Raw genomic sequence first — 57,671 nt, 5'->3', positions numbered from 1 at the left:
CATAGGGAATAAAGCAACTTCACGCAAATTTTTAACACCTTGCAACAGCATAATGATGCGGTCAATTCCCGCAGCCATGCCACCATGTGGCGGAGCCCCATAATGGAATGCACGATAAAGACCACCGAAACGATCTTTCACAACTTCCTTAGAAAGTCCTACAAGTTCAAAAACTTTAAGCATCATTTCTGGTAAGTGATTACGAATTCCACCTGATGCAATTTCATAACCATTGCAAACAAGATCATATTGAAAGGCTTTAATAGTAAGAGGATCTTGACAGGCAAGAGCATTTTCTCCCCCTTGAGGCATGGAAAAAGGATTATGTCCAAAATCAATCTTTTTTTCATCTTCATTCCATTCAAAAAATGGAAAATCAACAATCCACGCCAAAGAGAAACTATCTCTATCAAGAAGATCTAATTCTTCCCCTACCCTTGTGCGTGCTGCTCCGGCAAAAGATGGAAACTTTTTTGGATCGCCAGCTACAAAAAAACAGGCGTCCCCACTTTCAAGTCCAAGCTGTATACGAATTGCTTCAGTCCTCTGTTCACCAATATTTTTGGCGATAGGCCCTGCTCCTTCAAATTTTCCTTCTTCTTCACGCCAGAAAATATAGCCGAGTCCTGGTTGCCCCTCGCCTTGTGCCCATACATTCATACGATCACAAAAAGCACGACTTCCACCCGTTTTAGCTGGGATAGCCCACACTTGTGCATTCTCATCATTCGCTAAAATTTGAGCAAAAACTTTGAAACCAGAATTATAAAAATGCTGAGAAACATCTTCCATAATGATCGGATTACGTAGATCAGGCTTATCAGAACCATATTTTCGCATTGCTTCATCATAGGAAATGCGAGGAAAGCTTTGTGTCACAGTTTTTCCATCTGCAAATTCTTCAAAAATAGAACGCATAATAGGTTCCATAGTTGCTAAAACATCTTCTTGCTCAACAAAACTCATTTCAACATCTAATTGATAAAATTCACCAGGAAGACGGTCGGCCCTTGGATCTTCATCTCTAAAACATGGAGCAATCTGAAAATAACGATCAAAACCTGACATCATCAACAACTGTTTATATTGCTGTGGCGCTTGCGGTAGCGCATAAAATTTTCCCTGATGAACACGACTTGGAACCAAAAAATCACGTGCGCCTTCCGGCGATGAAGCTGTCAAAAGCGGCGTCGTAAATTCCGTAAAACCATTATTTTGCATAGCCCGTCTCATGGCCGCAATAATTTCAGTCCGACGCATGATATTTTTGTGCATAGTCTCCCGACGCAAATCAAGAAAACGATATTTTAATCGAATATCTTCTGGATAATCAGGCTCACCAAAAACCGGTAAAGGAAGCTCATCAGATTTTGAAAGAATTTCTACCTCTTGTGCAAAAATTTCAATCTCACCTGTTGGAAGCGTTGCATTAATAACCTCATCAGAACGAGCACATACCTCCCCATCCACACGAATAACCCATTCAGAACGCACTTTTTCAATAAATTTAAAAGCTGGTGAAGCAGGGTCAGCAACAATTTGTGTGATTCCAAAATGATCACGTAAATCTACAAAAAGAATTCCTCCATGATCACGAACACGATGAACCCACCCCGAAAGACGAACTTGTGTTCCTACATCACATCTACGAAGAGCCGCACAATGATGACTGCGATAACGGTGCATGTTTTTTGCCTTTGATTATAATATTCACATGCGCTACAAACGCTTTTTAATAACCATTTGTCAAGATATGAGAATAAAAACTCAGAAATAAAGTCAATAAAGCACAAATTTAATTTATCGAATTATAATAAAATGATGAATCTTATTACACAAACAACAGATCTTGAAATTGCACTTAACGCTCTACGTACCTCTGATTTTGTAACAGTCGATACTGAGTTTATTCGCGAAACAACTTTTTGGCCTCAACTGTGTTTAATCCAGCTCGCATCACCAGATGTCACAGTTTTGATTGATCCCATAGCACCAAATATTGATTTACAACCTTTTTTTGACCTTATGATCGATAAAAAAGTTGTAAAAGTTTTTCATGCTGCGCGCCAAGATATTGAAACAATTTATCATCTTGGAGGTGTTATTCCTTCCCCTCTCTTTGATACGCAAATAGCAGGATCAATTTGTGGATTTGGTGATTCTATCTCCTATGATCAAATTGTACAACGCTGCACGGGGCATCATCTTGATAAATCCTCCCGCTTTACAGACTGGAGTTACCGCCCTTTGTCTGAAAAACAACTGCTCTATGCACTTGCCGATGTAACTTACTTAAGAGATGTTTACCTGTTATTGAAAAAAAGGTTAGAAAAAAATCAACGTGCTCACTGGATGAACGATGAAATAACAATCCTTTTAAATCCTAAAACCTATGATATGCCAGAAGATGAAGCATGGAAAAAAGTGAAAGGAAAAATTAAAAAGCCACGTGAACTTGCTGTATTACAAAAGATAGCAGCTTGGCGGGAACGTGAAGCACGAAAATACAATATGCCACGTCGTCATATCATAAAAGATGAATGTCTTATAGAAATAGCAACCCAACAACCAAAAGATGAATCTGCATTAAAACGGTTGCGCAGTCTTAATAAGAATTGGGATAAACTCTCAATTGCTCAATCATTAATCAAAGCTGTCCACGAAGGCTTAGAGGTAAATCTTTCTACTTTACCCCCCATTCCTAAACATAATCCACTCAATGATACGACAGCCGCTGTTATCGATCTGCTCAAAGTGTTATTAAAAATTGTTGCAAATGAAAACAGCATTGCCCCTAAAATTATTGCAACATCTAATGATTTAGAAAAAATTGCCAATGGAGGAATAAAGAAAAATATTCCCGCTATGAATGGCTGGCGCTATGAAATATTTGGTCAAAAAGCCGAACAACTGCTAAAGGGCCAGATAGGGTTTTACTGTAACGATGGAAAAATAAACACAAAACAGCTTTAATTTACATTTTCATTTTGAAAAATCCATTATATGCTACTCATTATCTACATCAATTAGTATACCCTATAGGCCAACGGAAATAGGATAAATAAAGCCTACTTCTGACAAAGTTAAAAAATTAAATAGTAAACTCTTATTAAAATGATAGCTAAATCTTTATCAGGTCAATCAAATAGCAATCCCTTTAAAAATAATCTAAAAAAACAAACAGCTCCTTATTTAAAAGTTTTGAAAAGAAAAAGTTCTGATATAAAAGCGCATTCATTACAAAAATAGCAGCCTAGAAATAGGAACAAACAAAGATATAATGCCTCACGTCACCATATCATATTAAAAAACTACCGAGATTGCAATCTAACAATCAAAAACAAGCCAGCATAACAACTAAAATACCTAAAAAAAGCAATATATTGATTTCTAACGATAATCTAGCGTTATTTATATTGAATTAGACCTCCGAATATCGTAAAATTCTCTCATTTCATCTCAATAAGACTCATAAAGTTTCACATAAGAAATTATATGATAAAGCGCTGTTTTTTATAAATTAAACACCTTTCAAAGGATTCAAAAATCATGGTTAATAAATAGTTATGATTTATTTCTATTTTTTATATTGAAAGGATTTTATAATGACTGAAATGATATTCTTTTGACAGACCGTAAAAGTGCAAAACTGTTTCATATGAGTATTTCAACATTCCAGCGTCATGTAACCAATGGATCTCTCCCAAAATCTTTAAAACTTGTTTTTTATCGCGTTGGTTACAATCGAATCTTATCAAGATAATCGAGCAAGCTAAACAGAAACATTATAACGACGCAGCATAAAAAGAAAACCTTTTCACGTAAAAATGGACAAAACTTTTCATTTTCACATGAAGCTTATGAAGTGAAAAATCCATCCTGTGACGCAAATAACAGAATAAAAAATTATGTTTTCTTTTATGAATGCTCAGGCATTAACAAATGCTTTGCGTGGTGTCTAGCATGGGCGCGTTATGGAACAAGTCCTATTGTTCAGCTCATGATGATAGGCTACCTAGTTTATCCCTCGTCAATAGCCCTATATTATAAGACATAAAACACGAATAAATTAGGAAAAAAATCAAAAAATTTCAAAAGCGAGAGGTTGTTTTATTATTTTTGATAACTTCTGTAATCGTCCAAAAGGACGTTCTCCTAATAATCCAGCGTAATTCTTTGGGATCTGCAGGATAATATGATCTGCTTTTCTATGCCACAATAAATGAGGTAAAATTCCTGCAACAGAAGCACTGAAAAGATGAGCAATACGCATAGTTTCGCCAAGAATACGTGCTTTTTCAATTATATTTTGAGTTGCTAATTGAAAAATGGGAAGAGATTCTTTATCAACCAATAAACTCGTATTGCGAAAAAAAACAGCAAGCGCCGCGTAAAGGCGCCCTTCATGAGAAATTCCTGGATAAGATCCTAAAGCTATTTGATTTGCTGCTTCATTGCCTCGATAATCTGGATGTATACGCCAACCAATATCCGCAAGAAGACAAGCGGCTTGACGATAACGGCATTCATTTTCCGTTTCTGAAATTCCAAAAACTTCAAAAGCATTCGTCGTAAAATCAATGAGTTCTTCTGCTTGTTTTGGTGAACGTGCCCGTAAAATAGCCATTTCTGTGCATGCTGCAATGAGAGGATCTGAAAGTCGAATCGCCTGCGGCAATCGTGAATAAAGAAAACCTTCACGAACGCCAGCACCAGAAAAGATTATCTTTTCAAACTCCATACACTGAATGAGTTCAATAAGAACTATTGCCCCATAAGATAAAAGTTTTCGACGGTTCTGAGAAACCGCTGCAATCCCTCTCATATTATCAATATTGCCACGTGCTACAAGACGTAAAAAGTTCTCCATTTCAACAGCATCAACTTCATAGCCATGCATAACAGGAAGCCGATAGTGTTTCATTGCCATATGGAGTTTTGCCAAATTACGCCATGTCCCCCCTACTGCATAAAAATAACGTGCTATACCTTTACGAGTACGAACAACAGACGATTTATAAAATTGCTCATGTACAATTTTTTTAGCTACAGCACTATCATTATTTGACATATACTGTAGCCTTAAACCACCCAATGGGAGCGTTATCCCTTCACCAACATCAGAATGATCAATATCAATCAGCTCAAGACTTCCACCACCAAGATCCCCAGAAATACCTTTTGGTTGATAAAAAGTAGACACAACTCCATATGCTGAATACATAGCTTCTTCACTTCCTGAAAGAAGATATATTTTATTTTGCAAAATATCTTCAGCATGCTGAATAAATGCTACGCCATTCTGTGCATCTCGTGCTGCCGCTGTTGCTAAAGTATAGACCTCATCTGCCCCAATCTGTCGACAAAGCGTACGAAATCGTTTCAGTGTTTGCAACGCCATTTTCATCGATTTTTCTTCTAAAAATCCTGTTTTCGCCACACCATGACCGAGACCACAAAGAATCTTTTCATTAAATAAAACTGTTGGTGATCGAACAAGCCCCTCATAAATAACCAACCGAACAGAATTTGAGCCAATGTCAATAACAGCAACAGGCTTACGCCCTTTTAACCGACCTTGAGCATCTCTATATGTCATTGGATTTTAGTCTTTATGTATTTCGGCTTGTTGCCGATGCAACGCAACCAAGCGCGAAACAGAAGACTCAAAAGACTCATTTTCCCCCGCAAAACTTGTATTGGCCATAAAATACTCCTGCGCATTAAATAGACTTTCACCTATCTGCGGTGTAATACGTTTTGATGTTCCATTCTTAAGTATATCAAAGCTTTGTTGATTATCAATGATATTAGCTAACATAATCTGTAAAAGAATTTTTTGACGCACTATTTTATTAAAAACTGGAACCAATATTTCAATACGATAGTCCAAATTACGAGGCATCATATCAGCAGAGCCTAAGTAAACGAGTGCATTTTCATTAGGCAAATCTTGACCATTCCCAAAACAAAAAATGCGACTATGTTCAAGAAAACGCCCGACAATTGATTTTACACGAATATTATCTGAAATTCCTAGAATACCAGGACGTAAACAACATATCCCCCGCACAACCAAATCAATTTGCACCCCTGCTTGACTGGCACGATATAAAGCATCAATAATTTCAGGATCAACCAATGCATTAACTTTCATCCAAATAGCAGCAAACCTTCCCTGTTGTGCATGAACAATTTCTCCCTCAATATGCTTTAAGATACGACCACGCAATGTTAAGGGTGAAAAAGCAATCTTCATTGTTTCATTTGGACGCTCATATTGCGCAATATAATTGAATAATAACGCAACATCATGAGCGATATCATCATCCGTGGAAAAAAAAGAAAGATCGGTATAAGTTTTAGCGTTAATGGGATGATAATTTCCTGTCCCAAGATGAACATAAGAGCGAAGACGTTTTCCCTCACGTCTCACAACCAATGACATCTTAGCATGCGTTTTTAATGCAATAAAACCAAAAATAACTTGAACCCCAGCACATTCAAGATCCCGGGCCCAACGAATATTGGCTTCCTCATCAAAACGTGCTTTAAGTTCTACCAAAGCAGTCACAGACTTTCCCTGTTCAGCTGCTTCAATCAAAGCGCCAACAATTGGACTATCATTTGATGTACGATAAAGTGTTTGTTTGATTTCCACAACATCAGGATCGCAAGCAGCTTGACGTAAAAATTGGACAACAACATCAAATGTCTCATAGGGGTGATGAATCACAATATCATTTTCACGAATAGCCGCAAAACAATCTCCTTTATGTTCACGAATACATTCTGGAACACGAGAAATATAAGGAATAAATTTGAGATCATCACGGGGAATAGAAACAATTTCTGATACCGTATTAAGCGCTAAAAATCCATCAAGAACATTAATACAATTATCAGGAACAGCGAGACTATTCGCTATAAATTGGCGTAAACTCTCTGGCATTTTTGCGTCAAACTCAACTCGAATAACCTGCCCACGGCGCCGCCTTTTAAGAGCAGTTTCAAAAAAATGAACAAGATCCTCAGCTTCTTCTTCTACTTCAATATCACTATCTCGGATTACTCTAAATGTACCAATTTCTTTAACCTCATAGTCAGGAAATACATATTTAATAAAAAGGCAAATAACATCTTCAGATGCAATAAAACGAAAATGATTGCCTTCTTGAGGAAGAAGAATAAAACGCCTTAAAAGCATTGAAATAGACAACAACACTGTGTGTGAGTTCTGATCAGTTTCTCCAGACAATTGAAGCGCAATAGAAAGCCCTAAATTAGGAATAAATGGAAAAGGATGAGTAGAATCAACAGGCAAAGGTTTTAAAACAGGAAAAATTGTCTCAAGAAAATATTTTTCAAGCCATGACTTTTCAATTTCTGAAAGATCATCAGAACAAATAATTTCAATATCATTCTTTTTTAATTCATCACATAAAACATTCAATTCTCGTAGTTGGTGAGCCTGCAGCTTTGAAATCTCAGCTAATACAATATCAAGTTGTTCCTGTGGAGTGTGCCCATCTGCACTGCACGCTGTAACGCGAGCACGAATTTGAGCTGCTAGTCCTGCAACACGAACCATAAAAAACTCATCAAGATTTGCAGCTGAAATAGAAAGAAATTGTAGACGTTCTAATAAAGGATGTTTCGAATTAGCCGCTTCCATCAAAACACGATTATTAAATTGTAGCCATGAAAACTCTCGATTAATAAACCGTACCGGATTTTTCATTGTTATATTCGATATAGAAATTTTATCTACCACCCTCTGTTCCATATATCCTAAATAATTTTCTTTTACATTTTCTAAAATCCCTGATGAAATATCTCACATAATATTTGATAATATGTTATAATTATAATAATATATCAATGCCTAACTTCCCTCATCATTTTTCCATTTAATATTTTAAAATACTTGGAATTATTGCTATGCGCAAAGTACTAAAAGTAAGACAAATATTCTAATATAGCATAAAAGAAGAGAAATTTGTCTTAAAAAGCAGCTTGCATTATTCTACGCTTTATTACAAACTCACGCCTATAAAATAGAAGAGCCCAATCATAGCTGATGAGAAAATTTATTCTGGAGTTTGTACACCATGTCTGATCACAACATTCCTCATTTTCAAAATGACCTTGGATATAAAACAATCGAAATTGGTGTGAAAGAATTTATGTGTGTAGGCGCTACACAACCATTCGATCATCCTCATATCTTTATCGACATGGGAACAGCAGATGAAAAAATTTGCCCTTACTGCTCAACCCTTTATCGTTATGTTCCCTCACTATCATACAATCAAACAAACCCAACAGGATGCTTATATAATCCAGAAAAGCTATTATAATTGCGTTTTTTGGCTTTCTTAATAACTACTCTTTTAATTCTGCTTGTTTAATATGAAATCATTTGTAGAACAATCACCCATCATCGTTGGGGGAGGAATTGCTGGTTTAAGCACCGCTTTAGCACTCGCTCATAAAGGAATTGCAAGCACCATTATCGAAAAGTGTAAACAACTTGAAACGATAGGCGCTGGTATTCAACTGACACCAAATGCAACATCTATTCTTGCTCGCTGGAAACTTCTTAACAAACTCTCTGAAGTCGCGACAATCCCACATTTTTTTGAGTTAAAAGATGGATTATCTTTAAAAATACATCTACGGGCTCATCTTATTAATCTAACAGAAAAATATTGGAAAGCCCCTTATCTGATGATTCACCGCGCGGCTTTACAAAAAATTTTATATAATGCAGTGATTGAAAATCCTTTGATCAAATACAAAGCAGGCGAAACGGTTGTATCTTCTACCCAATCTGCAAGCAACATTAAAATCACGACAATAAAAACAGATACGGCAACAGAACAGCTTCATTCAACGCCCCTCCTGATCGGATGTGATGGCGTTTGGTCAACATTACGGCAACAATCTCCTTTTCATGAAAAAGCAAATTTTAGTGGCTTTATTGCTTGGCGTGCAACAACAACATCTGATAATCTTCCTCAAAACTTTCGTTCTTCATTGCAAAATATGAAGACAATTACGGCTTGGATGGGACCAAAAAATCATCTTGTTGTCTACCCCATTCAATCATCAGAAAAAATTTTTAATTTTGTCGCCATTACGCATGGAGAAAATTCAAAAGAAGGATGGGCCCATAAAGGAGATAAAGAAAAACTCAAATCTCTTTTTAAAGATTGGAATTCAAAAATCTTACAAATCTTCGATCATATTGATGAATGGAGCTATTGGCCACTTTTTCAAATGAAACAAAATCGTTTTATCGGTTTAGAGAAACAAGTATTTGTTGGCGATTGCGCACATGCTGCCTTACCTTTTGCAGCACAAGGTGCCGCTATGGCAATCGAAGATGCCGCCACATTAGCAAAAGCACTTTCATTGAAAGATTTTTCATTAACGAAAGCACTTTCGCTTTACGAAACAATACGCACCCCCCGTATTGCAGCAGTAAAAAAACGCGCAGATTTCAATAGATTAGCCTATCACGCAACCGGTCCCATAGCAATTGCACGCAATCTCATGATGAAAATTCGTACACCAGAGAGCATTATGTCAGATCTCAATTGGCTTTACATGTATGATGCGATGAATTCTATAAAAAATAATGATAAAAACTTATAAAATTCTTCCGGCACTTTGAATATTACGAAAGAACGAGATTTTTTTAATTTTATGACACTAAAAAAATATCATAATTTACTCAAATAAACGCAATATTTTTCGAAATCTACAATCCGATTTTAAAAGCTCAATTTTTAGCTCTCCTAAAAGCAAAAACACCACTCAAAATCAGCTCCCATCTTTAATCTTTCTTTAACTCAATTCTACATCAACAACACCCTGAATTAATTTCATAGCATTTGCGACATGTGAATTTACCTTATATCGCTTAGGAAGCGCAATTTCGACTTCTCGCAATCCATCCTCTTGAATTAAAATAAGCCCAACCTCTCCATTCCCCCCAAGATTTAAATTTTGTTCAATTTGTGGAAGCATATCAACTGTTTTTATAAAGAGACGCATCATTTTATGCTGTTGTAATGATTCATTTTCCAAAGACTGAATTGTTTCAATTCGCAAACTAACTCCTTCAGAACGATTTTCTGCGCTCACCGTAATAATAAAAGATTTTCCGGGTTCTAGCATCTCTTCATAATCCGAGAGTGCCTCAGAAAAGAGAACTGCTTCATATTGTCCACTTGTATCAGAAAAATGAATAATTCCCATTTTTTTACCAGATTTTGTTTTGCGCACGCTTTTTGCCACAACAGTTCCAGCAAGCCGTGCAGCTGTTGCTCCCCCTTTAACGGCATTGGCAAAATTACCCCAAGTCTGAATGCGTTTTTTGTCCAGAATAACTTGATACTCCTCCAAAGGATGCGCGGAAAAGTAAAAACCTATAGCTTGAAATTCTCGATAAAGTTTCTCAGCCGGCAACCAAGGGGTTGTTTGCGATAAAATCAATGGTTCTTTTAATCCGCCTGCCATTCCAAATATATCAACCTGCCCGCTAGAATTGTCATCGAGAATACGAAGTGCACGCGCATGAAGGGTTCCAAGATTGGCTAATAAAACCTCACGTGCAATGTTAAAACAATCAAAAGCACCAGCACAAACTAAACTTTCCATCGCACGCTTATTAACAATACGAGGATCAACACGCGCACAAAAATCTTCCAAATCCTTAAAAATCTTATTCCCACGACAAGAAACAATATGATCTACAACAGTTTCTCCCACACCTTTAATGGCAGCAAGAGAATAATAAATACAGTTATCACCAACCTCAAAAACACGATGAGATGTTTGTATAGAAGGTGCAATAATTTCAATACCCAACCTTAATGCTTCACGCCGAAAATCATTGAGCTTATCTGTATTCGTCATATCATATGTCATTGAAGCAGATAAAAACTCAACGGGATAGTTTGCTTTCATATAAGCTGTTTGGTAAGAAACAATTGCATAAGCAGCAGCGTGCGATTTATTAAAACCATAATCGGCAAATTTTGCTAAAAGATCAAAGATAATATCAGCTTGATCTTTATCCACACCACCTGCAACAGCTCCATTGATAAAACGCGTACGCTGTTTTTGCATTTCAGCATGAATTTTTTTCCCCATAGCACGACGTAGTAAATCAGCTTCTCCAAGCGAATAGCCAGCAAGAACCTGAGCAATCTGCATCACCTGTTCTTGATAGACAATAACACCTTGTGTTTCTTTAATCAGATGATCTATCTTAGGATGAATAGAAGAAATTTCCTCTTCCCCATGTTTGCGTGCATTATAGGTTGGAATATTCTCCATTGGACCTGGACGATAAAGTGCAACCAGCGCAATAATATCTTCAATACGGTCTGGCTTCATTCCAATCAACGCCTTGCGCATACCAGAACTTTCCACCTGAAACACGCCAACCGTTTCACCACGTGCCATCATAGCATAGGTTGCTTCATCATTCAGAGAAATATTTGATAAATCTATTTTAGTCCCCTTTCTGGCAACAAAATCGACTGCCATTTTCAAAACAGTAAGCGTTTTTAATCCAAGAAAATCAAATTTTACCAGCCCCGCCTGTTCCACATATTTCATGTTAAATTGTGTAACAGGCATATCAGAACGAGGATCACGATACATCGGGACAAGCTCCCAAAGTGGACGATCTCCGATAACAATCCCAGCAGCATGAGTTGAAGCATGACGATAAAGTCCCTCCAACTGAAGTGCTATATCTAATGCGCGGCCAACAACGGGATCTTTTTTCTTTTCCTCTTCAAATTTAGGTTCATCCTTAATAGCATCAGCTAATTCTACCTGGCTTCCTGGCGTGGCAGGAATTAATTTTGTAAGATAATCCACCTGACGATAAGGAACTTCTAAAACACGCCCCACATCACGCAAAACTGCACGTGCCTGTAACTTACCAAAGGTAATAATTTGAGCAACTTGATCACGTCCATATTTTTTTTGAACATATTGAATAACTTCTTCGCGCCGCTCTTGACAAAAGTCGATATCAAAATCTGGCATCGAAACACGATCTGGGTTGAGAAAACGTTCAAAGAGAAGAGAAAACCGCAAGGGATCCACATCAGTAATTGTCAATGCATAAGCAACAAGTGAACCAGCACCAGAACCCCGTCCTGGTCCAACGGGAATGTCATGAACCTTTGCCCATTTTATGAAATCTGAAACGATAAGAAAATATCCAGAAAATTGCATACGCGTAATAACTGAAATTTCATAATCAAGCCGCTGTTCATAATCTGCAATCGTATACCCTTCAGCCAACCCTATTGTTTCAAGCCGCATCTTCAAACCAGCTTTAGCCTGATTTAACAACTCACTATCTTCTATTTCTAAAGTAGTTTCTGAATTAACAGATTGTTCTATAAAACGAGGCAATATCGGTTTTCGAAGAGGCGAGGCAATATGACAACGCAATGCAATTTCAACACTATTTTCCAAAGCTTCTGGAAGATCAGAAAACAGTGTAACCATTTCATCTTGTGACTTCAAATAATGATCTGGCGTCACACGTTTGCGATCTGGATTAGAGACAATTTGTCCTTCTGAAACAGCCATCAGCGCATCATGCGCTTCATACCCTTCTCTTTTCAGAAAAAAGGCTTCATTCGTTGCAACAAGAGGAATTTCATGCGCATAAGCCAATTCAATAAGATCAGCTTCTACACTCCGGTCATAAGAGCCATGCCGTTGTAACTCCACATAAAGACGATCCGCAAAAGATTTTTTCAAATAAATTAAGCGCTCAACAGCATGTTCTTTTTTCTCTTCTGCCAAAGAAAGATTAATAGGTCCTCCCTTTCCACCCGTTAAAGCGATTATACCTTCACTGTGTTCTGACAACCAATCAGCTTTAATATGAGGAGGATCAGTATCACACTTATCAAGATAAGCACGGCTCACAAGACGAACCAAATGAGCATAACCGGTTTCGCTAGCTGCCAAAAGAACAATAGAGCAAAAATCAGAAGGATTACGCCATTTAGCCAAACGTGAATGATCATTTTCATCACAAAAATCAACAGTAAGATGACAACCAATAATAGGTTGGACCCCATGAGAAAGACAATGCTGTGAAAATTCCAAAGCACCAAATAAATTATTGGTATCGGTAATAGCAACCGCTGGTGCATGATCTGAAATCGTCTGTTGAATAATTTGGGGGATTTTTAAAGCCCCTTCGAGCAAGGAATAAGCTGAATGCACTCTCAAATGAATAAAGCGAGGAAGAGAATTTTTGTTCTCTTGCATTTGCATTTTATTTTTTACCACTCTCACAATTTCCCACTACAAAATAAATGCTAAACAGCACCCCTTATAAAAGAAAAAACTTCTGTTCATCATCAAACTTTAAAGCTATAAATTCATCATCCTACATAGGAGCAATATCCCAATTTTATTAATATTTATAAGAGAGTTCTATCAAGAAAATGCTTCTATTCACAGCAAATAAACACCTAAAATAAAAAGAAAAACAATATACCTCATCTAAGCACTTTAATTTTTGACCATTTAATTGTATTTTTCTTTAAATATTAATTTCTCTTCCTAAAGTTCAATGTGTAAATAAAGCAACCTCCTCTTTATGACTTTATCCCCAAAAAGCTCTTCTAAAGGTCTAGAAAAAACAAAAAGGGCAGGTTAAATTTGCTCATGCCTCCAAGTCTTCTTACCCCACTTTTTAATTCTATCCGAACTCTTTCTGGTATTACACCTAAAGTCTATGGTTTATTGACCAAACTCTTAGATGTTAATCCCACACAACGCGAAGCAACCCTTATTGACCTTCTTCAATTAATGCCCCATTCCGTTATAGACCGCAGGATGCGTCCCAACATTACTTGTGCAAAAAAAGGAGATACTGTTACGCTCGAAATTATCATCGATCAGCATCAACCACCACCCCGTGGTCACAACCGAATTCCCTATCGTGTTATTGCCCATGATCACACAGGAAAAATAAATTTAGTCTTTTTTCATGCTCAACCTCTTTGGCTAAAAAAACAACTCCCCGAAGGAAAAAAAGTCATTATATCAGGAAAAGTTGAATGGTTTAATGGACAGCTTTCAATGGCGCATCCAGACTATATTGCCCCAAGCGAACAATCAAATCAGATACCTCTCATCGAACCTGTCTATCCCTCTACTGCAGGACTAACTGTAAAGACACTAAGACGCGCCATACAAAACGCTCTTGATTTTATTCCTCTTCTACCAGAATGGATAGATGAAAATGTAAAAAAGCAGCAAAATTTTCCTTCTTTTTCTGTTGCTTTACGCCGTATCCATACGCCCATTAACCCCGATGATCTATCCTTAGAAAGTACAGCACGCAAACGTCTTGCCTATGATGAATTGCTCGCTTGTCAATTGGCACTAGGACTCGTGCGTTTGAAAACTAAATCTCTTGTTGGCACTTCTCGACCATCAACAGGCATTTATACTAAAAAATTGCTCAATATCCTCCCCTTTCAACTCACAACCGGACAAAAAAAAGCAGTAGAAGATATCGCAAATGATCTTGCTTCACCAGAACCGATGCTAAGACTACTTCAAGGTGATGTAGGCGCAGGAAAAACTGTTGTTGCATTGATGGCAATGGCACAAATTGCTGAAAATTCAGGACAATCAGCTTTAATGGCACCAACTGAAGTGCTTGCTAGGCAACATTTTGCCACCATCGCTCCTCTTGCCGAAAAGGTCGGATTACAAACAACGCTTTTAACAGGACGAGAAAAAGGGAAATTGCGGACAAACATCGTGAATGATATTTTGTCAGGTCAAGTTTCTATTGTCATCGGAACCCATGCTCTCATACAAAACAGTGTTACTTATAATAATCTCGCTTTAACCATTATCGATGAACAACACCGTTTTGGTGTCCATCAACGTATCGCTCTTACAGAAAAAGGCAATAAAGCTGATATGCTGGTTATGACCGCCACGCCCATTCCGCGCACACTTGTCTTAACAGCTTTTGGTGATATGGATGTCTCTAAAATTACCGAAAAACCAATGGGACGACAACCCATTACAACAGCAACGCTTTCTTTGAAACGTCTTCATGAGCTTATAGAGAGAATCGCAATTGCATTAGAAAAAGGAGAAAAGCTCTATTGGATTTGTCCTTTAGTAGAGGAATCGACAGCTCTTGATCTCACTTCAATTGAAAACCGCTTTGCATTTCTCCATGAGCGCTTTGGAGCACACGTTGGTATGATCCATGGAAAAATGTCTACAGCAGAAAAAGAAGCCGCTATGGCATCTTTTAAATGTGGAAATACACGTATTTTAGTTGCAACCACAGTCATTGAAGTGGGAGTAGATATTCCAGATGCTTCGATCATTATCATCGAACATGCGGAACATTTTGGCCTTTCACAATTGCACCAATTACGTGGACGTGTAGGACGAGGCGATAAAAAGTCTTCCTGCATTTTGCTCTATAAAGATCCACTGACTAAAACAGCAGCAACACGCCTTAATATTATCCGCAATACAGAAGATGGTTTTGAAATCGCTGAAGAAGATTGGCGCCTACGAGGCGAAGGAGAGCTTTTAGGTACAAAACAATCTGGAGTCCCTGAATTTCATATAGCAAACCTTGCAGTTCATAGCGATCTTTTGTCAATGGCAAGAAAAGATGCTCGTTTATTTTTACAACGCGATCCTCATCTTTCTTCTGAGCAAGGACAAGCTTTACGGTTGCTCCTTTATCTTTTCGGACACAACGATGCTGCACGCCTCTTACGAGCAGGATAACAAAGACCCTCTAATAAAAAACTTAAATATCTCTCTGTTCAAATATGGTTTTTTCTTAGAATTACCCATAAATGATCTACGCAGTCTCTTACCATCTTTATGCTTCATGAACGAATAACAAATCAACTGCATTAAAACAGTAGAAGCAATATTGTGTCTTTTTTACCATTATATTCACATAGCTGATCCATTTTTTGATAGGTAAGAAAATATTTTTCGTTTTATCGTAAAGGATTGAGAAAGAAAAAAACTGTCTACAGCATTCTCGTTCAACAGAGAAAATGAAAAAATAAGTTTCATTATAAATCAATTTCTTACACTTGATTATTCTCCAAAAGATTCAGAAATATACTGTTATTCAACCGTGACTGATTTTGCTAAATTACGGGGTTGATCAACATCTGTTCCTAATAAAACAGCCGTATGATAAGCGATTAACTGAACAGGGAGTGCATAAATAATAGGAGAAATAAATTCTGGAACATCTGGCAAAGTGATCGTTGATAAAGTCTTAAGACAAGCCACCTCTGCTCCTTTTTTATCGGTTATTAAAATAATACGACCATTACGCGCTACCACTTCTTGCATATTAGAAAAAGTTTTTTCAAACCACCGATCATAAGGTGCAACAACAATAACGGGTATTGTCTCATCCACCAGAGCAATTGGTCCATGCTTTAATTCACCTGCCGCATAACCTTCAGCATGAATATAAGAAAGCTCTTTCAGTTTAAGAGCTCCCTCCAAAGCAATCGGATAAGAAGTTCCACGTCCCAGATAAAGAACACTTTTTGCATTCACCAAATCACGACAAATACATTCAATTTTTCTCTCTAATTTTAAGACCTCATTTAAAATACGTGGAACTTCTGCCAACTGTTGAACCAGTTGCTTTTCTATTTGAGCCGAGAGATAGCCACGTTGTTTAGCCGCACTAAGAGCGAGTGAAGCAAGCGTTGCCAATTGACAGGTAAAAGCTTTTGTTGAAGCAACACCTATTTCCGGTCCGGCAAGTGTTGGGAGAATAAAATCAGCCTCCCTTGCCATTGTTGATTGCTCTACATTCACAATTGTTGCTGTTTTTACACCCCGCTCACGACAATAACGCAAAGAAGCCAATGTATCAGCTGTCTCACCAGATTGAGAAACAAACAGCGATAACACATCAGACGTTATAGGAGGTTCACGATAACGAAACTCCGAAGCAACATCATTATCAACACTTAAAGCGGCAAATTTCTCAAACCAATAGCGCGCAACTAAGGTTGAATAATAAGCCGTTCCACAACTCGCAAAAAGAAGCCGATGAATATTTTTCCAATCAATCAAATTCTCAAGCGGTCGAACGACATAATTTCCAAGGTCAAGATAATGCGCCAAATTATGAGAAATCACTTCAGGTTGTTCAAACATTTCCTTGTGCATAAAATGACGATGATTACCCTTAGAAATCAATAAAGCCCCTTCGAGTAATGTCGTCACAGGACGTTTTACCGGTTGGTTGTTAGCATCATAAATTGTAACACCTTCCCGTGTGAGAACAGCCCAATCCCCATCTTCCATATAGCTAATATAATCAACGAATGGTGCCAAAGCAATCGCATCTGACCCCACAAAAAATTCATCTTTTCCATAACCAATTGCCAGAGGTGGACCAGAACAAGCCGCAATCATAAGGTTATCTTCACCTTCGAAAATAAGAGCAATAGCAAAAGCCCCCTGCAGCCTTTTCCAACTAGTACGTATGGCTTCTTGCGGAGAAAGACCATCTTTTAATGCACGCGTTATTAAATGTGCAATAACTTCCGTATCCGTCTCTGTTTCAAAGATACAACCATCCTCTATGAGTTCCTTTTGCAGTTCTATAAAATTTTCAATAATACCATTATGAACAATCGCAAGCTTTTCAGTCACATGGGGATGCGCATTGCGTTCAACAGCAATTCCATGCGTCGCCCAACGGGTATGACCAATCCCTAAACTTCCCTCCAGAGGTGTTTTTTTTAATTTTTCTTCTAAATGAACAAGCTTCCCCTCAGCACGTACACGATAAAGATGCCCATTATGGACCGTTGCCACCCCAGATGAATCATACCCTCTATATTCAAGACGTTTTAACCCCTCAACCAAAGAGGACGTAACACACCTCTTTCCAAGAACTCCAATAATTCCACACATTAAAAAGCTCCAACCCACATCTTAAGATTTAAATTTTACAAAACAATGCAACAGCCTTTATTTAAAACTATAAATAATTCAAACATGGAATACGGCAATCTTTAAGAATAAACCTTCCATCCATCGTTAGATTAGCACGAAACAAAAGAATAAGCTGAAAATAATCATTTTTTCTGTTTGTTTTCTAACAAACGCTCTCGAAATTTTGTCGCATAGCCCTCTTTTATAACCTGTCGTGCACGCCCAAAAGCCATACTGTTTATAGGAATATTTTCAGTAATAACACTTCCTGAAGCAACATAAGAGCCATCCCCTATTACCAATGGGGAAACAAGTGCCGTATTAGACCCAACAAAAGCATAATCACCAATCATGGTTTTATATTTGTTAAATCCATCATAATTGCAAGTAATCGTACCGGCTCCAATATTGGTATGTGCACCAATTTCGGCATCACCAATATAACTTAAATGATTGATTTTAGAAGATTCTCCTACCTTAGCTTGTTTGACTTCACAAAAATTTCCAATCTTTACGGACTTAGCCAACTCTGTTCCAGGACGCAAACGTGCATAGGGACCAATCTGTGCATCTCTACCAACCACAGCACCTTCGAGATAACTAAATGCATGAATAACCGCACCAGATTGTACTTTTACGCTTAACCCAAAATAAACATTTGGTTCTATCACCACTCCTGGTTCAATTTCTGTATCATAAGAAAAATAGAGTGTTTCTGGCTTTAAGAGTGTAACACCCGATAACATTAAATCGCGCGCTTTACGTTTTTGCCACAAAGAATCAGCCTCAGAAAGCTCAAGACCGTTGTTAATTCCGACAATATCTTCAAAAGGAACTTCAACAACACGCACATCTAGTCCTTCGCGTGTTGCAAGAGAAGCAATATCTGTTAAGTAATATTCTTTTTTCACATTATTATTACCAACTTTCTCTAAAAGAGAAAGTGCATGTTTTCCACGCATAGCGAGTATTCCACCGTTACAAAAAGAAATCTTTTTTTCTTCATTGCTAGCGTCTTTTTCTTCTACAATTGCAATCAATTGACCATTTTTCTCGAGAAGACGCCCATAACCTGTTGGATTTTTGGTATGAAAACCTGCAAAAACAACATCTGCTCCATCAGCAAGCTGTGCACGCATTTGGTGCAATGAATCTTGCTGAATGAGAGGAGTATCCCCAAAAACAATGAGCACATCATCCACCTCCTTTTGCAAAGCTAAACGAGCAGACAAAACAGCATGGGCAGTTCCTAAACGCTCTTTTTGTTCAAAAATCATTACATCTTTTACAAATGACTGAACAACGTGCGTAACCTCCTTAGCACCACATCCCACAACAACTGCTAATTGTGAAGAGCCAGCCAATTCTATTTGTTTTAGAACGTGGCATATAAGAGGCAATCCAGCAATTTTATGAAGTACCTTAGGCAGAAACGATTTCATGCGCGTCCCTTCACCTGCGGCAAGAACAATAGAAAGACAACTTCTAACCATAAAAACACATAAGACTAACGAGAAAATCCAAAAAAATTCATAATATTGTGCCAACGAATATCTTCAATATAACTCAACGAAGGATAATGTTCTAAAAGCCAAAATGAAAGATCCTGCATAGAACCTGTTAAAAACAAAATCCCTGTAAGAATAAGAAAAACACCAATAAATTTTTCAACTTTTCCTAAATGAATACGAAAAGCTCCTAAAAATCGCATAAAACTGCTCGAAAATAAAGCTGCTAACATAAAAGGAATAGCAAGACCTAATGCATAAACCGCTAAGAGAACTGCTCCCTCTCCCACAGTTTCTTTTGTTCCAGCAAGCGTTATAATAGGACCTAAAATAGGGCCAATACACGGTGTCCAACCAAAGGCAAAAGCTAAACCAATAATATACGCGCCTAAAAGACCAGCAGGTGTTTTTTGGGTCTGAAAACGCGCTTCACGAAATAAAAAAGCGATCTTGAAAATCCCCAAAAAATTTAAACCAAAAATAATAATGACAATTCCAGCAGCAAGGGCGAACCAATCACGATAATAACCGATGAACTTACCAATGGTACTTGCACTGGCACCTAAAGCAACAAAAACAGTCGTAAACCCAAGAACAAAAGCAATAACAGAAGACAATAAAGCCCACCGGATAAAGACTTTCTCATCAGGCTTTTCTGAACGAAAATCATCAATACCAACCCCTGCCATATAGCACAAATAAGGAGGAACTAATGGCAAAACGCATGGTGACAAAAAAGAGAGTGCCCCAGCAAAAAACACACCAACTGTTGAAATTTCAATCAAAATTCATACCCCGTCTTTCATCATAGTTTACCCCCCATGAACAACGATCAATCCACGTCTTCATCAACTCGCTGCATATTTTCTTCATTCGCCACCACACTTATATCTTCATCATGACCAGAAACGACTGAAAAAACTTTTTGATAGATTTTATCTTTATTTTTAGCAATTGCAATATACTCTCCCTCCGCTAACACGAGTGAAACATACGCACCAACTGTTTCATAAACGATATCACCAGAATCATTGGCAAGAGACCAACTTGTATCTGCAAGCGCTTCTCCTCCTTCTTGTCGCACCAGCTTTAAGACAATCTGAGCGGACTGATGTTCAAGAGTAACTTCTGTTATTTTACCCGCATCCACTTGAATATCCGAACGAGCCGTCGCATTAATAGAACCATAATGGGAAGCAACATGGTAGCGGCCAGCTTTTAAACGCACAACTGATTGGGGTTTAACATTTGATATAATCACTCCCGTATCATCATTTTCTTTTTCATCCTCATAAATGGTAAAACGGAGTTCCTTTTCATTCATTACGCCATTAAGTAGTGTTGCATTTAAAATGACACCACCAGCCTCAAGATTAAAGTTTTTTACAAGACTCTGCCCATTTTCTAAACGAATATGGCGCACAGCACTCATATGACCAAATGAGACATGAACAAGATAATTTCCTGGTTCGAGATCAAAACGTGCACTTCCCCCCTTATAGGTTGCCACTAATGGTAATTTATTATCAATCCCTAGAATAGGGGCATAAACCCGCCAGACAAGCCCTTTTTCAATATCCGGATGACTATTTGTTAATCGAGCATTCAAAATGAGTTGTGTTTGAGATGCTAAGTTTTCGTTTTCCTGTTCTTGAGTCTTTACAATAAAACTCCTTGATTGTCTCTGCTGCTGATCTTGCCCTTCTCCTGCTTCAGAAAAAGCACAGTGGCTCCAAGTCAATAAAGCAAGCATCACGCACAACCATACACATCGGTGCACTATTTTTATAAGAATACCCATTTTTGCATTGTTGACCAACATGATCTTTTTTTCAAGAAACAATATCACACAGCCATCATTTTAAATTGAGAAACTTACACCACAACCACATGATGAAACAGCATTGGGATTGTGGATTTGAAAAGACTGCCCCATAAGATCATCAACAAAATCAATCTCAGCTCCTTCCATAAAAGGAAGTGATAGTAAATCAATAAAAACAACTGCCCCATCTTTTTTGAGAACGAGGTCATCTTCACACATTTCAGAAACCAAATCATATTTATAAGAAAAACCAGAACACCCACCACCTTCAACAGAAATACGTAATGCTATTTTATCGGGTTTACGCAAAAGTATCTGTGCAATTTTTTTGGCAGCAACATCTGAAATTTTCACATTCATTTTATATATCCTTGCATTAAACCATCAAGAAAGAGTATCCTACACTCAAAGAGCAGTTTATTTCTCATAAACCACTCTCAATTTTAAGATGATAATAGACAGCTTGCAATGGATATAGGAAATATCAACTTCAATTACCAATCTCGAGCAGTATACAGTGCTCATCCACAAACAAGCCGTGGTCGATTATACCATGAAACGATGAGCACCACACGCTCACCTTTTCAACGAGATAGAGATCGTATTATCCATTCTAATGCATTTCGACGTCTTAAACATAAAACGCAAGTGTTTATTGCTGATGAAAGCGATCATTACCGTACTCGCCTAACCCATTCCATAGAGGTTTCTCAAATTGCAAGAACATTAGCCCGTGCCCTGTGTCTTGATGAAGACCTTGCCGAAGCCATTGCCCTTGTTCACGACTTTGGACACACACCCTTTGGCCATGCTGGAGAAGATGCTCTTAATGAAGCCATGGTACATTATGGCGGCTTTGATCATAATGCACAAGCATTACGCATTGTAACAAAACTAGAACAGCGCTATGCAAATTTTGATGGACTTAACCTTACATGGGAAACCCTCGAAGGACTTGTAAAGCATAATGGTCCCCTTTTAGGTCCTCACGCGAAGAATAAGGAGGTTCCTATCGATATTTTACAATACAATGCGAAGCAAGACCTTGCACTCGATTGTTTTGCAGGACTAGAAGCGCAATGTGCTGCTATTGCAGATGATATCGCATACAATGCGCATGATATTGATGATGGTCTACGTTCGCAATTTTTAACACTCGATCAATTTGAACATGTTTCACTAACAGCAGCAATATTAAAAGATATAACAGATGAGCATCCCCACCTCGACCAAACGCGTCGCGGTTACACACTTGTACGAAGACAAATAACAACCATGGTTGAAGATGTTATCAAACAGTCACAAAAAAATTTAGCACGCATCAAACCAACAAGCATAAACGATATTCACCAAACAAAACAAACTATTGTCACCTTTTCACCGACAATGACCGTTTATGAAAAAGAACTAAAAAACTTTTTGTTTAAAAATCTTTACTACCATGAACAAGTTCTTAGTCGTCGCAATGCTGCAAAATGCATTGTACAAAAATTATTCAATCGTTATTATGAAAATCCAAATACAATGCCTGAAAGTTGGCAGAACAAAACAGTGCACTTAAAAAATCAAGAGTTAGCACGTTTGATTGCTGACTTTCTTTCAGGCATGACGGATCACTACGCTCTACGTGAATATCAGCGTTTATTTGACCATACAGATAATTTCGTTTAATGGCTTTTGGCATCATCATGGAAGCTAAATATGAATATCTTTAAAAACTTCGAAAAAAAAATTAAGAGATCAATTGAATTATCTGATATAAAAGGAAAAAATGGAGAAGCTCTGGATTTATCAAAAATCACTGTTGATCCTCCGCGTGATTCCTCCCATGGTCATTTATCAACCAATGCTGCTATGGTGCTTGCAAAATCTATTGGAATCAATCCATGTGCACTTGCAGATAAAATCATAGAACTTCTTAAAAATGATTCCTCTATCGAAAATATAGATGTTGCCGGTCCTGGTTTTATAAACATAAAGCTTACAAAATTATTTTGGCAAGATGCTATAAAATCCATGCTTGAATTAGGCTCTTCTTATGGTCGTATTCCAATGGGACAAGGAAAATGCGTCAATGTTGAATATGTCTCAGCAAATCCCACTGGACCAATGCATGTAGGACACTGCCGCGGAGCAGTTGTTGGGGATGTTCTCTCCAACTTGCTACAATTTACGGGCTATAACATTACAAAAGAATACTATATCAATGATGCGGGTCAACAAATCGAAGTCCTCGCCCATTCGGTACTATTGCGCTATCGTGAAGCTCTTGGGCAAGAAATTAATGAAATTCCAGAAGGACTCTATCCTGGAGAATACTTGATACCATTGGGTCAATCGCTTGCTCAAGAGTTTGGTGACCAACTCCTCACGATGGATAAAGATGAAGCCTTATCTCTTGTGAAAGAACGTGCAATTCATGCAATGATGTCCATGATTCGCGAAGATTTGGCTGCTCTTAATATTTATCATGATATCTTTTTCTCTGAGCGAATGCTTTATGCAGATAATGCACGCGCCATTCGTAACACCATCAACGACCTCACTTTAAATGGTTATATCTACAAAGGAAAACTCCCCCCTCCCAAAGGACAAAATACAGAAGACTGGGAACCAAGCGAACAAACTTTGTTCCGTTCAACAAATGTCGGTGATGACCAAGACCGTGTTTTAGTCAAATCTGACGGTTCTTACACTTATTTTGCTGCTGATGTTGCTTATTTTCGGAATAAATTTAATCGTCATTTTGATGAAATGATTTATATTCTAGGCGCAGACCATGCTGGCTATGTAAAGCGGCTAGAGGCAATGGCAAAAGCAATTTCTGGGGATAAAGCTAAATTAAGTGTCTTCTTGTGTCAATTGGTAAAACTTTTTCGCAACGGTCATCCTGTACGCATGTCAAAAAGAGCAGGATCTTTTGTCACTCTACGGGATGTTGTCGAAGAGGTTGGACGTGATCCTGTGCGTTTTATGATGCTATACCGTAAGTGTGAAGCACCTCTTGATTTTGATTTTGCAAAAGTAACAGAACAATCAAAAGATAACCCCATCTTTTACGTACAATATGCAAGTGCACGTTGTCACTCAGTCTTTCGTCAAGCACAAGAAGCGCTTCATATTAAAAGCTTTTCAAATGATACATTGATTGCCCATCTTCATCGATTAACAGATGACCATGAAATATTGTTAATACGCAAACTTTCTGAATATCCACGTATCATTGAACAGGCCGTCGTTCATAAGGAACCGCATCGATTAGCTTTTTATCTTTATGACCTTGCCTCCAGCTTTCACACCCATTGGAATAAAGGGAGTGAAAATCTCAATTTACGCTTTATTCAACCTGATGATAAAGAGTTATCCTTTGCAAGATTAGGATTGATACAAGCTGTTATCAATATTTTATCATCAGGGCTTACCATCATAGGAGTCGAAGCACCGATAGAAATGCGTTGAAAAAGTTCTATAAATACATACAATAGGTACTCTATTGATAAACTTTTTCATGTATCCTTGCATGAGAGGGGGAAAATTTATAATTTTAATATAACAAATCAAAATCAACCATTGATTGCACGTAAGTGCAAACCATCATGTGAGAAAAGCTATGAGCGATAACGATCGCAAAAATCTACACGAAACAAAACACGATCATGAACACCATGATCCTTTAGAAAGGCTTACGCGCATTTTTAATCCGCACAAACAAAACGGAAACCAAAATGAGCAATCTTCTTTAAAAACAGATCGATCAACATCTCATCCCGAAACATCATCCCATGATGATGATTTTGATTTGTCCTTTCTAGAAGAGGAACTTGAAAATAATTTAGCACATGACTTACCGTTTGATGATCAAAAAAAACAATGGGACTTGCATGCAACCAGCAACGCAACAGCCTCAAATATTGCACAAGCTGCTTCTTTCAACCATTCAAAACAAAATAATTTATCTGAAGAGAAATATTCTTCACCTAGCAGTCATGATGAAGAACAAATTTTAGATGCGCTTTCTCCATTACCAATCCCAAAGAATCAATCACCTCAACAAAAAACAACAGCAACCAGTGCTGATCCTTTTCTTGAAAAAAGTAATCTTATGTCACAATCAGAATCAGAAAATTTCTTTTTTGATAAATCTGAAAAGCACGAAAATAAGAGAGAGATGCCAGAAGATGTTGAACAAACCAATCGTTTTTCACAAATAAATTCACAACAAACTGAGACTACGAATATACAAAAAACTTATGATGACAATCAAAACCTCTATGACACTCCTATAAACTATCCCTATAAAATTTCAGCTGATCAAGAAAATTGGATTAAAAAAGATTATCCTGATGTCTCCTCTTCTACAGAGGAAAATGAGTTTCTCTCATCTTCTAATCTTGTGTCAGAAAGACAAAACACTGCAAGAAATCAAACAAGAAGTACCTTCTCCTCACCTTTAGATTCTCCACCAGTTGATAGACAATCTTATTTAAAGGGGGCTTCACAAGAAGATCATACAACCAATTATCCCCATTTTTTTGCAGAAAACCCCTCACAACAAGAAACTTATGGCGAAAAAGTTCCGATATATGATGAGTCTCGAGCCCAATACATCAATAACGCCGAAGGTGCCTCTAACCCAAATAGAGAAATTTCATATAATGAAAATAATTTAGATGAGTTTCTTTCCTCACCCCCCTCTTTAAATACAAAACAAACGGATGGCTTTTTTGCCCATAACTATACGCACAGAGATACTCCCCCTCCCAATGTTGATACTTATACATTTTCAGAGGAAATCGTAGAAAAAACTGGTCCTATTATGGTTCCAGAAGTCCCGTATGAAGCGCCAGAATATGATGTGCCAACTAGTGGTGGTTTAGAAGAAGAATTTGCTGATGTACTTAATGTAGGAAATGTCCCAACGGATAATTTTTCTCAAAAACAACAGAAAAATGAGGTTTTTAGTGAAGTTTTTCATCAGTCTATGCAAAATTCAAAAGAAGGTGTTTATATAAACTCTAAAGAACAAAATTCCGACTATTTTTCTTCTGCCAATATGGAATATAATTTTCCCCCTTTTAGCGAGAATTCATCATATACAAGCTCAGATGAGGTTCCCACGCATCCACCAGCTCCTCCTCCCTTAAAAAGTTTTATTTTTAGTAAAACTTTCGTTAAAGGTATTTTTATACTTATTTTAATAGGAATTGGGTTTGCTGGTTATTCGCATTTTTTTATGCCATCACAAAAAAATGAAGAAACGGTCATTATCCACGCTGATAATGCGCCTTTTAAATTCAAACCAGAAACAACTGAACCGAAAAATGATGTTGCACATAATTTAGATATCTATAAACAAACAACTGAACAAAATGAGAAACAAGAAAACACACAACAATTTCTTATTGATAACTCTGAACAACCTGAAAATTTAAAAGAATTAAATCCTGAAGAATCTTCCAACGCTTCATCTTATTCTTTAAATGAATCTGATGTTGAAGATGCAGTCACAGAAGCCATAAACCATACTATTCCAATGCGAGAAGTACAAACTGTTATTGTCAATCAAGATGGTACAGTTACACTAGCCCCCGCGCGTCAAACAAAAAGCAAAACTGCTGCTCAATCTGAAGAAAGCATTGATCAAGCTTCTAATGAACTTCAAGATTCGTCCCTTGTTTCGTCGCATGATTCTGATATAAACGACCAAGAAAGAGATCATGATCTCAAAAATAATATTGATAAAATAATCGCAGAAAATAATTCTAGCTCAAATATTGAAGAAAAATTTATCCCTATCCCTTCTCATGCAGAAAGAAATACACAAGTTGAAACACCAGCCGCGTCTCGCCCCATATCACGAAACAGAGTCGCAGCACAAAATTCAGAAAGTTATTACGTACAACTTGCATCTCAACCAACGTATGAGCTCGCTAGAAATTCTTTAAAAAATATGAAATCTAAATTTGGATTCCTTATCGGTACCCGTTCTTTAAATATTCAATCCGCTTTTATACCAGGAAAAGGCACTTATTACCGTGTTCGGATTCAAACACAAGACCGTAATGAAGCCATAATCCTTTGTGAAACCATTAAAAGTTCTGGAGGAAGTTGCTTCATCACGCGCTAAATAAATAATGCAACGGTTATTAAAACCGTTGCATTATTTATTTCCATACCATTTAATTACTTATCAAAAACTTCAGAAATTAAAATCGTCTAATCTTTTTTATGTCTTTGCGCTGACTTTATTCTTTAGTCTACGTCGATTTTCGTCCTATCTAAAAGATTATATTTATAAAAAATCACTCCGTACCCTTATAAGTATAAGGTACAGAAGGAAGCGAATTTAAATCTTTTTTGGGCGTTGTTACGCTTTGGCTTGTTTCTGGAGTATTATAACGCGAACTATGTTCAGGAGATTTTGCAAAAAAAGATCCTAAAAAACCAAAAACAAACCAGAGAATAACGACCGCAAGAAGAATAGCAAAAATACCCTTAGCAATTGAAACACGTTGTTCACTATCTCTTCTTTCTGCTGCCATACGTTCTTCATATGTGTAATAATTTTTATCAATCATAGTAGATTCCTTTTCTCAATTCCCTTACCTTTTAATTTCTAGAAAATATGCATATATGAAATTATTCAGATACTTATTGTGAGAAAACGATAATTATAGAAAAAAGTTCCAGCTTACTTCATAAAGTTGAGAAAAAGAGGCGAGAGTAGAATTAAAATACCTACCATACCTTTGAATTCTATAATAAACTCCTTTATGTTCTATAATAAAACATTGACACAAAGGTTTTGTTAATAATAGAGTTATAATCAAAATATTTCATTATTTTTATTAATAAAAATGAAACATACTCAAAAGGTTTTTTATGAAATCTCCTATATCGTCGCTTCCCTTTAAAATAGAAAAACACCCATCTCCTCTGTCAGAAGAAAAATGTGAAGAAATTTTAAAAAGTCCCGGTTTTGGTCAATTTTTTACAGACTACATGTGTACTATTCAATGGACTGAAGACAAAGGCTGGCATAATGCCATCATTTCTCAATACAAAGCTTTAGAAATTAACCCTGCAAGTACCGTTTTACATTACGGACAGGAAATTTTTGAGGGTTTAAAAGCATATCGCGCAAAAGATGGACGCATCTTGCTCTTCCGTCCTGATGCCAATGCACAACGCTTTATAGAATCAGCGAGGCGTTTAGCTATGCCAGAATTGCCAAAAGATATTTTTCTGGATGCCGTTCATCAATTAGTAAAAATTGATCAAAAATGGGTTTCTGATCAGCCCAACGCTAGCCTCTATATCCGTCCATTTATGTTTGGCAATGAAAACTTTTTGGGAGTCCGCCCTTCTCAAGAATATCTTTTTTGTGTCATAGCCTCTCCAGTTGAATCCTATTTCAAAGGAGAAGAAAAATCTGTCAGCGTCTGGATTGAAACAGATTATAGTCGTGCCGGTCCAAGAGGAACAGGAGCTGCCAAATGTGGTGGAAACTATGCAGCAAGCTTACTTGCACAAAAAACTGCAACTGAAAATAATTGTAGCCAAGTACTTTTCCTTGATATGATTGAACATAAATGGATTGAAGAACTTGGTGGTATGAATGTCTGCTTTATTATGGACAATAATACACTTGTAACCCCCCCACTTAATGGAACTATCCTTCCAGGGATAACCCGTGATTCAATCTTAAGGTTAGCTCAACAAATGGAATTAAAAATAGAAGAGCGTCCTTATTCTTTTGCAGCGCTTCAAGAAGATGCAAAGAGTGGACACCTTAAAGAAGTTTTTGCTTGTGGTACAGCTGCCGTTGTCACATCAATTGGTCGTTTTAGGTATAAAGGGGGAGAATTTATTATTGGAAATGAAACAGTTGGAGAAGTTACAAAGCAGCTTCGTACACAATTGGTTGGCATTCAAAAAGGGAACATAGAAGATAAAAATGGCTGGGTACATTCTGTCCAGCTCTCATAATAATAAGGTATTCTCATATCTATAAACGCTTCCATGAAAGTAGATTCATGGAAGCGTATTTCCTAGAAAAACTCCCTCTATTTTTAGTGACAAAAAAAGAAAGCATTAATCAAATTTCGAATGATTTCTATGCTTTGCTTTAATATTACGGACTGTACCCGTATGGGAGCGCATTACGAGAGTTTCCGTTTGAATGTAACGAGATGTAAATTTAACACCAGAAAGCATATTGCCATCTGTCACCCCTGTTGCTGAAAACAAAACATCACCCTTTGCCATTTCTTCCATTGTATAAACCTTATTGGGATCACTAATCCCCATTTTAGCTGCACGAGCAATTTTCTCTTCTGTATCAAGCAGCAAACGACCTTGCATCTGTCCTCCAATGCAGCGCAAAGCAGCAGAAGCTAAGACACCTTCAGGTGCTCCACCAATCCCCATATAGATATCAATACCTGTTTCTTCTGGATCAGTTGTATCAATAACAGCAGCCACATCTCCATCCCCAATCAAGCGAATCGACGCCCCTGTCGCTCGTACTTCATTAACCAATTTTTCATGACGAGGTCTATCCATAATACAAACAACAATCTGATTAACAGTCACTCCTTTAGCCTTCGCAAGAGCATGTATATTATCGGTAGGACAAGCATCTATATCGACTACTCCCTTTGGATAACCAGGACCAATAGCAATTTTGTTCATATAAACATCAGGGGCATAAAGGAGATTACCCTTTTCAGCAATTGCAACTACTGCCAAAGAATTGGCAATATTTTTAGCACAAAGTGTTGTTCCCTCTAGTGGATCAAGTGCAATATCGATCGCCAATCCACTTTGAAGACCTACTTTTTCTCCAATATAAAGCATAGGCGCTTCATCCCGCTCACCTTCGCCAATCACCACTGTACCATCAATAGGCAATCGATTAAGTTCCTGCCGCATTGCATCTACAGCAGCTTGATCCGCTGCCTTTTCATCGCCACGTCCGCGCCAGCGTGCAGCAGCAACAGCAGCACGTTCAGTAACACGTACCAATTCAAGCGTCAAAATACGATCAAGTCCATTTAAAATCTTCTGAGTTGTGGGCATATGAAAAAATCCTACCGAATGAATACCAGAAAAAATATGAGTCCTTATTAAATACTAAGAATAAAGTTTTTTGGCAAAAATGAAAATTTTCCACAAGAGATAAAGGAACCCAAGCGTGACTTTTGTCATTATCAAGATAAGTTATCAATTCTCTGCCATAGGTTCAATACGAATAAATTGAGATTTTGCAACAAGATGTCCATCTTTTTCAATTTCTGCAAGTGCCTGTCGTACATTCACCTCTGTTGTTTCATGCGTAATTAAAATAATTGTTTTTTCAATTTGATCTTCTACAAAAGATCTTTGAACAATCGACTCCAATGAGATGTGATTATCAGCCATATGCCTTGCGACCGCGGCAAAAACACCAGTACGATCATGAACATTTAAACGAATAAAATAACCACCTGCATGATGCGAAATACGTGCTTTTTTATGAGGAGCAAGTTCTAATGCTGGGCGTCTTAAAACAGGTGCATACTGAAAACCAGAACGCGCTTTTGCTATATCAGCCAAATCACCAATAACGGCTGATGCTGTTGCCTTTCCTCCGGCGCCAGGACCAGAAAACAGTAATTCACCTAATAAATCACTTTGAATAGAAAGAGCATTGGTCACACCATTTATCTGTGCAATCATTGAGGATGTTGGTACCATTGTTGGATGAACGCGTTGCTCTATTCCAGAATCCGTTTTTAATGCAACCCCTAAAAGCTTAATCCGATACCCCAATTCATCAGCTGCTCGAATATCAATTTGCGAAATATTATGAATTCCTTCAACATAAACATCATCTAACGAAACAGCAGTCCCAAATGCCAAGCTTGTCAACAAAGCTAATTTATGAGCAGTATCATTTCCCTCAATATCAAAACTTGGATCTGCTTCAGCATACCCAAGTCTCTGTGCATCTGCTAAACAATCTTTAAATGAAAGACCTTCCGTAAACATACGTGTTAATATATAATTACAGGTTCCATTGAGAATACCATAAATTCGCGATATGCGATTACTAACAAGTGATTCTCTCATCGCTTTGATAACAGGAATTCCCCCTGCAACAGCTGCTTCAAAATGAAGAAAAACACCCTTTTTTTCTGCAATTATAGCGAGCTCTACTCCATGTCGAGCAAGAAGAGCTTTATTGGCTGTTACAACATGATGTCCCGCCTCAAGCGCTCTCTTAACAGCGGTATACACCACATCCAATTCACCACCAATTAACTCTACAAAAACATCAATCTCATCAGAAGCAGCCAACTCCACAGGTGAATCAAACCATTTTATACCACTAAGATCAATTTCACGATTGCGACCTTTATCACGCGCACTAACAGCAACAACTTTGATGAATCGTCCACATTGACAAGCTAAACTATTCGCTTTTTCACATAGAGTTCGAACAACTGAAGTACCAACTGTACCAAGTCCCGCAACACCAACTTTTAAAGCTTCTGCCATTATTAACCACTGATCCCTATCTTCATTGAAAAATCGTTTAAATGATGTGCCAATCAACACAAAAAGTACTTATGTTCATAAGAACAAAAGAAATACCCTGCTCTATTCATTCATTTTCTCTAATAGAATTATCCCCGCTTGTTCAATCAACATTCCTAAAAATATAATATTTATTGTCTTCAAAGCTTTCAGAATCTTTATAAAATAGCTAATTCAGAATGAAAATCTGTAAAACTTATAAATACAAGTTTCCATAAAGAAAAGTTCTAAAAATAATCAATAACAAGTTAAAGAATATTGAAGACTTGGTAAGAAATAATAAAAAAATCTCTTCTAAATCAACAAGTATGGAACAAAAAACATTCTTTCATATGATAAATTAAGGGAATGGACAAAATAAAGTAGATCAGTAAATGATAACACATTCCTTCCTACCATTCCATAGCTTTAACTATAAATCTTTAATGCAAAAATCTTAACGCACTCATATATCAAAATAGAACCTTACATTAAAGTAAAAAACAAGACTTGATATGTGTACATCATAATTCTGAAATATTATAAATATGGAGAATAAATTTGCAAAATTCGAATATTTTATCTCAACTTATTACCACCTCTTTTTATTACCACCTCTTTGCAAAACTAGCGAATTGAAATGACAAAAAACTCAATTTACCCTTTATCCACGCTAATTCATTTTCAAATCAAGAACTTCTCAATATGTGAAAGAACAAATGAATGGTTTTTAATTTTAAAAATTTTACAGTCATGTAAAAGTAAATATAAGAAAATTATTTTTTAATATATTCTGTAAAAATTGCTTTAATATTTTTATTGTAAAGAATCTTTTTATATTTTGTTAAACTGAAAGGAATCTGTGGCTTGTTCCTCAAAAAAACTTTTGTATGATTGGTATTATTTGTTAATTTGGTAATAAATATTGTCTTGCCACTTCATAAATTATACAGTTTTTGCTTTATGATAAGCTCAAATGAGAAGTCTTTCTGTATAAAGGCTCTTTCAAGCAAGTTAAATAATATTCTCATGTGGTGAGCAAAGATAACAAACAATAAAATATGCAAAAAATAAATACATTAAAAATGCTGCTTTTGATCATTTTTGCCTACTCCTCAAACTGAAAATATCATTCCCTGAGATGATACCCACATCAAAATTTTCTATCAATCATGATAACTTTATATTTTTTCTACAAAAAATCTTAGAAAATAAAATGATCCAAACAGGAATCGCTCAAAAGTTATTCAATAAAACACACTTTTTTCAAAAAAAATGACACAGAGGGCTTGCGAAGTAAAAAGATCCTCTCTATAAGCCTCATCATTGGTTTGCGCCCATCGTCTAGCGGTTAGGACATCGCCCTTTCACGGCGGAAACAGGGGTTCGATTCCCCTTGGGCGTACCATGTTTCTTTTTTCTATGTGTAATATATTCATTTTATTTGTTTTTTTTAAAATGAGGGATGCATAAATAAAAATGAGGGAATAAGATTTTAAAAGGAATCTCTTCGTAAAAAGGATACAAGAATCATTAGGTGATTAATTTCTTTGTTGCATTTCGAGGATAGTGCTTTACTGCACACAGTTAATAACAATAAGAATCGATAAAACATAAGAATTAGAAGATTCTAGCTCGCGATACGGTAATTTATAAGTCATATTTTTGCGTCTGTTGTTAATTTTTAAATTAAAACCAGCCGCATTATTTATACGTTTTTTCCAACCTTCAAAATTGAAGTTTCTCCCAAACGCATTTTATATGAAGCATTTCTAATTACAGTGCCTTTGTTATCACATTAAACTTTTTATAAACAAACAGACCATAAGTTTAGAATTGAAATAGCAATATAAAAATAGTTTCTTATTCACCTAACACAACAAATCAAGAAACTATAATTCAGAATACGATCAACTTATTAAATGGAATCTCTGATAATAAAGATGCATAATCCCTGTCCCCCGGTGATCTAACTACCTTATCTATTAAACAGATTCTTCATCAATCATAGAATAATTATAGATTTGCAAACACATCACTTCTTTTCAAAAATTAAACCCTCCAACAAAATTTTACACTCTATTGATAATATATTCTAAAAGCTCATATTTGAATGCTTTTTTCCCTTGTTTTTACTTTTCATTATAAACTTGAAAGTGTTATACAAGTAGTATCGCTTAAAAGAAAAAGGATTTCTAATGTTAAAGATCAAAGTAGAAAACCCCGTTGTTGAACTTGATGGGGATGAGATGACCCGCATCATCTGGAAATATATCAAAGATAAATTAATCCATCCCTACCTCGACATTGATCTAAAATATTATGATCTTTCCGTCGTAAATCGTGATGCAACCAATGATCAGGTAACTATCGATTCTGCCAATGCTATCAAAAAATATGGGGTTGGTATAAAATGCGCAACCATCACACCTGATGAGGCACGCGTTAAAGAATTTAACCTAAAAAAAATGTGGAAATCACCTAATGGCACAATCCGCAATATTTTAGGAGGAGTCATTTTTCGCGAACCCATTATCTGTAAAAATGTCCCTCGCCTTGTTCCTAACTGGACAAAGCCAATTATTATCGGACGTCACGCTTTCGGTGATCAATACAAGGCAACAGATTTTAAATTTCCAGGAAAAGGGAAATTAAGTATTAAATTTGTCGGTGATGATAATCAAATTATTGAACATGATGTTTTTGATGCTCCAAGCGCAGGGGTTGCCATGGCTATGTATAACCTTGATGAGTCAATTCGTGATTTTGCCCGCGCATCCTTTAATTATGGACTACAACGGAATGTTCCAGTTTATCTTTCAACAAAAAATACCATTCTAAAAACTTACGATGGTCGTTTTAAAGATATCTTTCAAGAAATATTCGATATGGAATTTAAAACTGAATTTGAAAACCGTAAATTATATTACGAACACCGTCTTATTGATGATATGGTTGCTTCTGCATTAAAGTGGTCAGGTGGATACGTATGGGCATGTAAAAACTATGATGGTGATGTCCAATCTGATATTGTTGCCCAAGGCTTTGGTTCTCTGGGTCTCATGACTTCTGTTCTCATGACACCTGACGGCAAAATTGTTGAAGCAGAGGCAGCACACGGCACTGTAACACGCCATTATCGTCAGCATCAAAAGAATGAAGAAACATCAACGAACTCTATTGCATCTATTTTTGCATGGACGCGTGGACTAGCGCACCGTGCTAAACTAGATAACAATGAGAAGTTAAAAAACTTTTCCACGACATTGGAAGAAGTTTGTATTAAAACCGTCGAAGAAGGTTTTATGACTAAAGATCTCGCACTTTTGATTGGGCCTAAACAAAAGTGGCTTTCTACAACAGGTTTCCTCGATAAAATTGATGAGAATCTCAAAAAAGCAATGGGCAATTAAGTTATTACTTAAATTAAAATTCAAAGCTCTAAACAGAGCTTTGAATTTCTCTTGGCAAATTCAAAGAAGTACCTTATAAGTAAAAAGAGGATAAATTTTTATTAAATAGCAAAAAACAGTGAAAAAACAGGGCTGGTCTGCGCTTTTATTGGGTAAAAATGGTCTTTGCTTTTTAACGTTTACAGGTGGAGTTGTGTTACACGCCACCAACGTTTATATTGTTATTACTATTTTACCCTCTCTTATGAATCATATTGGCAGTGAAATATATTATTCTTGGGTAGCTACTGTCTTTATTACAGCTTCACTCGTGGGTACTTCACTTGCAACAAAAATATTAGGGAAATTAGGTCCTCGCAATGCGTATGTTATTTCTGGACTTATCTTCACCCTAGGTACTTTTATGTGCAGCATTTCTTCATCTATGCCATTGTTTTTAATAGGACGCTTTATTCAAGGATTTGGAAGTGGTTCTTTGTTATCCCTATCCTATTCCATGGTACGGATTGTTTTCAGCCCATCTTTATGGTCACATGCATTAAGTATTATCTCTGGAATGTGGGGAATATCAACCTTGTTAGGACCAGCAATCGGGGGGCTTTCTGTATATTATGGCCTATGGCGAGCATCCTTTTTGGTCATTGGCGTATTAGCTATATTTTTCTCACTCATCGCCTTTAAATTTTTACCAAAAAAGAATGAAAACGATGTTCCAACACCCCCTCTTCCTCTTCTCCAGCTTTTCATACTCACCTTATTGATTTTTATTATTTCTGTTGGAGGGGCTATGGAGTCTACAATAGCAAAAATTTGCGGATTAGTTATCGGACTTAGTCTTCTCTTTGTTCTAGCAAAAATCGAATCATCTACCCCTCATCCTATGTTGCCCCGCAAATCCTTTTCTTTCTCTTCTGAAATCTTTTCTGTTTACGCATTGATACTTGTTATGACAACAGTCGTATACAGTATAGAACTTTATTTTCCACTTTTTCTTCAAGAGCTTCATGGGCAAGCTCCACTTATTGCTGGTTATATAGCAGCACTTATGAGCCTAGGGTGGACATGTGGAGCCATCTCAAGTGCTGGTGTCTCCACAAAAAAAATTCGCAACATCATTGTATACTCGCCCCTATTAAAACTGTTAGGCATAGTGATTCTTTTATGGCTCATCCCAACAGAAGTTTCTGCGCTTAAATATATTTTTATTATTTGCTTAGCACTGTTTTCTATTGGAATCAGTGCGGGCATAGCATGGCCACATTTGCTCACAAGGATCTTACAATGTGCAAATGATGAAGATGCTCTCCGTGCCAGTGAATCCCTTACCTCTGTACAACTATTTTCAGCGGCCTTAAGTGCAACTCTAGCAGGAGTCATCACCAATCTTGCTGGTCTCTTTAATCCTGGAGGAACAATAGGAATGATCTTAGCAGCAAAAACTCTTCTTATAGTGCTCATGGGTCTTTTATTTTGTCTTGCTATTCCATTAGCACTGCGCATTTCTTACTGCATATTAAAAAACCCAACAGGACATTCCAATAACTAAAAATAAATATAAAAATTCCTTCTTCATTTTAAAAATGAAAAATATTAAGCATGCTTTTCCATATACCATGAGACGCAAAAAACCATTAATCCACACAAAGTTAGAACACTTCCTAAAACAGCTGTATATTCATAATTATAACCCAATTTTAAAACTAATGCTCCAGATTCTGCACCAAGAGCGTTGGCAATATTAAAAGCAGACTGCATTAATGCTCCTGCCAAAATCTGTCCCTGTAGTGCAACATCCATAATTTTTGTTTGTATAGAAGGCATAGCAGCAAAAGAAGTTCCAACAAAAAAGCATCCTATTGCCGCTGTTAACGGAGCATAGGATAAAAAGAAAAAAACAAAAAAAACAAATACGCTCCAAAGCATAGACAAAAATATCATCGGCGAAATACCAATTTTAACGGCCAATTTAGGCCCCAAGAGATTTCCTACCACCATACCCAATCCAACTAACGGCATGATAAATGGTACCAACTCAAGTGAAACACCAGAAATATGCATTAACGTTGGCTTGATATAAGTAAAAACAGAAAATAATCCTGACGCTCCCACCGAAACCATCAACAAAAGAAGCCACACCTGCTTTTGCTTTAATGCACCCATTTCTTGCAAAGGATTCGTTTTTGGAAAAATTGAATCACAAGGAAAAAAATTCCAAATAAGCAAGCTACACAATAAAGCAATCATACCCACAAGGATAAAAGCAATCTGCCAACCAATAAGTTGACCAATCCAAGTAGCACTTGGTGCTCCCAAAACGGTTGCAATTGTTAAGCCGAGCATAACATATCCAACAGCTTTAGAACGTTCTTTCATTTCTACCATTGAAGAAGCAACCATAGCCGCAAGTCCAAAATAGATTCCATGGGGAAGTCCACTGAGAAAGCGTAATACTACTAATATGCTAAAATCAGAAAAAAAGGCACTAGCAATATTTGCTAAAGCATAAAAAAGCATCAATCCTATCAAAACAGTTTTGCGTGATACCTGAGCTGTTGCCACAGCTAAAAGAGGTGCTCCAATCACAACTCCTAATGCATAAGCAGAAATATATTGACCAGCGGTAGGAATATCAACATAGGAACTTCTTGCCATCTCTGGCAGTAGCCCCATTGCAACAAACTCTGCAGTACCAATAGCAAAACTGCCCACGGCAAGAGCTAAAATTATTAAACGTCGTATTCTCGAATCAATTCCCAATACAAGAACCTTTTGTTGATAAGAATCCCTCATATCATCACTTCTGAATAGGAGTTTTAACTGTAAATATCTGTAATACACACAAACAAAAATTCAAAACATTGTTATACGCATGCCCAATAGTCCCCAATAAAGTTTTAGAAATATTTTGATATATAAAGCATTTTATGGAGTTTTAAGTAAGATTCTTTAATGGAAAATCTTTGAAAACCTCAAGATCATAGACGTATTCACCTATTTCTATCAGATCTACCAGATAATAAAATTTGTCTCCTCTTTTTAGCCGTTGAAATTTACAGTGAAAAATTTATTTTACAACGATATACTATACCCTATAAATAATTCTAAAATTTGCTGAATAATGCATTTCAAACAAGTGAACAATATCTCATCATTATCTTGATACAAAGATAAAACCTCTCCCCCAATTATTGTTGCTTTATTTTTGCTATCTAAATGCAGATTCCCCAAATCGATAAGCTATAATTTCAACTCTAGGCCATTCTTATAAATTATTATAGAGTCTTTTAAAAATTCTCATGATAATAGTGCTTGGTTTCTAGATTTATTAAATATCCTCTTTTAGGCATCTTTCCCCCTCCTTCACAGAGGAATCGCATCAGATATCTAACTCACTATCTGTAAATTAAAATATTCACGTAAATATATTATTGATTATTTTCAGATAAATTCTATAAACAAATTATAAAATAAATATAATAATTTTTATTTCAATATATCTATTGATATATTATAATTATTGTGATTAATTTTTAATTTATTATGACATAATATATATAGTTTTATAATATTAATAATATTAAATAAATCTATTTTAAATAAAATTTATATATAAAAACTTAAAAAATAAAATTATAATATTTTAAATTTTGTAATTTTATTTTAGCTTTATTTTAATTTTCTAAAAATTTATCTGTTCGATTGTATATAATCCATTCTTTACCTTTAGTAATAAAAAACACCAAGTAGCTCATAAAAGTACAATTTTCATACTTCTTTAAGAGTTCGCTAACGCCTCATTAACATTGTTGCTGTAAACAGTCATCAGAAACAGAAAAACTGTTTTTCTCCGGATCAGGTAGCGCGTACCGGAGTAACAGTTTCTGTTTTATATAGTAATTAGAAAAGAATATGTGCCCTTATAAGACCGCACTGTTATATCCTAAGATAGTGAAATTTTATAATTTTGGAAGATGTTTCTAATTTCATATTTTTAACTAAATTTGTAAGTGCGAGAATAAATTCAATAAAAAAATGAGGTGCTATATTACGATTAATATTTTAGCGTCCTTGTGCCCATAGAGCACACGTTTCAGCGCAAAAATCAGCATAACAGCCTTCCTCAATGGCATCACGAATTCCCTGCATAAGTTGTTGATAATAAAAAAGATTATTCCAAGTCAACAACATCCCCCCAAGAGATTCACCAGATTTGATCAAATGATGCAAATAAGCACAACTATAATCATGTGCTGCTGGACAAAGTGACTGTGGATCAAGAGGATGTGGATCTTCTGCATAACGCGCATTACGCAAATTAATTCTACCAAAGCGGGTAAAAGCTAAACCATGACGTCCTGCACGCGTTGGCATAACACAATCAAACATATCAACACCACGTGCAACACTTTGTAAAATATCATCAGGTGTCCCTACTCCCATAAGATAGCGTGGTTTATCCTCTGGTAAAATCGGACAAGTAGTATCCAATACTGCTGTCATAACACTCTGCGGCTCACCAACAGCAAGCCCTCCAATAGCGTAACCTTTTAAATCGATTTCTTTTAATGCTTGAGCAGAACGTTCACGCAGTTTCATATTATCACCACCTTGAACAATCCCAAACAATGCTTTATCTGGCTGATCTCCAAAAGCTGTTTTACAACGCAACGCCCACCGCAATGAAAGTTCCATAGCTTCTTCCATTTCTTTTTCAGTTGCTGGTAATGCAATACATTGATCCAACTGCATCTGGATATCAGCACCAAGAAGTCCTTGAATTTCGATAGAACGCTCTGGACTCATTTCATAGTAAGCTCCATTAATGTAAGAGCGAAAAATCACACCTTGTTCAGTAATTTTACGGATTCCCGCCAATGACATAACCTGAAAGCCACCAGAATCGGTTAAAATAGGTCCGCTCCAGCGTGAAAATTCATGTAATCCTCCCAAACGCGCAACACGTTCAGCTCCTGGACGTAACATTAAATGATAAGTATTTCCCAAAATGATATCTGCACCAAGATCACGAATTTGATCCATATACATAGCCTTAACGGTTCCTGCCGTCCCAACAGGCATAAATGCGGGTGTACGAACACATCCTCGCCCCGTTATAATTTCGCCTCGACGTGCATACCCATCTTGAGCAATTTTTCTATACTGAAATGTCTTTATCATAACTCTCGTCTTTTTGATTCCACCAATGCATATCTCTATAGAAAGAAAAAAGATATCCCCTACGAGCATTGTCATAAGCTTTATGAATTAATTTTTGATTCGCTCAATATTGTAATCAGCATCAAAAATTAAACGAGATAAAAGAACATTTCTTGTTAAGAAATCACCATAATAAAAGTAATAATCTAGCTCCAAAAAAATAGTAAAATCCTTATAATACCATACCTCAAAATACCTACGCTTAACGCACTAAAGCCTTAACAGAACTGCAAAATTATTATCACAATAATTTCATCTTCACATACTTCCATAAGCAGTAACTTTGTACCCATAGAAGAAAATTCTGAATGCATTGTACAGCTTACAATATTCTTTAACTTTTACAGATAAAAAATTTTTCATCTACTGAATACAGCGATCCTCACGCTTAATAAAAGCGCAAATGAGCATAATCACTTATCCACTCACAATATTGAGATAGCTCTTGGCATTTAAGATAATTCACAAAAGAAATTAACGTGTAAATAAAAATACTTAAAAAAACTAAAAATGCTTTTTGTAAAGATTCTCAAATACCAAAAGCTCTATCGTAACATTAGAGGCTGAAAAAACGTATGATGGTACCTGCTTGTTCCTTCACAAGCTTTAAAGAAGGTAGTGCATAATAGATTTTATACTATTTATAGCTTTAAAACTATACACGCCATGAAGGTCATCGTGGAAGTGAATGTTGATATGCACTAAGAAATGCTTCTTAAAAACACGTAAATAAGCAACACAAGTGTATTCCGTTTGGAGCATTCCTCTATTAAAAAACGAGAAAAATAAAAGCGTAAGTCCATGCATAATCTTCATTATTTAAAAGATATTGCATTAGATACTTTTAAAAAAGTAAAGCTGCATTAAAAAGGAGATGGCAAGACTAGCCATTTGTTTCACTTCTGCGCCTTTATTATATTCTTCTAAGATTAATTCTTATTTTAAAGATTACGATAATATATAAATGCTGGTTTTCCACCTTACTAGGAAAACTGGATGAGCTAGTAAAGCTCTTATCCGTCTTAATATGTGTTTCAAATATGCTTCTGCATTAGGATTGAATGTTGATTTACGAGCAGAAACAAAAGCACACGCTCTCTTAGGAAAGTAACATCATAAAACCATTAAGAGCGGCAATGGATTGAAGAGAAATGCCGAATTTTTTATAAAACACTTTGCCAAACAACAACCATAATACAATAGACTTTGCGTTTTCTTATTCTGACAGGTATTTGTACAAATCCTTTGCGTTATATTCTTCAGGAAGATCCAATTGAAGAAAATATATGGACAATGCTTAGCTCGAAATTATAAAAGGTAAGCGTGATACTACAAAAGAGTTTCGTGTGCCTTTATTGATCAGAAAAGAGTATTTTTTCTTAGAAACTTATAATTAAAATCAGTATAGTTTATACTATTCTACATCCGCAGCAATAATGGCTTTGGTAATTGAATCTGGATCTGCAACAGGTTCACCACGTTTAATTTTATCAACATTTTCCATACCTTCAACAACCTGCCCCCATATGGAATATTGACGATCAAGCCACGGAGCATCTGCAAAACAAATAAAAAACTGAGAGTTAGCAGAATTTGGATTCTGACTCCGTGCCATAGAAACTGTACCACGCTTATGAGAAAGATTTGAAAACTCTGCTGTTAAATTTGGTTTTTCTGCCCCCCCCATACCAGCACGTGATAAATCGAATTTATCACTATCCTTCTTTCCAAATTGCACATCCCCTGTTTGCGCCATAAAACCATCAATAACGCGATGGAAAATAACATTATCATAAGCACCTTCACGTACCAGTTCTTTAATACGTGCAACATGACAAGGTGCTAAATCAGCAAAAAGCTCAATAACAACTCTGCCCTTTGTTGTTTCAAGAATTAAAGTATTCTCTGGATTTTTATTCTCAGCCATATGGAAAACTCCCTTGATTCATTTCTCAACTTGTAAAGTAGCAGCATTAATAACATCAGGATTTTTTACAGATCCATTATTACTTGTCGTACCTTTTTTTATTTTATCAACAACATCCATCCCCTTTATAACCTCTCCAACAACCGTATACTGACCGTTTAAAAAAGCAGCATCATCAAAACAAATGAAGAATTGAGAATTCGCGGAATCCGGATCTTGTGATCGTGCCATCCCAACTGTACCACGCTTAAATGACTGTTTTGAAAACTCTGCGGGTATATTAGGATAATTTGAGCCACCCATACCAACGCGTTTCAGATCAAAATCTCTACTGCCTTTTTTTCCAAATTCTACATCACCAGTTTGCGCCATGAAATTAGGAATTACACGATGAAAAACAACATTATTATAGTCCCCCTCCTCTGTTAATCTTTTGATTTGCGCAACATGTTTTGGCGCCAAATCAGGACGCAGACGAATAATGACATCACCATCTTTGAGAGATAAAACAAGAAGGCTTGCATCACTTGCTGGGCTAGGATTACCAGCGACAGAAGACAATGAAAAAAAACATATCAAAACAGCAAAAATTCTACGAAACACACTTATTCTCCCTTAAAAGATTGGTATTTCGAGCTTAAAGCTTGTGCAACATTGGGCGGTACAAATGGTGTCACATCACCTCCCATAGAGGCAATTTGGCGTACCAATGTAGAAGTTATCGCACGCCCAGAAACACTTGCCGGCAAAAAAACAGTTTGCAATTCAGGAGCTAGAATGCCATTCATCCCTGCCATTTGCATTTCATAATCAAGATCAGTACCATCACGCAATCCACGAACGAGAAATGAAGCACCAACTTCACGCGCCTTTTCAATGAGAAGGTTACTAAATGAAAGAACCTGCAATCGATTAGAATCTGCACCAAATAAGTCCTTCCCGACCTGCATAATGAAATCAACACGCTCTTCGAAGCTAAAGAGTGTTTTTTTGTCAGCCTGTATCCCTATAGCGACGACCACCTTATCAGCTAACACAAAACACCCTTTCAAAACATCAAGATGACCATTTGTAAGAGGATCAAAAGAACCCGCGTAAAGAGCAATTTTCATGACTTTACTCCTTCCTCTTAAAAATTATTTTTCTTCGCTCATATCAACTGTATCAGAATGCTTCTCACCTTCATCATCTAATGAACTCGTATCATCTTCAGGTTCAGAAATACGTTCAACCGATACGACTCTTTCACCTTTGGCTGTATTAAAAATTGTGACTCCCTTAGTTGAGCGCCCAGCAGTACGAATTCCCTCAACAGGGACACGAATAAGCTGCCCCCCATCTGATACCAACATAATTTGATCTTGCGCCTTCACCGGAAAAGCCGCTACTAATTTACCAATTTCAGCTGTTTTAGATGGATCTGTTGCGCGAATCCCTTTTCCGCCACGTCCCGAAATCCGGAACTCATAGGAAGAAGAGCGTTTACCATAACCAAACTCACTCACCGTCAAAAGCATTTGTTCACGTGCATGAAGTTCTGCATAACGTTCATCTGTTAACTCTGTTTCAGCACCCCCATCTTCCTCATCAAGAGTTATAATATCTTCAATATCAGCATCTGTACCAGAAGCACGCCGTTCATTCATTACACGTTTAATATAAGCAGAACGCTCAATGGACGTCGCCTCGACATGCTCTAAAATTGTCATCGAAATGACTTTATCGCCTTTAGCTAAATTGATACCACGAACTCCCACAGAATTACGCCCAGCAAAGACCCGAACATCAACAACTGGAAAACGGATACATTGTCCATTGGCTGTTGTTAGAACAACATCATCATGTTCTGTACAGGTTTCAACAGAAAGAATTTCATCTTCTTCATCAAGTTTCATCGCAATTTTACCATTACGATTAACCTGAACGAAATCTGATAATTTATTACGACGCACAGTTCCACGTGTTGTCGCGAACATAATATCTAATGCACTCCAGCTCGCTTCATCTTCAGGCAAAGGCATAATCGTTGTAATACGCTCACCTTGTTGTAAGGGAAGCATATTGATCAAAGCCCGCCCACGCGATTGGGGTGTCCCCAGCGGCAGTCGCCAAACTTTTTCCTTATAAACAATCCCACGTGATGAAAAGAAAAGAACCGGAGTATGCGTATTGGCAACAAACAACCGCGTTACAAAATCCTCATCCTTCGTGGACATACCAGAACGCCCCTTACCACCACGTCGCTGTGCACGATAGGTATTAAGAGGCACACGCTTAATATAGCCACTATGGCTTACCGTTACCACCATATCCTCTGATGCGATCAGATCTTCACTCTCCATCTCAGCGCTACCAAAACCAAATACGGTACGTCGCGGCGTTGCAAATTCCTCACGAAGAGCACTCAACTCATCCTTAACAATACACATAATGCGTACACGTGATGCCAAGATCTCAAGATAGTCAGCAATATCCACACCAATTTTATTCAATTCATCAGCGATTTCATCACGCCCAAGGGCTGTCAATCGTTGCAAACGCAATTCTAAAATAGCACGCGCCTGTTCTTCAGAGAGATTATAAGTACCATCCTCATGAATAATATGACGAGGATCATCAATAAGTTTAATCAAAGGCGCGACATCCATTGCTGGCCAGCGTCGCTCCATTAACTGTGCACGTGCTGTCTGCGGATCAGGAGCTTTGCGAATAAGCGCTATAATTTCATCAATATTGGCAACAGCAAGAGCAAGACCAACCAAAACATGTGCTCGCTCACGCGCTTTACGCAAAAGATATTTTGTTCGCCGACTGACAACTTCTTCCCGAAAAGAAACAAATGCACGAAGCATATCAAGCAACGTCATCTGTTCGGGTTTTCCCCCATTCAAAGCAACCATATTACAACCAAAGGAAGTTTGTAGCGGCGTATACCGATATAATTGGTTTAAAACAACTTCCGCAACAACATCTTTCTTCAGCTCAATAACAACGCGATATCCATCACGATCAGATTCGTCACGCAAATCAGAGATTCCCTCAATGCGTTTATCGCGCACCAATTCAGCCATTTTCTCAATCATTGTTGCCTTATTAACTTGATAAGGGATCTCACTCACAATAATTGCTTGTCGACCACTGCGAATTTCTTCGATCTCAACTTTAGCACGCATAATGATTGAGCCACGCCCTGTTTCATAAGCTGCACGAACACCAGAGTGGCCAAGGATAATACCCCCTGTAGGAAAATCCGGACCAGGAATAATTTCAATTATTTTATCGAGTGTGATATCGGGATTATCAATCAAAGCGATACAACCATCAACGACTTCACCAAGATTATGGGGAGGAATATTGGTTGCCATTCCCACAGCAATCCCCCCTGACCCATTAACCAAAAGATTGGGAAAACGCGCTGGCAAGACAACCGGTTCACGCTCACGCCCATCGTAATTATCCTGAAAATCAACAGTATCTTTATCAATATCAGCTAAAAGTTCTTCTGAAACTTTTTCTAAACGACACTCAGTATAGCGCATAGCCGCGGGTGGATCACCATCAACGGAACCAAAATTTCCCTGACCATCAATCAATGGATTTCTTAAAGAAAAGTCCTGCGCCATACGCACTAAAGCATCATAAATTGAAGCATCACCATGGGGATGGAATTTCCCCATAACCTCACCAACAACACCAGCAGATTTACGATATGACTTATTAAAAGAAAGCCCCATCTCATTCATAGCATAAAGGATACGTCGATGAACAGGCTTAAGACCATCACGAACATCAGGGAGTGCACGTGAAACAATCACGCTCATCGCATAATCGAGATAGGAGCGTTGCATTTCATCAATAATACTGATTGGTTCAATACCGGTTAGCACATCACGTTCTGGGTGTGGAGTAAGATCGGTCACAATTTCAAAACTTTCAAAAAAGAATCATTTCACTTTATTTATAGCGAAAAATACACAAAAATGCTAATTTCTCTCCCATGACAAAAAAGAAATTTAACAATATTTTTCAAGATGTTATTAATTTATATTTTAAATTACCAATAATAATTAACAATTTTTACTTCGATAAACTTCAAAAATCTGAAACAAGCAAACCATAAAATGATCATAATACTGCAATTTAAAGACTCTTAAAAAGGGACGTCATCATCTAATTTGTGTGAAAAACTTTCTCCCAATTGATTATTATTTTGACCAAAAGCATTTCTCTGATTTGAGTGACTATCGGCAAAGCCACCACTATAACTCCCCCCTTGACTTGCTCCTTGCTCCCCGCTCGCAGCTCCCCGACCATCAAGCATTTGTAATTCGCCACGGTACTTTTGCAAAACAATCTCTGTTGTATAACGATCATTTCCATTTTGATCTTGCCATTTTCGTGTCTGTAACTGCCCCTCAATATAAATTTTGCTGCCTTTTTTTAAATATTGCTCTGCAACTTTGACAAGGTTTTCATTAAAAATAACAATATTATGCCACTCAGTGCGTTCTTTTCGCTCATTTGTATTCCGATCGCGCCAACTTTCTGAAGTAGCAATACGCAAATTTGCCACTTGATCACCAGAATTCAAACGGCGGATTTCAGGATCCGCACCAAGATTACCAATCAAAATAACTTTATTAAGGCTACCAGCCATCGCATAAACTCCAAAATTTTAATTTGTAAAATACTCTGTTCTATAACAGTTATAACCATCTTGAGCTTCAATTTACATGTCGCAATTGACCATCAATATGGGTATTGCTATCCTTTACCAATATTGTATTCAGTGTAATTATAACAAAAGATGATAAAAACGCATAGTTTATTCCACCACGAGAGAATAAAAAGCTGCTCATTTGTATTTTTTTCACAAAACTTATACCTTCCTTTTGCATTAAAGCAGTTAAACACATTATAATTCTAAAAAAACAGTTTTATTCCATTTTAGGTGCTCAATTTTTGCCACATATGCCAAGGATAAAGTATGACTCATCAAAAATATATCTCCATTCGCGGTGCACGTGAGCATAACCTTAAAAATATTGATCTCGATCTTCCTCGTGATAAACTCATTGTTATAACAGGACTTTCTGGATCAGGGAAATCATCCTTAGCGTTTGATACAATTTACGCTGAAGGACAACGTCGCTATGTCGAAAGCCTTTCAGCCTATGCACGCCAATTTTTGGAAGTCATGCAAAAACCCGATGTCGACCGCATAGACGGTCTCTCTCCAGCTATCTCCATTGAACAAAAAACAACCAGTCGCAATCCTCGTTCAACGGTAGGTACCGTTACTGAAATCCAAGATTACATGCGTCTTCTCTTTGCACGTATTGGTATTCCTCATTCTCCTGTGACAGGACTTCCTATTGAAAGCCAGACAGTAAGCCAAATGGTGGATCAAATTATATCCTTACCAGAAGGAACGCGAATTTTTATTATGGCCCCTTTGGTGCGAGGACGAAAGGGAGAATATAAAAAAGAGCTAACAGAACTTTTAAAAAGAGGATTTCAACGCGCTAAAGTTGATGGAAAATTCTATGAAATCGCTGATATTCCACCTCTTGATAAAAAATATAAACACGACATCGATGTCGTGGTAGACCGCATTGTTGTACAGAAGGATATCACCTCTCGCTTAGCTGATAGTATAGAAACCTGTTTACAGCTAGCAAATGGGCTTGCCATTGCTGAAATGGCAGACCAACCCTTAGCACAAAAAGAAACGATAAAGGAATCTGCTCATAAGTCGAAAAATAATACACACAAACGGCTCATTTTTTCAGAAAAGTTTTCCTGCCCTGTATCGGGTTTTTCTATTCCTGAAATTGAACCACGCCTTTTTTCGTTCAATAATCCTTTTGGCGCCTGTCCTCTCTGCGATGGACTGGGCATCAAAAAAGCAATGGATCCACTGAAAATTGTGCCCAATAAAAATCTTACCCTCAAAAATGGCGCCATTGCTCCTTGGGCTAAATCGGATTCACTTTATTATAGCCAAACCCTAGAAGCATTAGGAAAAGCTTACGGTTTCAAACTCACAGATCAATGGTGTGAACTCTCTAATGAAGCACAACAGGCTATTCTCTACGGTACAAAAAGAGATGAAATTTCTTTTATCTATAAAAATAATTCTGGTTCGCATAAAACGACCCAACCTTTTGAAGGAATCATCCCTAATATGGAGAGACGCTGGAAAGAAACCGATTCTGCTTGGTCTCGAGAAGAAATCGAACGTTATATGTCTTCTTCGCCCTGCCCAGCTTGTCACGGTTATCGTTTAAAAGCAGAGGCACTTGCTGTAAAAATCAACGGAATGCATATTGGGCAAATATCAGATCTTTCTATTCTAAAAGCAGATGATTGGTTTGCCAATGTTCATCAATATCTCACAGAAAAACAACGTAATATCGCCGTACGTATTTTAAAAGAAATTCGTGAACGTTTGGCTTTTTTAAATCATGTAGGATTGGAATATCTTACCTTGTCTCGAAATTCAGGAACGCTTTCAGGTGGAGAAAGCCAACGCATTCGGTTGGCATCCCAAATTGGTTCTGGTCTTACAGGCGTTCTTTATATTTTAGATGAACCATCTATCGGTTTACACCAACGCGATAACGAACGCCTGTTGGAAATGCTGCGCCATTTGCGCAATCTTGGCAATACAGTTATTGTTGTTGAACATGATGAAGATGCTATTCTCACAGCGGATCATGTTGTCGATATGGGGCCTGCCGCGGGCGTTCATGGTGGAGAAATCATAGCGCAAGGGACACCGCAGGAAATTATAGAAAATTCAGCCTCTCTCACAGGCCAATACCTTTCAGGAAAAATGGCTGTTAAAATGCCGACAGAGCGACGCAAAATATCAAAAACGAAAATACTTAAAGTTATTGGCGCCAAAGGCAATAACCTCAAAAATATCAATGCAAACATCCCTCTTGGAACCTTCACATGCATAACTGGTGTTTCTGGAGGAGGAAAATCAACATTTCTTATTGAAACGCTTTTCAAAGCAGCGTCACATCATATCATGGGCTCTCATCACAGCCCTGCCAGCTATGACAAAATTGAAGGATTAGAATTTCTTGATAAAGTCATCGATATCAACCAGTCCCCTATTGGACGCACCCCACGCTCTAATCCCGCAACCTATACAGGCGCTTTTACACCGATTCGTGAGTGGTTTGCCGATCTTCCAGAATCAAAAGCCCGCGGTTACAAAGCTGGGCGTTTTTCATTTAATGTTAAAGGAGGACGTTGCGAAGCATGTCAAGGCGATGGAGTTATCAAAATTGAAATGCACTTTTTACCTGATGTCTATGTTACTTGCGATGTCTGTAAAGGAAAACGCTATAACCGAGAAACACTAGAAATAAAATTCAAAGGACAATCTATAGCCGATATTTTGGATATGACAATTGAAAAGGCGGAGGAATTTTTCCAAGCTATTCCCGCTATTCATAATAAAATGGAAACTCTCATTAAAGTAGGATTGGGTTACATAAAAGTAGGACAGCAAGCAACCACACTTTCTGGTGGGGAAGCACAACGTGTAAAACTTGCGAAAGAACTTTCTCGTAAAACAACGGGACGTACACTCTATATTTTGGATGAACCGACAACAGGTTTACATTTTCATGATATTTCCAAACTTCTTGAAGTGCTTCACGAACTAGTCGAGCAAGGCAACACAGTTATAGTCATTGAACATAACCTTGATGTTATAAAGACAGCCGACTGGATTATTGATTTAGGACCAGAAGGTGGAGATCGCGGTGGTGAAATCGTTGCCATTGGACGCCCTGAAGACATCATTAAGGTTCCCGCTTCCTATACGGGAAAATTTCTAAAAGATGTTTTACTGCGCCCATCTCTCTATAATTCCGATTCTTAGAAACGCTTTCTATTGTAAAATACAGCATACTAACAAAGCCTGTACTTTTATTATTACCTGTAAACCAACACCTAATTCCAGTGGTGCAACACGTTTGAAGCAAAGACTAAAAACAATTTAGCGCTTTATAAGCTGTTTCAGTTGTCGTATTGCCAAATAGGAACGCGCACATAATTGCGTATTTATTCTCTGTTTTGTTTATACCTGAAACGATCAGACAGCCTAAACTGGGAAGAATACGAAGTTTTAAGGGTATAAATAAGTTCCTATCTTTCCATTTCCTTTTAATTTATCTTTATGATTTTCAAAGACATCCACAGCAATATCTTATAATGAAGATTGCCATTGCTTCACACTTTTATTTATCGCGTTCCTTAATGAAGATCACATTCCTCACGAAGGGACAAAACGCCCCAAACGGAATATATTTGCGTTGCCAATTCCCACATCTGTTTTAAAGAAACATTTCTCAATGCTCTCAAGCCCATTTCACGACGGCTCCTATGAATGCTATAATGATAAACTCATTATTGTACACCACCATCTTTACGTTTATGAAGAAGCATAATCGGCATCATCACACTTTTTTTCCAATATTTGTCTTCCCTACTCCCTAATATTGTAAAGCCTTTAGTTATCGAAAGCTTTCATAAAAAGCATTTTATTTATTTTTTCAAATGTTGTTATCCACACACTCATAACTATTTATGATATATAAAAGTATCGTTTTGATTGATTGACGATAAAAAGATCTAAAATGAGAAAATCTTACGCTATTAGAATTTCTCATTTAATGTGGAGAGAGTCTAATTATCCTTATAAGTCAAGATATTATCTAACAAAAAAGAAACAAAACTCTTTTATTATATTATTTGAATTCTTGTATAAGAATTGTAAGTTTTTTTCCCAAAAAACAGTATTTGGCTGTATTCTACAAAAGAAACTCTCCTAAAAGAGCTTAGAGTATCATTATTTTCACTTTTTGTGCACAAAGTATCTGTTGGACATCTTACAGTTGTCAATATAATGTGATGCAGTCTAAAAAGACAAAATAACGTTGGAGATAATTTCAGCATGAAAAAAATTGAAGCCATTATAAAACCTTTCAAACTTGATGAAGTGAAAGAAGCGCTTCAAAAAATTGGGTTACATGGTATTACAGTAACAGAAGCGAAAGGTTTTGGTCGTCAAAGGGAACATACAGAACTTTATCGTGGTACGAAATATGTTGTTGACTTTCTACCTAAAGTAAAGATTGAAATTGTTGTGTCCGATGAAAAACTGGAACAAACTGTTGATGCAATACGTAAAGCAGCTCAAACCAAACATATAGGGGATGGAAAGATATTTGTCTTTTCCATTGATGATGCAATTCGTATAGGCACGGACGAAACCGGTATCGATGCCCTTTAATAAATAACGAGAAAATTCACTTTTTTATCCACCTCAACGCCATATTAAGGAAATTGAATATGACAACCGCATCAGATATTATCAAACAGATTACAGACAACGAAATCCGTTTTGTTGATTTACGTTTTACTGATCCACGAGGAAAATTGCATCACATTACAATGGATATCGCAGAGATCAGCGAGGATACTTTTAGTGATGGTGTCATGTTTGATGGTTCTTCAATTGCTGGTTGGAAAACAATTAATGAATCTGACATGGTTTTAATGCCAGATCCAGCAACAGCACATATTGATCCTTTTTTTGCTCAATCTACTTTGGTCATATTTTGTGATGTACTTGATCCTGTCTCTGGTGAGTTTTATCGTAGAGATCCTCGTTCTATCGCCAAAAGGGCTGAGGTTTATATGAAATCTTTAAACATTGGAGATACAATCAATGTGGGTCCAGAAGCTGAGTTTTTTATCTTTGATGATGTACGCTATAAAACGGACCCTTACAACACAGGGTTTAAACTCGATTCAAGTGAACTTCCCTCTAATGATGATACGGAATATGAAACAGGAAATCTAGGGCATCGCCCACGAATAAAGGGAGGCTACCTTCCTGTTCCGCCGATTGACTCCTGCCAAGATATGCGTTCTGAAATGCTCACAGCACTCAAGGATATGGGCGTACAGGTCGAAAAACACCATCACGAAGTAGCAGCAGGCCAACATGAATTGGGTATTCGTTTTGATACACTTGTTCGCGAGGCTGACAAGATGCAAATTTTTAAATATGTTGTACATCAAATAGCAAACAGTTATGGGAAAACAGCAACCTTCATGCCAAAACCAGTTTTTGGTGATAACGGCTCTGGAATGCATGTCCACATTTCCATTTGGAAAGATGGCAAACCCATTTTTGCAGGAAATGAATATGCCGGACTATCAGAAACCTGTCTGTTTTTTATCGGTGGTGTTATTAAGCACGCAAAAGCAATAAATGCTTTTACCAACCCATCCACAAACTCCTATAAACGTTTGGTTCCTGGTTATGAAGCTCCTGTTCTTCTTGCCTATTCAGCACGTAATCGTTCTGCATCTTGCCGTATTCCTATGAGCTCCTCACCAAATTCAAAACGCGTAGAAGTTCGTTTTCCAGACCCAACAGCAAATCCCTATTTGGCATTTGCAGCCCTTTTAATGGCTGGTCTTGACGGTATCAAAAACAAAATTCATCCCGGACATGCTATGGATAAAGATCTTTATGATCTTCCCTTAAAGGAACTTAAAGAAATCCCTACTGTTTCAGGAAGCCTGCGTGAAGCGCTTGAAGCACTTGACAAAGATCGTGGATTTCTTAAAGCTGGCGACGTTTTTGATGATGATCAGATTAATTCCTTCATTCAAGTAAAGATGCAAGAAGTCTTGCGTTACGAAACAACACCCCATCCTGTTGAATTTGATATGTACTATTCTGTTTAAACAATCAATACGCATTCTTTTGATTTTAAAAATGGAGGCAAAAGCCTCCATTTTTGTGGATATTCGTCTCATGCAAAAGCGCAAGAGGCTTTTTGCTCGTCCGCTTTTCCTTTATAATGTGTTGAATCTCTTCAAATGAATTAACAAAGGTTTCTAATGCCGCGAATTTGTTTTCTCGTTCCCGTTCTTTTATGCATTGTCTTTATCACATCAACAACTAAAGCACATACAATAACCAACCAAAAACTTACAACTCTTGAGAAAGCAACATCTGCTTATAGTAAAGCACTTAAAAATGCCGATGCAAATGCCATCTTAAATGCTATTCCTCCCCAAGTCATCAACCGCTTAATCGCCAAAAAAAATCTTAATCAATCACAATTTCTACAAATCATGAAAAGCCAAATAGAACGGTTGGCAGAAAGTTACAAGATTGAAACGATCAACATTGATCAAAAACAAAAACGTGAAGGTACCCTTGATAATGGTACCCCTTATTTTGTTATACCCGTGGAGCTTGTAACCACAACAAATGCTGGAAAAAAATGCTCTATTCAAACTGAAATTATTGCCCTACTTCACAATAACCAATGGTATTTTATCCGTGGTAATGACGAAGCGCTCTTAACCATAACCAATGAACTATTTCCTGGACTTGATAAAGTAAAAACCAATCCTCAAAAAGTCACAAAAATACTCTGAGCGAAAAGAATGCACGTAAATAAAAGATTTTCCCCTATAAACAAGTTGTAACAATTGTAGCAGCAGCATTAAATTCAACTTTTTTATGAGCACGGCGTGCTATTGTTTCTTTATCCGTTCCCCATTGCTCCATTATCCAATCTTCATCTAAATGGGCAATAGACCAAGCATGATCAGCATCAATATTTCCCGCAGCAACAGCAAAAGCAATGAGAGCAGATCCCGTTAATGTTGTCATCATATGAAGTGCAGCAAGCATATAAGCAGACTCAACTCTTCGTAAATAATGACTCACCGCTTGAAGTGCTTCTGGTGATTGTTCCACATGCATCAGCCCTTCTGTCAAATAAAACCGCGCACCCAGTTTTTTTTCTGCCCAATCTAATAAAGGATCCCATTGTTCAGATTGTTTTTGCACCAACTCTTTAGGTGTCTGTGCACGATAAAAGATCATATCACATGCAACGAAACGCAATAAATCTTCAAAAACCGCCTGCATATCATCAGCGATACCATCAATCACAGTATTAACCAAACGCGTCATCGGCATTTTTGCAGGATCAACAACGTGCTTTTGGTTCTCAAATTCCTGAGCAACGTATTCAGCAAACACTTCTGTTGGCACATGAAAATGACGTCTTGCGGGCGTTTTTACAGGACGTTCATCCAACAAAATCGTAAAGCCGCCCTCCCCACAAGCGATCTTCACTTGCTTATAAAACCGTTTTGGGTGTGATTGGAATGAAAGATTTTGAATTTTTTGAACAGAACTCTTTTTATTCAATGGCATATCAAAATGATCCAAAATCTCACGCATATTTGTTTACCTCTGATTTTTTCAAGAAATCGACTGTTTCTTTAGGTTCTGTAGCTTCAATAAGGTTTAATCTGACCTTCTTAACGATTCCAAAGAAGAAAAAAAATCTTGCCAATCTCAATCTAACTTAAGAGTTATATTTCATGTTTCTTTTACAAACAAGACAATGATGATTGCCTTTTATATATTTAATACAATCATAATAGTAAAACAATTTTTAAAAGTATTATCTTAATTAAGAATTTAAATATATTGAGTTTTATGGCAAAGATGTTCACGCCTTACCAATTTGCTTATTATTCACCTATAATAGTATTATCAATATGAACAGATTCAAAAACGCTGCTCATCCAAAAAATGATAGAGCAGTACGGTTTACGTGTCATTCACCTTCGCTTAACCATTCCAATAATTCTCTAACATATCCAATAAATACCCTGCATAGAATTTTTCTGCTCAATTACTCCCTTAAAAGACGCTGTTTTACGGCATGATAGAATAATGAACAGACAAAATTTATCGTAAATTTGCTTTCACATATACATTATTTTATAAAGCACTAAATTACTTAACGCATTGTGCTTGATATACTCTATCATATCACACTAGTTTAAATTTAGTCGCATAATTAAAAGAATAGAGATCATGCAATCTGAAAATAATACTTTTATTTATACACTTGTCCCTGCAGATACTAACTGTGCAGCTGCAGAACAATAGTGGCTTAACAATCACAATAAAAATATTTTGTCCACTAACTCGAGATTCCGTATTATCTTATACGCAACTCTTGAAGAAGCATTTAATGAACTTGCTCAAAAAAAAGATGCTTATCTCTTAAGTTGTGCTGCTTACCCTGATTTGCATACACTCATATTTACCCGTTTAGGTGATATGCAATTATTTGACAGCTTTATCATGCCTACTCACTCTATGGTTTTAGCTAAACGCAATAACGCTGATGAAATTAAAACCATAGCGACTCATCCTGCCCCGCAATCTCTGGTAGCTCATCAATATGACAAAGTATTTGCCAACAGCCATGCTGATACAGCCGTTCTTTGTAAGGCTGAAAAAGCCGATGCTTGTATCACAACATCGGTTGCGGCAAATCGCTATAAGCTGAATATTGTCGAAAATTTTGGACAAGTGCCAATGGCCTTTTTGCTCCACTCACTAAAGTCAACTAATCATGAAAAAATCTGAAGCGCTTCTTTCCATTGTTAACTTGGTTGACAAATTCCGTATGCGCCAAGAACGAGATGGGAGCATTAAGGAACCAACTTCAGCAGATAGTAATATGATCAATAAATTGATCACTCTGCTGAACCACCATGCTAATATTCTTGACAGATTATCTCCAAAACTTTTAGAGACCATTTCTGATGATCTTCATCAGTGGATGCTCAGCGGTTTAACGCCCCCTCCTCAATTTGATAACACTTTGGCTGCTTTCAAAGCCCTATTACCAGATGCTCCCTTGTTTTTCTTGGCTCCAATGCGTGCAACAAATGGACCTGATCCAGAAGGATTCCGGCTGGAATTAGTTACAGGATATCGTCATGAAACGGCCTATCTTGCTGACGCCTCAAAATATACAAAGAATTATCTATCACCTTTTCAATGTATAAAAATGGGAATAGCATCAAGAGGTTTTTTAGAAGGCAATTGCATTGTTCTATTCCCAGAATCTGTAGCGACTGCTCAAAAAATTGATAAGCAAGCATTTGCTTTGTTTTTTTTCAGTAAATTCTTTGATATCTACAACAAGCAAACAATTGTGGAAGCTGAACGTTTACTCGGCCGTAATAGTAAATTCCTGTTCGGTCAATTGCAGAGTCGTAACTTATCTAAAGAAGACATTTACGATGCTCGCTGTTTGTGGGGCTATTATCATGACTATGCACATCATACTGGACCGCGGCCATTGGATAAAAATCTATATATAAAATTAAATTGGTTCACTGGTCTTCTAGAAGAAACTAAAGTTGATTTAATTACAGTCCGTATTATGCTACAAAATCATCCAAAATTTTGGAAAGAAATAACTGAATTTGTCCTATTAGAACGCATATTCCGTTATCCAAAAGATTCTGATCAGCATATGACATTCAATGCTGGTACAGGGATCTTGCTTTTTGAAATATTGATGCGGAACAAAGCATTGATTGAAACAAATCAAGGTTATCTTCAATTTGATTTGGAGCGTCTTGAAAAAGTAATAATATTGATGATAGCAGATATAGAAGCACTTGAAGCATTAGATGATGACGCTTATTTGGCAGGAGCTAAAGATTATATCCAAAATAATCTTGGAAAACCACAGACCTCAAAGTCACGATTTAATTTTTCAACATCATCTTATGCACAGCGAGTGATTAGAGGATTAAATCATTGAGTTTTATAAAAGAACGATTACTATTATTTACTTTTGCCATTCTAGCATTGTTTTCCATAAGTTGGTTATTATCTAAGAATTTGGTTAGCAATATACCCGTCATGCATGCGGTTGAACTTAGGTTGTTTGCCACCGCTGCCACCTTATGGCTGATTGCAGTATTTCGTGAGAAAGCTGTTTTCAGATCCCTACCATTGCTTCCCATGATACCTTCTTTTTTAATTCTATCAGCGTTAGAATTCTCGCTGTATTTTGTATGCAGCTTTGGTGCATTAAAATCACTCAAAGCCAGTGATTTAACCATGATGCTCGCTACTATTCCAGGAATTACTTATATATTAGGTGCATTGACAAATGTCCTTAAATTCTCATGGCTGAAGCTTAGTGGAGTGATAATTGTCAGTGTAGCAGCTGTGGCATTCAATATAAACAGTGGAGAAGGTGGATACAGCCTAATAGGAATAGCTCTTGCTTTAACAGCAGCCCTTT

General features: G+C 37.0%; 37 protein-coding genes, 1 tRNA gene and 1 pseudogene (2 of these 39 cut by a window edge). 19 read left to right on the top strand and 20 right to left on the bottom strand.

From position 1 onward, the window contains the following. On the bottom strand, positions 1-1,686 hold the 5' portion of the coding sequence (aspS, locus tag ACFINU_RS02355; RefSeq protein ID WP_375617785.1) for an aspartate--tRNA ligase. Its footprint begins 108 nt before the window's first position; 1,686 of the gene's 1,794 nt are visible here — the first part of the coding sequence; the start codon lies at positions 1,684-1,686; its stop codon lies beyond the left edge, outside the window. Positions 1,687-1,818: 132 nt separating this feature from the next. Between aspS and rnd the strand changes: the two genes are divergently transcribed. Beyond that, a complete protein-coding gene (rnd, locus tag ACFINU_RS02350) occupies positions 1,819-2,973 on the top strand; it encodes a ribonuclease D (RefSeq protein WP_375667334.1) in 1,155 nt (384 codons plus the stop codon). A gap of 646 nt (positions 2,974-3,619) precedes the next feature. Next, positions 3,620-3,804 (top strand): annotated as a pseudogene (locus ACFINU_RS02345) (DNA-binding protein). 277 nt (positions 3,805-4,081) lie between these two features. Here ACFINU_RS02345 and ppx read toward each other — a convergent pair. Both ppx and ACFINU_RS02335 read right to left on the bottom strand, forming a co-directional pair. Further along, the gene (gene ppx, locus ACFINU_RS02340; RefSeq protein WP_375617783.1) at positions 4,082-5,599 is read right to left on the bottom strand and encodes an exopolyphosphatase; all 1,518 of its coding nucleotides are present in this window, start codon (positions 5,597-5,599) and stop codon (positions 4,082-4,084) included. A gap of 6 nt (positions 5,600-5,605) precedes the next feature. Then, complete coding sequence (locus ACFINU_RS02335) at positions 5,606-7,786, bottom strand: RNA degradosome polyphosphate kinase (RefSeq protein WP_375617782.1); 2,181 nt, start codon at positions 7,784-7,786, stop codon at positions 5,606-5,608. 325 nt (positions 7,787-8,111) lie between these two features. Here ACFINU_RS02335 and ACFINU_RS02330 point away from each other — a divergent pair, with 325 nt between their 5' ends. Beyond that, positions 8,112-8,360 (top strand): zinc-finger domain-containing protein, encoded by a 249-nt coding sequence (locus ACFINU_RS02330; protein WP_375617781.1) that lies wholly within the window; start codon positions 8,112-8,114, stop codon positions 8,358-8,360. Positions 8,361-8,412: 52 nt separating this feature from the next. Beyond that, positions 8,413-9,660 carry an FAD-binding protein gene (locus tag ACFINU_RS02325; RefSeq protein WP_375617780.1) on the top strand — a complete coding sequence of 416 codons (1,248 nt, stop codon included), beginning with the start codon at positions 8,413-8,415 and terminating at the stop codon, positions 9,658-9,660. A 192-nt stretch (positions 9,661-9,852) separates the two neighbouring features. Here ACFINU_RS02325 and dnaE read toward each other — a convergent pair whose 3' ends face one another. Then, positions 9,853-13,320, bottom strand: coding sequence for a DNA polymerase III subunit alpha (gene dnaE / locus ACFINU_RS02320; protein ID WP_375617804.1), 3,468 nt, complete (start codon positions 13,318-13,320; stop codon positions 9,853-9,855). Between the two features lie 402 nt (positions 13,321-13,722). Between dnaE and recG the strand changes: the two genes are divergently transcribed. Then, positions 13,723-15,831, top strand: coding sequence for an ATP-dependent DNA helicase RecG (gene recG / locus ACFINU_RS02315; RefSeq protein WP_375617779.1), 2,109 nt, complete (start codon positions 13,723-13,725; stop codon positions 15,829-15,831). Between the two features lie 354 nt (positions 15,832-16,185). On the opposite strand, the gene glmS is transcribed toward recG, so the two are convergent. The 5 genes from glmS to ACFINU_RS02290 all read right to left on the bottom strand — a co-directional run bounded on the left by glmS (position 16,186) and on the right by ACFINU_RS02290 (position 21,723). Next, complete coding sequence (glmS, locus tag ACFINU_RS02310; protein WP_375617778.1) at positions 16,186-18,009, bottom strand: glutamine--fructose-6-phosphate transaminase (isomerizing); 1,824 nt, start codon at positions 18,007-18,009, stop codon at positions 16,186-16,188. Positions 18,010-18,173: 164 nt separating this feature from the next. Further along, positions 18,174-19,523 (bottom strand): bifunctional UDP-N-acetylglucosamine diphosphorylase/glucosamine-1-phosphate N-acetyltransferase GlmU, encoded by a 1,350-nt coding sequence (gene glmU, locus ACFINU_RS02305; RefSeq protein WP_375617777.1) that lies wholly within the window; start codon positions 19,521-19,523, stop codon positions 18,174-18,176. A gap of 14 nt (positions 19,524-19,537) precedes the next feature. After that, positions 19,538-20,326 carry a cytochrome c biogenesis CcdA family protein gene (locus ACFINU_RS02300; RefSeq protein WP_375617803.1) on the bottom strand — a complete coding sequence of 263 codons (789 nt, stop codon included), beginning with the start codon at positions 20,324-20,326 and terminating at the stop codon, positions 19,538-19,540. A gap of 44 nt (positions 20,327-20,370) precedes the next feature. Further along, entirely contained in the window at positions 20,371-21,360 is a 990-nt protein-coding gene (locus tag ACFINU_RS02295) for a carboxypeptidase regulatory-like domain-containing protein (RefSeq protein WP_375617802.1), read from the bottom strand. A gap of 39 nt (positions 21,361-21,399) precedes the next feature. Further along, complete coding sequence (locus ACFINU_RS02290) at positions 21,400-21,723, bottom strand: HesB/IscA family protein (RefSeq protein WP_375617776.1); 324 nt, start codon at positions 21,721-21,723, stop codon at positions 21,400-21,402. Between the two features lie 108 nt (positions 21,724-21,831). On the opposite strand from ACFINU_RS02290, the gene ACFINU_RS02285 reads away from it, so the two are divergent. From ACFINU_RS02285 to ACFINU_RS02275, 3 genes are all read left to right on the top strand, one after another. Beyond that, positions 21,832-23,034, top strand: a complete 1,203-nt coding sequence (locus ACFINU_RS02285; RefSeq protein ID WP_375617775.1) for a deoxyguanosinetriphosphate triphosphohydrolase — start codon at positions 21,832-21,834, stop codon at positions 23,032-23,034. A gap of 30 nt (positions 23,035-23,064) precedes the next feature. Next, positions 23,065-24,822 (top strand): arginine--tRNA ligase, encoded by a 1,758-nt coding sequence (argS, locus tag ACFINU_RS02280; protein ID WP_375617774.1) that lies wholly within the window; start codon positions 23,065-23,067, stop codon positions 24,820-24,822. Between the two features lie 151 nt (positions 24,823-24,973). Continuing rightward, positions 24,974-27,490: an SPOR domain-containing protein gene (locus ACFINU_RS02275; protein WP_375617773.1), complete on the top strand. Its 2,517-nt coding sequence runs from the start codon at positions 24,974-24,976 to the stop codon at positions 27,488-27,490. A gap of 175 nt (positions 27,491-27,665) precedes the next feature. Here ACFINU_RS02275 and ACFINU_RS02270 read toward each other — a convergent pair whose 3' ends face one another. Continuing rightward, positions 27,666-27,941: a hypothetical protein gene (locus tag ACFINU_RS02270; RefSeq protein WP_375617772.1), complete on the bottom strand. Its 276-nt coding sequence runs from the start codon at positions 27,939-27,941 to the stop codon at positions 27,666-27,668. A 304-nt stretch (positions 27,942-28,245) separates the two neighbouring features. Between ACFINU_RS02270 and ACFINU_RS02265 the strand changes: the two genes are divergently transcribed. Further along, the gene (locus tag ACFINU_RS02265; protein WP_375617771.1) at positions 28,246-29,352 is read left to right on the top strand and encodes a branched-chain amino acid aminotransferase; all 1,107 of its coding nucleotides are present in this window, start codon (positions 28,246-28,248) and stop codon (positions 29,350-29,352) included. Positions 29,353-29,457: 105 nt separating this feature from the next. Here the strand turns inward: ACFINU_RS02265 and glpX are convergent, their stop codons facing one another. Both glpX and ACFINU_RS02255 read right to left on the bottom strand, forming a co-directional pair. Further along, on the bottom strand, positions 29,458-30,444 hold the full coding sequence (gene glpX, locus ACFINU_RS02260) for a class II fructose-bisphosphatase (protein WP_375617770.1): 987 nt from the start codon (positions 30,442-30,444) through the stop codon (positions 29,458-29,460). Between the two features lie 144 nt (positions 30,445-30,588). Further along, complete coding sequence (locus ACFINU_RS02255) at positions 30,589-31,905, bottom strand: homoserine dehydrogenase (protein WP_375617769.1); 1,317 nt, start codon at positions 31,903-31,905, stop codon at positions 30,589-30,591. A 1,351-nt stretch (positions 31,906-33,256) separates the two neighbouring features. Between ACFINU_RS02255 and ACFINU_RS02250 the strand changes: the two genes are divergently transcribed. From ACFINU_RS02250 to ACFINU_RS02240, 3 genes are all read left to right on the top strand, one after another. Then, positions 33,257-33,331 (top strand) — tRNA-Glu (locus ACFINU_RS02250). 790 nt (positions 33,332-34,121) lie between these two features. After that, the gene (locus ACFINU_RS02245; protein WP_375617768.1) at positions 34,122-35,336 is read left to right on the top strand and encodes an NADP-dependent isocitrate dehydrogenase; all 1,215 of its coding nucleotides are present in this window, start codon (positions 34,122-34,124) and stop codon (positions 35,334-35,336) included. Positions 35,337-35,454: 118 nt separating this feature from the next. Continuing rightward, entirely contained in the window at positions 35,455-36,882 is a 1,428-nt protein-coding gene (locus tag ACFINU_RS02240; protein WP_375617767.1) for an MFS transporter, read from the top strand. Positions 36,883-36,926: 44 nt separating this feature from the next. Here ACFINU_RS02240 and ACFINU_RS02235 read toward each other — a convergent pair whose 3' ends face one another. The 7 genes from ACFINU_RS02235 to ssb all read right to left on the bottom strand — a co-directional run bounded on the left by ACFINU_RS02235 (position 36,927) and on the right by ssb (position 47,137). After that, entirely contained in the window at positions 36,927-38,126 is a 1,200-nt protein-coding gene (locus ACFINU_RS02235; protein WP_375617766.1) for an MFS transporter, read from the bottom strand. Between the two features lie 1,269 nt (positions 38,127-39,395). Then, positions 39,396-40,514: a tRNA guanosine(34) transglycosylase Tgt gene (gene tgt, locus ACFINU_RS02230; RefSeq protein ID WP_375617765.1), complete on the bottom strand. Its 1,119-nt coding sequence runs from the start codon at positions 40,512-40,514 to the stop codon at positions 39,396-39,398. Between the two features lie 1,453 nt (positions 40,515-41,967). Continuing rightward, complete coding sequence (locus ACFINU_RS02225; RefSeq protein ID WP_375617764.1) at positions 41,968-42,480, bottom strand: peptidylprolyl isomerase; 513 nt, start codon at positions 42,478-42,480, stop codon at positions 41,968-41,970. 18 nt (positions 42,481-42,498) lie between these two features. Beyond that, positions 42,499-43,083 (bottom strand): peptidylprolyl isomerase, encoded by a 585-nt coding sequence (locus ACFINU_RS02220; RefSeq protein WP_375617763.1) that lies wholly within the window; start codon positions 43,081-43,083, stop codon positions 42,499-42,501. 2 nt (positions 43,084-43,085) lie between these two features. After that, positions 43,086-43,592 (bottom strand): pantetheine-phosphate adenylyltransferase, encoded by a 507-nt coding sequence (gene coaD / locus ACFINU_RS02215; protein WP_375617762.1) that lies wholly within the window; start codon positions 43,590-43,592, stop codon positions 43,086-43,088. 24 nt (positions 43,593-43,616) lie between these two features. After that, positions 43,617-46,400 (bottom strand): DNA gyrase subunit A, encoded by a 2,784-nt coding sequence (gene gyrA / locus ACFINU_RS02210; protein ID WP_375617761.1) that lies wholly within the window; start codon positions 46,398-46,400, stop codon positions 43,617-43,619. 230 nt (positions 46,401-46,630) lie between these two features. After that, positions 46,631-47,137, bottom strand: a complete 507-nt coding sequence (ssb, locus tag ACFINU_RS02205) for a single-stranded DNA-binding protein (RefSeq protein ID WP_375617760.1) — start codon at positions 47,135-47,137, stop codon at positions 46,631-46,633. Positions 47,138-47,467: 330 nt separating this feature from the next. Here ssb and uvrA point away from each other — a divergent pair, with 330 nt between their 5' ends. The 4 genes from uvrA (at position 47,468) to ACFINU_RS02185 (ending at position 53,967) form a co-directional block, all read left to right on the top strand. Next, complete coding sequence (uvrA, locus tag ACFINU_RS02200) at positions 47,468-50,383, top strand: excinuclease ABC subunit UvrA (protein ID WP_375617759.1); 2,916 nt, start codon at positions 47,468-47,470, stop codon at positions 50,381-50,383. Between the two features lie 1,074 nt (positions 50,384-51,457). Beyond that, positions 51,458-51,796: a P-II family nitrogen regulator gene (locus ACFINU_RS02195; protein WP_015856528.1), complete on the top strand. Its 339-nt coding sequence runs from the start codon at positions 51,458-51,460 to the stop codon at positions 51,794-51,796. Between the two features lie 59 nt (positions 51,797-51,855). Beyond that, positions 51,856-53,265, top strand: coding sequence for a type I glutamate--ammonia ligase (gene glnA / locus ACFINU_RS02190; protein ID WP_375611514.1), 1,410 nt, complete (start codon positions 51,856-51,858; stop codon positions 53,263-53,265). Between the two features lie 156 nt (positions 53,266-53,421). Further along, positions 53,422-53,967: a hypothetical protein gene (locus ACFINU_RS02185; RefSeq protein ID WP_375617758.1), complete on the top strand. Its 546-nt coding sequence runs from the start codon at positions 53,422-53,424 to the stop codon at positions 53,965-53,967. A gap of 34 nt (positions 53,968-54,001) precedes the next feature. On the opposite strand, the gene ACFINU_RS02180 is transcribed toward ACFINU_RS02185, so the two are convergent. After that, entirely contained in the window at positions 54,002-54,784 is a 783-nt protein-coding gene (locus ACFINU_RS02180) for an ATP12 family chaperone protein (RefSeq protein ID WP_375617757.1), read from the bottom strand. A 747-nt stretch (positions 54,785-55,531) separates the two neighbouring features. Between ACFINU_RS02180 and ACFINU_RS02175 the strand changes: the two genes are divergently transcribed. The 3 genes in view from ACFINU_RS02175 to ACFINU_RS02165 are tightly spaced (each overlapping or abutting the next) and all read left to right on the top strand, a layout consistent with a single transcriptional unit that may run on beyond the window. After that, positions 55,532-55,990, top strand: coding sequence for a hypothetical protein (locus tag ACFINU_RS02175; RefSeq protein ID WP_375617756.1), 459 nt, complete (start codon positions 55,532-55,534; stop codon positions 55,988-55,990). After that, on the top strand, positions 55,977-57,182 hold the full coding sequence (locus ACFINU_RS02170) for a DUF6421 family protein (protein WP_375617755.1): 1,206 nt from the start codon (positions 55,977-55,979) through the stop codon (positions 57,180-57,182). The genes ACFINU_RS02175 and ACFINU_RS02170 overlap by 14 nt, the downstream gene beginning before the upstream one ends. Continuing rightward, positions 57,179-57,671 carry the 5' portion of a DMT family transporter gene (locus ACFINU_RS02165; protein ID WP_375617754.1) on the top strand. The gene runs 212 nt beyond the window's last position, so 493 of the gene's 705 nt are visible here — the first part of the coding sequence; its start codon is at positions 57,179-57,181; the stop codon falls past the right edge of the window. The genes ACFINU_RS02170 and ACFINU_RS02165 overlap by 4 nt, the downstream gene beginning before the upstream one ends.

It is taken from the genome of Bartonella sp. AC130YNZD (assembly GCF_042196865.1).
In the GTDB taxonomy this organism is placed as follows: Bacteria; Pseudomonadota; Alphaproteobacteria; order Rhizobiales; family Rhizobiaceae; genus Bartonella.
This window is presented reverse-complemented; position numbering and strand designations above follow the sequence as displayed.

What these genes read in the sequence shown, in the direction of transcription:
- rnd (WP_375667334.1), top strand. Translation starts at nt 1,819, where the DNA reads ATGATGAATCTTATTACACAAACAACAGATCTTGAAATTGCACTTAAC.
- ppx (WP_375617783.1), bottom strand. Translation starts at nt 5,599, where the DNA reads ATGACATATAGAGATGCTCAAGGTCGGTTAAAAGGGCGTAAGCCTGTT.
- ACFINU_RS02335 (WP_375617782.1), bottom strand. Translation starts at nt 7,786, where the DNA reads ATGGAACAGAGGGTGGTAGATAAAATTTCTATATCGAATATAACAATG.
- ACFINU_RS02330 (WP_375617781.1), top strand. Translation starts at nt 8,112, where the DNA reads ATGTCTGATCACAACATTCCTCATTTTCAAAATGACCTTGGATATAAA.
- ACFINU_RS02325 (WP_375617780.1), top strand. Translation starts at nt 8,413, where the DNA reads ATGAAATCATTTGTAGAACAATCACCCATCATCGTTGGGGGAGGAATT.
- dnaE (WP_375617804.1), bottom strand. Translation starts at nt 13,320, where the DNA reads ATGCAAGAGAACAAAAATTCTCTTCCTCGCTTTATTCATTTGAGAGTG.
- recG (WP_375617779.1), top strand. Translation starts at nt 13,723, where the DNA reads ATGCCTCCAAGTCTTCTTACCCCACTTTTTAATTCTATCCGAACTCTT.
- glmS (WP_375617778.1), bottom strand. Translation starts at nt 18,009, where the DNA reads ATGTGTGGAATTATTGGAGTTCTTGGAAAGAGGTGTGTTACGTCCTCT.
- glmU (WP_375617777.1), bottom strand. Translation starts at nt 19,523, where the DNA reads ATGGTTAGAAGTTGTCTTTCTATTGTTCTTGCCGCAGGTGAAGGGACG.
- ACFINU_RS02295 (WP_375617802.1), bottom strand. Translation starts at nt 21,360, where the DNA reads ATGTTGGTCAACAATGCAAAAATGGGTATTCTTATAAAAATAGTGCAC.
- ACFINU_RS02290 (WP_375617776.1), bottom strand. Translation starts at nt 21,723, where the DNA reads ATGAATGTGAAAATTTCAGATGTTGCTGCCAAAAAAATTGCACAGATA.
- ACFINU_RS02285 (WP_375617775.1), top strand. Translation starts at nt 21,832, where the DNA reads ATGGATATAGGAAATATCAACTTCAATTACCAATCTCGAGCAGTATAC.
- argS (WP_375617774.1), top strand. Translation starts at nt 23,065, where the DNA reads ATGAATATCTTTAAAAACTTCGAAAAAAAAATTAAGAGATCAATTGAA.
- ACFINU_RS02275 (WP_375617773.1), top strand. Translation starts at nt 24,974, where the DNA reads ATGAGCGATAACGATCGCAAAAATCTACACGAAACAAAACACGATCAT.
- ACFINU_RS02270 (WP_375617772.1), bottom strand. Translation starts at nt 27,941, where the DNA reads ATGATTGATAAAAATTATTACACATATGAAGAACGTATGGCAGCAGAA.
- ACFINU_RS02265 (WP_375617771.1), top strand. Translation starts at nt 28,246, where the DNA reads ATGAAATCTCCTATATCGTCGCTTCCCTTTAAAATAGAAAAACACCCA.
- glpX (WP_375617770.1), bottom strand. Translation starts at nt 30,444, where the DNA reads ATGCCCACAACTCAGAAGATTTTAAATGGACTTGATCGTATTTTGACG.
- ACFINU_RS02255 (WP_375617769.1), bottom strand. Translation starts at nt 31,905, where the DNA reads ATGGCAGAAGCTTTAAAAGTTGGTGTTGCGGGACTTGGTACAGTTGGT.
- ACFINU_RS02245 (WP_375617768.1), top strand. Translation starts at nt 34,122, where the DNA reads ATGTTAAAGATCAAAGTAGAAAACCCCGTTGTTGAACTTGATGGGGAT.
- ACFINU_RS02235 (WP_375617766.1), bottom strand. Translation starts at nt 38,126, where the DNA reads ATGAGGGATTCTTATCAACAAAAGGTTCTTGTATTGGGAATTGATTCG.
- tgt (WP_375617765.1), bottom strand. Translation starts at nt 40,514, where the DNA reads ATGATAAAGACATTTCAGTATAGAAAAATTGCTCAAGATGGGTATGCA.
- ACFINU_RS02225 (WP_375617764.1), bottom strand. Translation starts at nt 42,480, where the DNA reads ATGGCTGAGAATAAAAATCCAGAGAATACTTTAATTCTTGAAACAACA.
- coaD (WP_375617762.1), bottom strand. Translation starts at nt 43,592, where the DNA reads ATGAAAATTGCTCTTTACGCGGGTTCTTTTGATCCTCTTACAAATGGT.
- ssb (WP_375617760.1), bottom strand. Translation starts at nt 47,137, where the DNA reads ATGGCTGGTAGCCTTAATAAAGTTATTTTGATTGGTAATCTTGGTGCG.
- uvrA (WP_375617759.1), top strand. Translation starts at nt 47,468, where the DNA reads ATGACTCATCAAAAATATATCTCCATTCGCGGTGCACGTGAGCATAAC.
- ACFINU_RS02195 (WP_015856528.1), top strand. Translation starts at nt 51,458, where the DNA reads ATGAAAAAAATTGAAGCCATTATAAAACCTTTCAAACTTGATGAAGTG.
- glnA (WP_375611514.1), top strand. Translation starts at nt 51,856, where the DNA reads ATGACAACCGCATCAGATATTATCAAACAGATTACAGACAACGAAATC.
- ACFINU_RS02185 (WP_375617758.1), top strand. Translation starts at nt 53,422, where the DNA reads ATGCCGCGAATTTGTTTTCTCGTTCCCGTTCTTTTATGCATTGTCTTT.
- ACFINU_RS02180 (WP_375617757.1), bottom strand. Translation starts at nt 54,784, where the DNA reads ATGCGTGAGATTTTGGATCATTTTGATATGCCATTGAATAAAAAGAGT.
- ACFINU_RS02170 (WP_375617755.1), top strand. Translation starts at nt 55,977, where the DNA reads ATGAAAAAATCTGAAGCGCTTCTTTCCATTGTTAACTTGGTTGACAAA.